General features: G+C 67.1%; 51 protein-coding genes (1 of these 51 only partly in view). 21 read left to right on the plus strand and 30 right to left on the minus strand.

Annotated features, from left to right (window positions below; translation table 11 throughout):
* The 5 genes from fdhD to FN976_RS18800 form a co-directional block, all read right to left on the minus strand.
* On the minus strand, positions 1–884 hold an 884-nt coding region (gene fdhD / locus FN976_RS18780), incomplete at its 3' end, for a formate dehydrogenase accessory sulfurtransferase FdhD (protein ID WP_145894595.1).
* Complete coding sequence (gene fdhF, locus FN976_RS18785; protein ID WP_145894596.1) at positions 884–3,748, minus strand: formate dehydrogenase subunit alpha; 2,865 nt, start codon at positions 3,746–3,748, stop codon at positions 884–886. The genes fdhF and fdhD, both read right to left, overlap by 1 nt.
* A 12-nt stretch (positions 3,749–3,760) precedes the next feature.
* Positions 3,761–5,305, minus strand: a complete 1,545-nt coding sequence (locus FN976_RS18790) for a formate dehydrogenase beta subunit (protein WP_145894597.1) — start codon at positions 5,303–5,305, stop codon at positions 3,761–3,763.
* Positions 5,302–5,757 carry an NAD(P)H-dependent oxidoreductase subunit E gene (locus FN976_RS18795; protein WP_145894598.1) on the minus strand — a complete coding sequence of 152 codons (456 nt, stop codon included), beginning with the start codon at positions 5,755–5,757 and terminating at the stop codon, positions 5,302–5,304. Before FN976_RS18795 ends, FN976_RS18790 begins: the two co-directional genes overlap by 4 nt.
* A 169-nt stretch (positions 5,758–5,926) precedes the next feature.
* Entirely contained in the window at positions 5,927–6,871 is a 945-nt protein-coding gene (locus FN976_RS18800; RefSeq protein WP_145894599.1) for a LysR substrate-binding domain-containing protein, read from the minus strand.
* Between the two features lie 132 nt (positions 6,872–7,003).
* Between FN976_RS18800 and gcl the strand changes: the two genes are divergently transcribed.
* The 5 genes from gcl to FN976_RS18825 all read left to right on the plus strand — a co-directional run bounded on the left by gcl (position 7,004) and on the right by FN976_RS18825 (position 13,678).
* A complete protein-coding gene (gcl, locus tag FN976_RS18805; RefSeq protein ID WP_145894600.1) occupies positions 7,004–8,794 on the plus strand; it encodes a glyoxylate carboligase in 1,791 nt (596 codons plus the stop codon).
* A gap of 19 nt (positions 8,795–8,813) precedes the next feature.
* Complete coding sequence (hyi, locus tag FN976_RS18810; protein WP_145894601.1) at positions 8,814–9,611, plus strand: hydroxypyruvate isomerase; 798 nt, start codon at positions 8,814–8,816, stop codon at positions 9,609–9,611.
* Positions 9,608–10,516 (plus strand): 2-hydroxy-3-oxopropionate reductase, encoded by a 909-nt coding sequence (glxR, locus tag FN976_RS18815; protein ID WP_145894602.1) that lies wholly within the window; start codon positions 9,608–9,610, stop codon positions 10,514–10,516. Before hyi ends, glxR begins: the two co-directional genes overlap by 4 nt.
* A gap of 598 nt (positions 10,517–11,114) precedes the next feature.
* Entirely contained in the window at positions 11,115–12,767 is a 1,653-nt protein-coding gene (locus FN976_RS18820) for an AAA family ATPase (RefSeq protein ID WP_145894603.1), read from the plus strand.
* A gap of 41 nt (positions 12,768–12,808) precedes the next feature.
* Positions 12,809–13,678: a DNA adenine methylase gene (locus FN976_RS18825; RefSeq protein WP_145894604.1), complete on the plus strand. Its 870-nt coding sequence runs from the start codon at positions 12,809–12,811 to the stop codon at positions 13,676–13,678.
* Positions 13,679–14,117: 439 nt separating this feature from the next.
* Here FN976_RS18825 and FN976_RS18830 read toward each other — a convergent pair whose 3' ends face one another.
* Positions 14,118–14,843 carry a M15 family metallopeptidase domain-containing protein gene (locus FN976_RS18830; RefSeq protein WP_145894605.1) on the minus strand — a complete coding sequence of 242 codons (726 nt, stop codon included), beginning with the start codon at positions 14,841–14,843 and terminating at the stop codon, positions 14,118–14,120.
* Positions 14,844–14,893: 50 nt separating this feature from the next.
* Here FN976_RS18830 and FN976_RS18835 point away from each other — a divergent pair, with 50 nt between their 5' ends.
* Positions 14,894–16,465 (plus strand): hypothetical protein, encoded by a 1,572-nt coding sequence (locus tag FN976_RS18835; protein WP_145894606.1) that lies wholly within the window; start codon positions 14,894–14,896, stop codon positions 16,463–16,465.
* A 120-nt stretch (positions 16,466–16,585) separates the two neighbouring features.
* Here FN976_RS18835 and FN976_RS18840 read toward each other — a convergent pair whose 3' ends face one another.
* The 14 genes from FN976_RS18840 to FN976_RS18905 form a co-directional block, all read right to left on the minus strand.
* Complete coding sequence (locus FN976_RS18840; protein WP_145894607.1) at positions 16,586–17,527, minus strand: LysR family transcriptional regulator; 942 nt, start codon at positions 17,525–17,527, stop codon at positions 16,586–16,588.
* Positions 17,528–17,584: 57 nt separating this feature from the next.
* Positions 17,585–18,622: a 2-dehydropantoate 2-reductase gene (locus FN976_RS18845; RefSeq protein ID WP_145894608.1), complete on the minus strand. Its 1,038-nt coding sequence runs from the start codon at positions 18,620–18,622 to the stop codon at positions 17,585–17,587.
* Between the two features lie 39 nt (positions 18,623–18,661).
* Positions 18,662–19,432 carry a fumarylacetoacetate hydrolase family protein gene (locus tag FN976_RS18850; RefSeq protein ID WP_145894609.1) on the minus strand — a complete coding sequence of 257 codons (771 nt, stop codon included), beginning with the start codon at positions 19,430–19,432 and terminating at the stop codon, positions 18,662–18,664.
* A gap of 22 nt (positions 19,433–19,454) precedes the next feature.
* The gene (locus tag FN976_RS18855) at positions 19,455–20,297 is read right to left on the minus strand and encodes a hypothetical protein (RefSeq protein WP_145894610.1); all 843 of its coding nucleotides are present in this window, start codon (positions 20,295–20,297) and stop codon (positions 19,455–19,457) included.
* Between the two features lie 25 nt (positions 20,298–20,322).
* A complete protein-coding gene (locus FN976_RS18860) occupies positions 20,323–20,631 on the minus strand; it encodes an HAD family hydrolase (RefSeq protein ID WP_145894611.1) in 309 nt (102 codons plus the stop codon).
* Positions 20,632–20,742: 111 nt separating this feature from the next.
* Positions 20,743–21,993, minus strand: a complete 1,251-nt coding sequence (gene frc, locus FN976_RS18865; protein ID WP_145894612.1) for a formyl-CoA transferase — start codon at positions 21,991–21,993, stop codon at positions 20,743–20,745.
* Positions 21,994–22,032: 39 nt separating this feature from the next.
* The gene (locus FN976_RS18870) at positions 22,033–22,467 is read right to left on the minus strand and encodes a PAS domain-containing protein (protein ID WP_145894613.1); all 435 of its coding nucleotides are present in this window, start codon (positions 22,465–22,467) and stop codon (positions 22,033–22,035) included.
* Between the two features lie 259 nt (positions 22,468–22,726).
* Entirely contained in the window at positions 22,727–24,037 is a 1,311-nt protein-coding gene (locus FN976_RS18875; RefSeq protein WP_145894614.1) for a citrate synthase, read from the minus strand.
* A 19-nt stretch (positions 24,038–24,056) separates the two neighbouring features.
* The gene (locus tag FN976_RS18880; protein WP_145894615.1) at positions 24,057–24,344 is read right to left on the minus strand and encodes an FAD assembly factor SdhE; all 288 of its coding nucleotides are present in this window, start codon (positions 24,342–24,344) and stop codon (positions 24,057–24,059) included.
* Between the two features lie 10 nt (positions 24,345–24,354).
* Complete coding sequence (locus tag FN976_RS18885; RefSeq protein WP_145894616.1) at positions 24,355–25,062, minus strand: succinate dehydrogenase iron-sulfur subunit; 708 nt, start codon at positions 25,060–25,062, stop codon at positions 24,355–24,357.
* Between the two features lie 79 nt (positions 25,063–25,141).
* Positions 25,142–26,950, minus strand: coding sequence for a succinate dehydrogenase flavoprotein subunit (gene sdhA / locus FN976_RS18890; protein ID WP_145894617.1), 1,809 nt, complete (start codon positions 26,948–26,950; stop codon positions 25,142–25,144).
* A gap of 5 nt (positions 26,951–26,955) precedes the next feature.
* Positions 26,956–27,321, minus strand: coding sequence for a succinate dehydrogenase, hydrophobic membrane anchor protein (gene sdhD, locus FN976_RS18895; protein WP_145894618.1), 366 nt, complete (start codon positions 27,319–27,321; stop codon positions 26,956–26,958).
* A 24-nt stretch (positions 27,322–27,345) separates the two neighbouring features.
* Positions 27,346–27,777 carry a succinate dehydrogenase, cytochrome b556 subunit gene (gene sdhC, locus FN976_RS18900; protein ID WP_145894619.1) on the minus strand — a complete coding sequence of 144 codons (432 nt, stop codon included), beginning with the start codon at positions 27,775–27,777 and terminating at the stop codon, positions 27,346–27,348.
* Positions 27,778–27,922: 145 nt separating this feature from the next.
* Entirely contained in the window at positions 27,923–28,714 is a 792-nt protein-coding gene (locus FN976_RS18905) for a GntR family transcriptional regulator (protein WP_145894620.1), read from the minus strand.
* 179 nt (positions 28,715–28,893) lie between these two features.
* On the opposite strand from FN976_RS18905, the gene FN976_RS18910 reads away from it, so the two are divergent.
* Genes FN976_RS18910 through acnB form a run of 4 tightly spaced genes read left to right on the plus strand, consistent with a single transcriptional unit; the run spans position 28,894 to position 34,270 of the window.
* A complete protein-coding gene (locus FN976_RS18910) occupies positions 28,894–29,880 on the plus strand; it encodes a malate dehydrogenase (RefSeq protein WP_145894621.1) in 987 nt (328 codons plus the stop codon).
* Positions 29,880–30,872, plus strand: a complete 993-nt coding sequence (locus tag FN976_RS18915) for an HpcH/HpaI aldolase/citrate lyase family protein (protein WP_145894622.1) — start codon at positions 29,880–29,882, stop codon at positions 30,870–30,872. The genes FN976_RS18910 and FN976_RS18915 overlap by 1 nt, the downstream gene beginning before the upstream one ends.
* Before the next feature lie 20 nt (positions 30,873–30,892).
* Entirely contained in the window at positions 30,893–31,645 is a 753-nt protein-coding gene (locus FN976_RS18920) for a hypothetical protein (protein WP_349291388.1), read from the plus strand.
* A gap of 33 nt (positions 31,646–31,678) precedes the next feature.
* Positions 31,679–34,270 carry a bifunctional aconitate hydratase 2/2-methylisocitrate dehydratase gene (acnB, locus tag FN976_RS18925; RefSeq protein WP_145894623.1) on the plus strand — a complete coding sequence of 864 codons (2,592 nt, stop codon included), beginning with the start codon at positions 31,679–31,681 and terminating at the stop codon, positions 34,268–34,270.
* A gap of 68 nt (positions 34,271–34,338) precedes the next feature.
* Here acnB and FN976_RS29650 read toward each other — a convergent pair whose 3' ends face one another.
* Complete coding sequence (locus FN976_RS29650) at positions 34,339–35,928, minus strand: hypothetical protein (RefSeq protein WP_145894624.1); 1,590 nt, start codon at positions 35,926–35,928, stop codon at positions 34,339–34,341.
* Between the two features lie 188 nt (positions 35,929–36,116).
* A complete protein-coding gene (locus FN976_RS18935) occupies positions 36,117–36,677 on the minus strand; it encodes a hypothetical protein (protein ID WP_145894625.1) in 561 nt (186 codons plus the stop codon).
* A 236-nt stretch (positions 36,678–36,913) separates the two neighbouring features.
* Between FN976_RS18935 and sbmA the strand changes: the two genes are divergently transcribed.
* Positions 36,914–37,930, plus strand: coding sequence for a peptide antibiotic transporter SbmA (sbmA, locus tag FN976_RS18940; RefSeq protein WP_145894626.1), 1,017 nt, complete (start codon positions 36,914–36,916; stop codon positions 37,928–37,930).
* Here sbmA and FN976_RS18945 read toward each other — a convergent pair.
* Positions 37,875–38,711 carry a helix-turn-helix domain-containing protein gene (locus tag FN976_RS18945; protein ID WP_145894627.1) on the minus strand — a complete coding sequence of 279 codons (837 nt, stop codon included), beginning with the start codon at positions 38,709–38,711 and terminating at the stop codon, positions 37,875–37,877. The two genes, sbmA and FN976_RS18945, sit on opposite strands and share 56 nt — an antisense overlap.
* A gap of 108 nt (positions 38,712–38,819) precedes the next feature.
* On the opposite strand from FN976_RS18945, the gene FN976_RS18950 reads away from it, so the two are divergent.
* The 4 genes from FN976_RS18950 to FN976_RS18965 all read left to right on the plus strand — a co-directional run bounded on the left by FN976_RS18950 (position 38,820) and on the right by FN976_RS18965 (position 44,502).
* The gene (locus tag FN976_RS18950; RefSeq protein WP_145894628.1) at positions 38,820–39,221 is read left to right on the plus strand and encodes a hypothetical protein; all 402 of its coding nucleotides are present in this window, start codon (positions 38,820–38,822) and stop codon (positions 39,219–39,221) included.
* Positions 39,222–39,301: 80 nt separating this feature from the next.
* Positions 39,302–40,384 carry a 3-phosphoserine/phosphohydroxythreonine transaminase gene (gene serC, locus FN976_RS18955; protein ID WP_145894629.1) on the plus strand — a complete coding sequence of 361 codons (1,083 nt, stop codon included), beginning with the start codon at positions 39,302–39,304 and terminating at the stop codon, positions 40,382–40,384.
* Positions 40,377–41,564 (plus strand): phosphoglycerate dehydrogenase, encoded by a 1,188-nt coding sequence (locus FN976_RS18960; RefSeq protein WP_145894630.1) that lies wholly within the window; start codon positions 40,377–40,379, stop codon positions 41,562–41,564. The genes serC and FN976_RS18960 overlap by 8 nt, the downstream gene beginning before the upstream one ends.
* Positions 41,565–41,637: 73 nt before the next feature.
* Positions 41,638–44,502 (plus strand): aconitate hydratase, encoded by a 2,865-nt coding sequence (locus FN976_RS18965; protein WP_186510997.1) that lies wholly within the window; start codon positions 41,638–41,640, stop codon positions 44,500–44,502.
* On the opposite strand, the gene FN976_RS18970 is transcribed toward FN976_RS18965, so the two are convergent.
* Positions 44,499–45,419: a LysR family transcriptional regulator gene (locus FN976_RS18970; RefSeq protein WP_145894632.1), complete on the minus strand. Its 921-nt coding sequence runs from the start codon at positions 45,417–45,419 to the stop codon at positions 44,499–44,501. The genes FN976_RS18965 and FN976_RS18970 overlap by 4 nt on opposite strands.
* An 84-nt stretch (positions 45,420–45,503) precedes the next feature.
* Here FN976_RS18970 and FN976_RS18975 point away from each other — a divergent pair, with 84 nt between their 5' ends.
* Genes FN976_RS18975 through FN976_RS18985 form a run of 3 tightly spaced genes read left to right on the plus strand, consistent with a single transcriptional unit; the run spans position 45,504 to position 48,586 of the window.
* Complete coding sequence (locus FN976_RS18975; protein ID WP_145894633.1) at positions 45,504–46,502, plus strand: BLUF domain-containing protein; 999 nt, start codon at positions 45,504–45,506, stop codon at positions 46,500–46,502.
* 35 nt (positions 46,503–46,537) lie between these two features.
* Positions 46,538–47,368, plus strand: coding sequence for a phosphate/phosphite/phosphonate ABC transporter substrate-binding protein (locus tag FN976_RS18980; RefSeq protein WP_145894634.1), 831 nt, complete (start codon positions 46,538–46,540; stop codon positions 47,366–47,368).
* Positions 47,369–47,410: 42 nt separating this feature from the next.
* Positions 47,411–48,586, plus strand: a complete 1,176-nt coding sequence (locus tag FN976_RS18985; protein WP_145894805.1) for an FAD-dependent monooxygenase — start codon at positions 47,411–47,413, stop codon at positions 48,584–48,586.
* 109 nt (positions 48,587–48,695) lie between these two features.
* Here the strand turns inward: FN976_RS18985 and kynA are convergent, their stop codons facing one another.
* From kynA to kynB, 3 genes are read right to left on the minus strand one after another with little or no spacing between them, the layout of a single operon-like run.
* Positions 48,696–49,544: a tryptophan 2,3-dioxygenase gene (kynA, locus tag FN976_RS18990; RefSeq protein ID WP_186510998.1), complete on the minus strand. Its 849-nt coding sequence runs from the start codon at positions 49,542–49,544 to the stop codon at positions 48,696–48,698.
* Positions 49,541–50,803, minus strand: a complete 1,263-nt coding sequence (kynU, locus tag FN976_RS18995; RefSeq protein ID WP_145894636.1) for a kynureninase — start codon at positions 50,801–50,803, stop codon at positions 49,541–49,543. Before kynU ends, kynA begins: the two co-directional genes overlap by 4 nt.
* Entirely contained in the window at positions 50,800–51,429 is a 630-nt protein-coding gene (kynB, locus tag FN976_RS19000) for an arylformamidase (RefSeq protein ID WP_145894637.1), read from the minus strand. The genes kynU and kynB overlap by 4 nt, the downstream gene beginning before the upstream one ends.
* 196 nt (positions 51,430–51,625) lie before the next feature.
* Between kynB and FN976_RS19005 the strand changes: the two genes are divergently transcribed.
* The gene (locus tag FN976_RS19005) at positions 51,626–52,024 is read left to right on the plus strand and encodes a hypothetical protein (protein ID WP_145894638.1); all 399 of its coding nucleotides are present in this window, start codon (positions 51,626–51,628) and stop codon (positions 52,022–52,024) included.
* A gap of 6 nt (positions 52,025–52,030) precedes the next feature.
* Here FN976_RS19005 and argF read toward each other — a convergent pair whose 3' ends face one another.
* Both argF and FN976_RS19015 read right to left on the minus strand, forming a co-directional pair.
* Entirely contained in the window at positions 52,031–52,960 is a 930-nt protein-coding gene (gene argF, locus FN976_RS19010) for an ornithine carbamoyltransferase (RefSeq protein WP_145894639.1), read from the minus strand.
* A complete protein-coding gene (locus tag FN976_RS19015) occupies positions 52,960–54,153 on the minus strand; it encodes an aspartate aminotransferase family protein (RefSeq protein ID WP_432417876.1) in 1,194 nt (397 codons plus the stop codon). Before FN976_RS19015 ends, argF begins: the two co-directional genes overlap by 1 nt.
* 238 nt (positions 54,154–54,391) lie before the next feature.
* Here FN976_RS19015 and FN976_RS19020 point away from each other — a divergent pair, with 238 nt between their 5' ends.
* Entirely contained in the window at positions 54,392–54,712 is a 321-nt protein-coding gene (locus tag FN976_RS19020; protein WP_145894806.1) for a DUF3579 domain-containing protein, read from the plus strand.
* A 114-nt stretch (positions 54,713–54,826) separates the two neighbouring features.
* On the opposite strand, the gene rpsT is transcribed toward FN976_RS19020, so the two are convergent.
* Positions 54,827–55,129: a 30S ribosomal protein S20 gene (rpsT, locus tag FN976_RS19025; protein ID WP_145894641.1), complete on the minus strand. Its 303-nt coding sequence runs from the start codon at positions 55,127–55,129 to the stop codon at positions 54,827–54,829.
* Positions 55,130–55,216: 87 nt separating this feature from the next.
* Here rpsT and murJ point away from each other — a divergent pair, with 87 nt between their 5' ends.
* Positions 55,217–56,784, plus strand: partial view of a murein biosynthesis integral membrane protein MurJ gene (gene murJ, locus FN976_RS19030; RefSeq protein ID WP_145894642.1) — the 5' portion only. Its footprint extends 13 nt past the window's final position; 1,568 of the gene's 1,581 nt are visible here — the first part of the coding sequence; it begins with the start codon at positions 55,217–55,219; its stop codon lies beyond the right edge, outside the window.

Below are 56,784 nucleotides of genomic sequence, written 5' to 3' on the forward strand. Positions count from 1 at the left end.
CCCGCAGGCGAACCCCAGCTGCCACCGCTGCCATTGCTGGGGTTCGCCTGCGGGCTCACCACCAGCCTACGCGGGGTTCCGACATCACCGCAGTAAGCCACCCAGTCGTCGCCGCGCGCGAAACCCACCAGCACCAGGCCGGCGGCTTCGGCGGTGCGGACGGCCAGTGCTGTGGGCGCCGAGACTGCCGCCAGGGCGCCGACGCCGGCGCGCACGGTCTTCTGCACCATCTCGTAGCTGGCCCGGCTGGTGACGGCGATGAAACCGGTCGCCGGGTCGCGCCGCGAGCGCGCGAGCGCGCCGATGAGCTTGTCGAGTGCGTTGTGCCGGCCGACGTCTTCGCGCACGAGTTCGACGCTGCCGTCCGCATCGCACCAGGCGGCGGCGTGGGTGGCGCCGGTGGCCGACTGCAGCGCCTGCTGCTGGCGCATCTCGCGCAGGGCGCGCGTCAATGCTTCACGGGCCAGCGCGAAGGGCCGCACGCGCTGCTCGATCCGCGGCAGGGCCTGCGCCAGGCTCTCCACGCCGCACAGGCCGCAACCCGTGCGGCCGGCCAGCGTCCGGCGGCGCTCCTTCAACCGAACCAGGCACCGCGCCGCCACGTCGATGTGCAGCACGATGCCGTCCGACGTGCTCTCAGGCATGATGTCGTGCATGTCGCCCGCCCGGTCCACGATCCCTTCCGATAGCGAGAAGCCGAGCGCGAAGTCCTCCAGGTCCAGTGGCGTCGCCAGCATCACGGCATGCGAGATGCCGTTGTATTGCAGCGCAATGGGCACCTCGTCGGCCACCCAGTCGGCCACGGTCCGCGCGACGCCGCCGCGGCAGGCGAGCGCCTGCACCGGCACCGCGCCGGGAAGCGCATGCGGTTGCCGCGCCGACATCACTTCGCAGGCACGGAGTCGTGCCGTTGCGCCAGCAGTTCCAGCTGCCGGTCGTTGAAGCGCTGGTAGCCGCGCTGCCATTCGGACGGTTGCGCCACCTTGCTGATCTGCACCGCCGTCACCTTGTACTCGGGGCAGTTGGTCGCCCAGTCCGAGTTCTCGGTGGTGATCACGTTCGCGCCCGACTCGGGAAAGTGGAAGGTGGTGTAGACCACGCCCGGCTGCATGCGCTCGCTCACAACGGCGCGCAGCACGGTTTCGCCGGCACGGCTGGCGATGCCCACCCAGTCGCCGTCGTTCACGCCGCGCTCCTCGGCGTCGTGCGGGTGGATCTCCAGCCGGTCCTCGTCGTGCCACTCGTTGTTGGGCGTGCGGCGGGTCTGCGCGCCCACGTTGTACTGGCTCAGGATGCGTCCGGTGGTGAGCACCAGCGGGAAGCGCTTGGTCACCTTCTCGGACGAGGGGACGTACTGCGTGATCACGAAGCGGCCCTTGCCGCGCGAGAACCCATCGACGTGCATGATCGGCGTGCCGGCTTCCGCCGTGTCGTCGTTGCAGGGCCACTGCACGCTGCCCAGCTTGTCGAGCTTCGCGTAGCTGACGCCGTGGAACGTGGGCGTCAAGGCGGCGATCTCGTCCATGATCTGCGACGGGTGCGTGTACTTCATCGCGTAGCCCAGCGCGTTCGACAGCTTGACCGTCACTTCCCAGTCGGCCAGCCCGCCCAGCGGTTTCATCACCTTGCGCACGCGCGAGATGCGGCGCTCGGCGTTGGTGAAGGTTCCGTCCTTCTCGACGAACGAGGAGCCCGGCAGGAACACGTGGGCGTACTTGGCGGTCTCGTTCAGGAACAGGTCCTGCACCACCAGGCACTCCAGCTGGGCCAGCGCGCCTGTGACGTGCTGCGTGTTGGGGTCGGATTGCACGATGTCCTCGCCCTGCACGTAGAGCGCGCGGAATGTGCCCTCGCTGGCGGCGTCGAACATGTTGGGGATGCGCAGGCCGGGCTCCGACGGCAGGGGCACGCCCCAGGCGTCCTCGAACTGCATGCGCACCGTGGTGTCCGACACGTGGCGGTAGCCGGGCAGCTCGTGCGGGAACGAGCCCATGTCGCACGCACCCTGCACGTTGTTCTGGCCGCGCAGCGGGTTCACGCCCACGCCTTCGCGGCCGACGTTGCCGGTGGCCATGGCCAGGTTGGCGATGCCCATCACCATGGTCGAGCCCTGGGCGTGCTCGGTGACGCCGAGGCCGTAGTAGATCGCTGCGTTCCCGCCGGTCGCGTAGAGCCGGGCGGCGCCGCGCACCTGGTCGGCCGGCACGCCGGTGATGATGGCTGTGGCCTCGGGCGAGTTCTCCTCGCGCGCCACGAACTCCTGCCATTCGCGGAACGACTTCTCGTCGCAGCGTTCACCGATGTAGTCCGCCGCCACCAGGCCTTCGGTCACCACCACGTGGGCCAGTGCCGTGATCAAGGCGACGTTGGTGCCGGGCTTCAGCTGCAGGTGGAAGTCGGCGCGCACATGCGGCGAAGCCACCAAGTCGATCCGGCGCGGGTCGGCCACGATCAGCCGCGCGCCCGCGCGGATGCGCTTCTTCATGCGCGAGGCGAACACCGGGTGGGCATCGGTCGGGTTGGCGCCGATCACCAGGATCACGTCGGACTGCTCGACCGACTTGAAGGTCTGGGTGCCGGCCGATTCACCGAAGGTCTGCTTCAAGCCGTAGCCGGTGGGCGAATGGCAGACGCGCGCGCAGGTGTCGACGTTGTTGTTGCCGAAAGCGGCCCGCACCAGCTTCTGCACCAGGTAGGTCTCTTCGTTGGTGCAGCGCGAGGAGGTGATGCCGCCGATCGAATCCTTGCCATGGCGCAGCTGGATCTGGCGGAACTGGTTGGCGGCGTACCCGATGGCCTCGTCCCAGCTGACTTCGCGCCACGGGTCGGTGATGCGCTCGCGGATCATCGGCTTGGTGATGCGGTCCTTGTGCGTGGCGTAGCCCCAGGCGAAGCGGCCCTTCACGCACGAGTGGCCTTCGTTCGCCTTGCCGTCCTTCCAGGGCGTCATGCGCACCACCTGCTCGCCCTTCACCTCGGCCTTGAAGCCGCAGCCCACGCCGCAGTAGGCGCAGGTGGTGATGATACTTTTGGTCGGCATGCCCAGCGAAATCACGCTCTTGTCCTGCAGCGTCGCCGTGGGGCAGGCCTGCACGCAGGCGCCGCAGCTGACGCATTCGCTGTCCATGAAAGCCTGGTCCTGGCCGGGCGACACGCGTGACTCGAAGCCGCGGCCACTGATCGTGAGCGCGAACGTGCCCTGCGTTTCCTCGCAGGCCCGCACGCAGCGGTTGCAGACGATGCACTTGCTGGGTTCGTAGGTGAAGTACGGGTTCGATTCGTCCTTCTTGGCCTGCAGGTGGTTGGCGCCGTCGAAGCCGTAGCGCACGTTGCGCAGGCCCACGGCGCCGGCCATGTCCTGCAGCTCGCAATCGCCGTTGGCGCTGCAGGTCAGGCAGTCCAGCGGGTGGTCCGAGATGTAGAGCTCCATCACGTCGTGCCGCAGCTTGGCCAGCTTGTCGGTTTGCGTGCGGACGTTCATGCCGGCTTCGGCCGGCGTGGTGCACGACGCCGGGTAGCCGCGCCGGCCTTCGATCTCGACCAGGCACATGCGGCAGCTGCCGAACGGCTCCAGGCTGTCGGTGGCGCACAGCTTGGGCACGGAGATGCCGGCCTCGATGGCGGCGCGCATCAGCGAGGTGCCGGCCGGGACGGTGACGGCCTGGCCGTCGATCTGCAGCGAGACGGTCTCGCCCGAGGCGCTCAAGCGGGCCGGGGTGCCGCAGTCGGTGTCGCAATTGCAAGGCATCTTGTTGTTTCCTCAGGCGGCGCGTTCTTCTTCGTCCAGGAGGCCGAAGTCTTGCGGGTAGTGGTTCAGGGCGGAGAGCACGGGGTAGGGCGTCATGCCGCCCATCGCGCAGAGGCTGCCGTGCAGCATCGTGTCGCACAGCTCGCGCAACAGGCGCACCTGCTGCGGCCGGTTGTGGTTGAGGGTGATCTTGTCGATCACTTCGACACCGCGGGTGGAACCGATGCGGCAGGGCGTGCACTTGCCGCAGGATTCGACGGCGCAGAACTCCATCGCGAAGCGCGCGAGCTGCGACATGTCGGCCGTGTCGTCGTGCACCACGATGCCACCGTGGCCCAGCACCAGCCCCTTGGCGGTGTAGGCGTCGTAGTCGAGCGGCAGATCCCACTCGGCCTCGGGCACGTAGGCGCCCAGGGGGCCGCCCACCTGGACGGCCTTCACAGGCCGGCCGCTCGCCGTGCCGCCGCCGATGTCGAACACCAGTTCGCGCAGCGTGAGCCCGAAGGGCAGCTCGTAGAGGCCGCCGTGCTTGATGTTGCCGGCCAGCTGGAAGGGCAGCGTGCCGCGCGAGCGGCCGGTGCCGAAATCACGATAGAACGCGGGCCCGTGCTCCAGGATCGTCGGCACGGCCGCGAAGCTCAGCACGTTGTTGATGACCGTGGGTCGGCCGAACAGCCCGCTGATCGCAGGCAGCGGCGGCTTGGCGCGCACGATGCCGCGCCTGCCTTCCAGGCTCTCCAGCATCGCCGTCTCTTCGCCGCACACGTAGGAGCCGCCGCCCACGCGCACTTCGATGTCGAAGGCCGGGCCGGTGCCCAGCAGACGGGCGCCCAGCACGCCGGCTTCGCGCGCGGCCTGGAGCGCGGCCTCGAAGGTGGCGATGGCGTGCGGGTATTCGGAGCGGATGTAGACGAACCCCTTGTCCGCGCCGACGGCCAGAGCCGCGATCGCCATGCCTTCGATGAGCAGGTAGGGGTCGCCTTCCATCAGCATGCGATCGGCGAAGGTGCCGGAGTCGCCCTCGTCGGCGTTGCACACCACGTATTTGCGCGGGCCGGGCGCCGCGGCCACCGTGCGCCATTTGATGCCGGCCGGAAAGGCCGCGCCGCCGCGGCCACGCAGGCCGGAGTCCAGCACCTGCTGCACGATGTCGGCCGGCGGCAGGGCCAGCGCGTTGCGCAGCCCGGCCCAGTAGACGGGCGCGAGCGGGTCGTCCAGGCCGCAGCGGGCGAAGGTCAGCCGCTGCTGACGTGCGAAGGCTGGTAGCTGGTCGACGGGGCCGTGGCGCAACGCGTGCGCGCCGCCCCTGAGCAAGCCGGCGCCGAACAGCGCGGGCACGTCTTCGGGCGTGACCGGGCCGTAGGCGATGCGGCCGGCCGGCGTTTCCACTTCCACCAGCGGTTCCAGCCAGAGCAGGCCGCGCGAGCCGTTGCGCACGATGCGCACGCGCTGGTCGTGCGCGACGGCGTGCGCCTCGATCGCCGCGGCCACGGCATCGGCGCCGGCGGCCAGTGCGGCGGCATCGCGCGGTACGTAGATGACGGTGGCGCCGCTCATGACGCGCACCGCTTGTCCACCAGCGCCGCCAGCCGCTCGGGCGTCATGCGCGCATGGAGCTTGTCATCGAGCAGCACCGCCGGCGACTGCGCGCACAGACCGAGGCAGTAGACCGCCTCGACGGTGCAGCGATGCGCTTCGTGCTGGCGCGCATGGGCCAGCAGTTCCTCGCCGCCCATGGAGCGGCAGGCCTCGGCGCGGCACACCTGCAGCACCGGGCCCCGGGCCGGCTCCTGCCGGAAGTGGTGGTAGTAGCTCAGCACGCCGTGCACTTCGGCGCGCGACAGGTCCAGGCCTTCGGCGATGGGCTGCACGGCCGCGGACGGCACCCAGCCCAGCGCCTCCTGCACGCCATGCAGCACGGGCAGCAGGGGCCCGGCCAGGTGCTTGCGTTCGGCGAGCACCCGCGCGACGACCTCGTAGGTGGTCGGTGCGGGATCGGGAGTGGGCATTGACGTGTCTCCTGCGCTTGTAGGTGTTGCGGACGACTATCGCGCCCGGCCCGCGCGCATGCCATTGACCATCGTCAAGATTCGGGAAATGGTGGTGTGGCCGCCGCGCATGCAGCGACTGTCCGGGCCGCGCGGCGCCCGGTCAAATGGGATCGCTACATGTGCAGATTCACTGCTTGAATGAGGAGAGGCGGCCGGCGAGGGCCGACACTTCCTTGCGCCAGGGCGCGGCCTGGGCAAACGCGAGCGCCGCCTCCAGCGCATGCGGGTCGCTTTCGGAGGCCAGCGTGAAGAAGGCCACCGGCGTGACGATCGCGGGACGCACCAGCGGCAGTGCCAGCAGAGGCAGCCCTTGCGGTGCGGCTGCGGCCAGGGCGCCGGGAACGACGCAGCGGATCGACCCGCTCGTCACCGCGAGCATCAGCGCCGTGACGGAATCCGTTTCCAGCACCGGATGCGCCTCGACCCCAGCCTGGCGGAACGCCGCATCGACCACCTGCCGGTGATGGTTCTCGGGCGTCAGCAGGCCCAGCGGCTCGCGCGCGGCCTCGGCCCAGCCGCACGCTGCGCCCACACGCAAGCCCTGGCCTTCATCGCCGAGCATCAACAGGAAATAGCGCTCCTCGTACTGCGGCAGGTGCCGAAAGCGCGGCCGGCGTTCCACGCGTTCGGCGAAGCCCAGGCCCAGGTCGAGCGTGAGGTCTTCCAGCCCGGCCTCGATCTCGGTGGAGCGCATCGACCGCAGCGTGACGGAGATGCCCGGGTGCAACTCGTGCAGGGCGACGGCGAAGCGCGTCGCCACCGACACGGCGGTGGGCACCACGCCCATGCGCAAGCGCCCCTGCGGCTCGTTGCCACGTGCCCGCAGCTCCTGCTGCAGCAGCTCGTGCTCGTGCAGCATGCGGCGCGCCGCCAGCAGGATGCGCTCGCCCTCCTCGGTGAGGCCGGCGTAAACCCGGCCACGCCGGACGATCTGCGTTCCGTACTCGGCCTCGAGCGCACGCAGCGCGTTCGAGAGTGCCGGCTGCGTGATGTGGCAGGCCTCGGCCGCGCGCGCGAAGTGCCGATGCTCGCTGAGGGCGACCAGGTAGCGCAGCGATGAAAGAACGTTCATCACTTCGATCATATGGAATCCATAACGAACGCTGATGCTCCGTTTTCGCGATCCTTGACCGCCGTCAAGCCCGCAGCCGCACGCCTGCACGGACCATGCCTCCTCGGCCCCAACGGCCGCAGGAGACAGAACATGGCAAAGATGAAGGCGGCGATGGCCGCGGTGCTGGTGATGGAGAAGGAAGGCGTGTCGCAGGCCTTCGGCGTGCCCGGCGCCGCCATCAATCCGCTCTACGCCGCCCTGCGCGAGCGGCAGTCGATCGCGCATGTGCTGGCGCGGCACGTGGAAGGCGCGTCGCACATGGCCGAGGGCTACACGCGCGCCCGCGCCGGCAACATCGGCGTGTGCATCGGCACCTCCGGACCCGCGGGCACCGACATGATCACCGGCCTGTATTCAGCCGGCGCCGACTCGATCCCCATCCTCTGCATCACCGGCCAGGCGCCGCGCGCGCGCCTGTACAAGGAGGACTTCCAGGCGGTGGACATCGAATCCATCGCCAAGCCGGTGACCAAGTGGGCCGTGACCGTGCGCGAGCCCGCGCTGGTGCCGCGCGTGTTCCAGCAGGCCTTCCACCTGATGCGCTCGGGCCGCCCCGGGCCGGTGCTGATTGACCTGCCGTTCGACGTGCAGATGGCGGAGATCGAATTCGACATCGACACCTATGAGCCGCTGCCGGCCTACAAGCCGGCGGCCACGCGGCTGCAGGGCGCGAAGGCGATCGAGATGCTGTGCGCGGCGGAGAAGCCCGTGATCGTCGCCGGCGGCGGCATCATCAATGCCGATGCTTCGGTCCTGCTGGTGGAACTGGCGGAAGTGCTGCAGGTCCCCGTGATCCCGACCTTGATGGGTTGGGGCACCATCCCCGACGACCACCCGCTCATGGCCGGCATGTGCGGGCTGCAGACCTCGCACCGCTACGGCAACGCGACGCTGCTGGCCAGCGACTTCGTGCTGGGGATCGGCAACCGCTGGGCCAACCGGCACACCGGTTCGATCGACACCTACACCAAGGGTCGAACTTTCGTCCACATCGACATCGAGCCCACGCAGATCGGCCGCGTGTTCAACCCCGACCTGGGCATCGTCTCGGATGCAAAGGCCGCGCTCGAACTGCTGGTGCAGATCGCCAAGGAACGCAGGATGGCCGGCCTGCTGCCCGACTACGGCGATTGGGTGGGGCGCTGCGCCGAGCGCAAGCGGCTGATGCACCGCCGCTCGGACCACGACAACGTGCCGATCAAGCCGCAGCGCGTGTACCAGGAGATGAACGCGGTGTTCCCGCGCGACACCATCTACGTCTCGACGATCGGCCTGTCGCAAATCGCGGGCGCGCAGTTCCTGCATGTCTACGGCCCGCGCCAGTGGATCAACTGCGGCCAAGCCGGCCCGCTGGGCTGGACGGTACCGGCCGCGCTGGGCGTGGCGGCCTCCGACCCCAATCGCACGGTGGTGGGCTTGTCGGGCGACTACGACTTCCAGTTCCTGATCGAGGAGCTGGCCGCCGGCGCGCAGTTTCACCTGCCTTATGTGCAGGTGGTGGTGAACAACAGCTACCTCGGGCTGATCCGGCAGGCCCAGCGCAACTTCGACATGGACTATTGCGTGCAGCTCGGCTTCGAGAACCGCAACGTGGACGACCCGGCGCTGCGGGGCTACGGCGTGGACCACGTCAAGGTGGCCGAGGGCCTGGGCTGCATGGCGTTGCGCGTGACCGAGCCGCAGGAACTGCAGGGGGCGCTGCGCAAAGCGCTGGCCATGACGCGCGAGCACCGCGTGCCGGTGATCGTGGAAGTGATGCTGGAGAAGGTGACCAACATCGCGATGGGCACCGAGATCGACAACATCAAGGAGTTCGAGGACATCGACTGCCGCCATCCCGGCGGCACCGAGGGGCTGGAACTCGCCGGCCTGCTCGACTGATTCATCCGGAGCCCAAGACATGCCTCGCTTCGCCGCCAACCTCACGATGCTCTTCACCGAGCTGCCCTTCCTGGACCGCTTCGAGGCCGCCGCCGATGCGGGCTTCCAGGCCGTCGAGTTCCTGTTCCCCTATGCGCACCCCGCCAAGGAAATCCGCGACCGGCTGGACGCCAACGGCCTGCAACTGGTGCTGCACAACCTGCCCGCCGGCAACTGGGACGCGGGCGAGCGCGGCATCGCCTGCCTGCCGGAGCGCGTGGCCGACTTCCGCGCCGGCGTGGCGCTGGGCTGCGAGTACGCACAGGCGCTGGGTGTGCGCCAGCTGAACTGCCTGGCCGGCAAGGCGCCGTCCGGCGCCGACCCCGCGCGGCTGCACGGCACGCTGGTGGACAACCTGCGCTACGCGGCGCTGGAGCTGCGTTGCGCGGGCCTGCAATTGCTGCTGGAGCCGATCAATGCCTACGACATCCCCGGCTTTTTCGTGAACCGCACCGACCACGCGCTGGCTCTGCTGGACGAGGTGGGCGTGGACAACACCTGGCTGCAGTACGACATCTACCACGCGCAACGCACCGAAGGCGAGCTGGCGGCCACGCTCACGCGCCACCTGCCGCGCATCGCGCACATCCAGTTGGCCGACAACCCGGGCCGCAACGAGCCGGGCACCGGCGAGATCAACTGGGACTTCCTGTTCCGCCACATCGACGCACTCGGCTACGCCGGCTGGATCGGCTGCGAGTACAAGCCGGCCGCCGGCACGCAGGCCGGGCTGGGTTGGCTGCGCCGCCATCAACTTCCCGAAAGGATTTCCGCATGACCGACCTGTCGTCGCTCAAGCTCGGCTTCATCGGCCTGGGCATCATGGGCACGCCGATGGCGGGCCACCTGCTGGCCGCCGGCCACCAGTTGTTCGTCCACACGCTGGGCCCCATGCCGGCCTCGATCGCCGGCACCCGCGCCACGCAGTGCACCACCGCACGCGGAGTGGCCGAGCGCGCCGACATCATCTTCCTGATGGTGCCCGACACGCCCGACGTGGAGCAGGCGCTGTTTGGCGAGAAGGGCGTGGCCTCGGGCCTGGCCAAGGGCAAGACCGTGGTCGACATGAGCTCGATCTCGCCCCTGGCCACCAAGGAGTTCGCGCAGCGGATCCGCGAGCTGGGCTGCGACTACCTGGATGCGCCGGTGTCCGGCGGCGAAGTCGGCGCGCGCAATGCCACGTTGTCGATCATGGTGGGCGGCGAGCCCGCGGTGTTCGAACGCGTGAAGCCGCTGTTCGAGAAGATGGGGAAGAACATCACGCTGGTGGGCGGCAATGGCGATGGGCAGACGGCGAAGGTGGCGAATCAGATCATCGTGGCACTGACCATCGAGGCGGTGGGGGAGGCGCTGGTGTTCGCCTCACGCGCGGGCGCGGACCCGGCGCGGGTGAGACAGGCGCTGATGGGTGGGTTTGCTTCGTCGAAGATCCTTGAGGTGCATGGGGAGCGGATGGTCAAGCGAACCTTCGAGCCGGGGTTTCGGATTGAGCTGCATCAGAAGGATCTGAACCTGGCGCTGGCGAGTGCGCGGGCGCTGGGGGTGTCGCTGCCGAATACGGCGATGGCGCAGGAGTTGTTCAATGCTTGTGCAGCCCGGGGCGGCAAGGGGTGGGATCACTCGGCGATGGTGCGGGCGTTGGAGGGGATGGCGAATTTTGAGATTGGGCAGGTGGCGTCTTAGCGCCCGTCGTTCCCGCCTCACCTCGTCATTCCCGCGAAGGCGGGAATCCAGGGCTCCCAAAGTGGCTGTCATCCCAGCGAAGGCTGGGATCCAGGCCCATCCCTTCGCTGACATCCCCCCAGCCCCGTCATCCCGGACAACGCCTGTCATCCCGGAAAAGGCCTGTCATCCCGGAAAAGGCCTGTCATCCCGGGCTTGACCCAGGATCCATCGCAGCGTGTCACCACGCCACCTGCATCCCGCGCCACCTCTTGTAGCCCCCCTTCGCACCATCCCCCACCCACCCCCAACTCACACTGTGGCGGCCCGCGCTACGCCTCCGGCTCGCTCCGGCTTCGCTGCGATGGACGGCCTTGGGCGCGCAGCGGGGCGAAAACTCCTTCCGAGTTTCTGTCGATCGCCTACCGTCGTGATCCTTGAGGTCGGCTGTTGCAGGTGCCGCGGCGTGGCAGGAGTCGGCCTCGGCTTTCCCACCCGAATCCTCGCGAAACTGCCGCCCAGTCACGCTGCCGTGGCACCTCGCCTTCAACACCGCCTTCCGGCATACTTGCTCATCTTAAAGATGCCAGCGTTTGCAAGAGCGCGCGAGGGAGAGGGAATGGCAACGGTCAAGAACCGCATTAAGGTTTGTTCTCTTGAGTTTGGAGCGCCGCCGTTCCGCAAGCTAGGCAACCTGACGATCGAGTTCGCTGATCGGCTCACCCTGATCGCCGGTCACAACGGAATCGGCAAGTCCACTATCCAGGGTTTGGTTGCCAACACGTTCGGCATTCCGAAAGGTCCTAAGAGCTACTTCGGTGAGCCCTTTTACGCAAACATCGAACGCATTATTTATCTTGCTCTCGAAGAGGTCGTGATCGCCCAGGAGTACCCTGCAGCCGCTCCAATTGTGGTGGCGGATGTATTCGGGATCACCGTTCGCAAACGTTGCGCGATGACCCAACGCACCGAATGGAAGCGAGCGCGCGTTGTCCCAAGAACGATAGAAAAAGGAGAAGACGACCCCGTCGGGCAAGACGCAAAGGTGCCTCTCCCCACCATATTCCTGGGCATCAAGCGGTTGGCGTCGATCGGCGAGGCCGAAGAGGGCGAAGTTGCGAGTCGGAAGATCGCCATGCACAAAGAGGACCGCCAGCTCATGGCGGACTTCGTGAGCTCGGTGATCATCGGCACTCAAGTGACTACCGACGTGACCCACCAGAGCATCAAGGGTGCCCGGAAGAAAACTGTTCAACCAGGCTATTCCGCACACAACGCCCTGGCGATTTCGATGGGCCAAGACAGCCTGGGAAGCATTGCGACTGCGTTGGCGTCGTTCAACAGACTGAAACGTGAGCTGGGCGACAAATACTGCGGCGGCCTACTGGTAATCGACGAGCTCGACGTGGGATTTCATCCCCACGCGATCGATCGCCTAGTTGCCGTGTTGAAGACGCACGCGAAGCGGCTCGATTTGCAAATCATCGCTACTACGCACTCGCCTCGGCTGATCGAAGCGGTCCATCCGGAGGGCGGAGGCAATTTGAAAGCGCCCGACAAGGTCGTCTACCTTCTCGACACACGGCACCCGCGCTTGGCGGATGACCAGTCTCTGAAAGCGATACTCGACGACATGGCACTTCGCCACGACGCTGACTTGCCCAAAGCGAGGAAGCCGGTGCTTGGCGTCTACTTCGAGGATCCCGAAGGCGCCCAGTTTTGCGATGCCCTCCTTCCGAGGGCTAAGCGGGCGGCGCTGGGTCGGAAGCTGGGCGTAAAGCTCAAGCTCATCCCCCTCGGTGTCGGGGGATCTAACCTGCTTGGCCTCCCAGACAAGGATCCGCTTTTCAAGGACCGCTTGCTTGTAGTCGATGCAGACACTTCGATTCCGCAGAAAGCCGCCGGACGCGGAAATACCATCAAGCTTCCGTGCCATCGAGGCGCCCACGGCACGGACCGATCGCCAGAGAACGTCATCAAGATTTTCTTACGAGCCGTGATTGCCGCCCAGAACGGACCGCTGCATGAAGCGCTTCGAAGATTCAGAGTTGTGAACCCGAGCACCGACAAGGTGTCGAACACGTTCTTTCCAGACAACGCGAGCGCAAGCGCGCAGCGTGAAGCAAGCAAGGGATGGTGGGTCGCACATTGGGATCAGTTAAAGCGTTGGGGTGTGATTCAAGAGTGGGCGATTTGCCACGCTGATGAAGCTGCCGCGTTTATCAAAGCCTTCGAAGAGGCGGCAACTAAGACGGCGAGTCGAATCGTCTGAACTCTCGCCAAGATGCGATTCAAAGCTAAAGCCCGCTAATTATGTACTCCAACAAGCTCTTCACCCCGTTGCGCTACCCCGGCGGAAAGGCCAGCTTTGCTCCATTGATCGCCGATGTGATCAACAACAACAAGCTGGCCGGAGGCCACTATCTTGAGCCCTATGCCGGTGGTGCTGGCGTGGCCCTCGTGCTGCTTATGGATGGAGTTGTACGCCATATCCACATCAATGATGCCGACCCGGCTGTCGCCGTGTTTTGGCGCGCCGCTGTGCGGGAGACCGCCGAGCTGATCAAGCTAGTGGCGAGCGAACCTATAACGATGGACGCGTGGCACCATTGGCGCTCCATGATGCTCGGTGAAACCGAGGGTACTCAGCTTGAACGTGGATTCGCGACGCTCTTCATGAACCGCACGAATCGGTCAGGAATTCTCAAGGGCGGTGTGATCGGGGGCAAGGCTCAAAGTGGCACGTACAGGCTGGATGCAAGGTTCATGCGCGATGAGCTTTGCCTAAGGCTAGAACGCATCGGACTACATGCAGGGGATATCAGCATCTATGAGGAGGACGCCCACAAGCTGCTGCTGCGCTGTCATCAATTCCTTCCCAGCACGTCCCTGATCTATCTTGATCCGCCGTACTACGTGAAGGGCGCGGGACTCTATCGGAACTTCTACAGGCATGATGATCACGCGCAAATTGCACGTCTGCTTGGCAGCAGGCGATTCCGGCGCCCTTGGATCGTCTCCTATGACAATGCCCAGGAGATCCGGATGATGTACAGCTATGCACACTCGTTCACCTACGGGCTCCGTTACACCGCCCAGCAGCGCTACACTGGGTCGGAAGTCATGTTCTTCAGTGAGCGCCTGACGCCGCCAGAGCAGGCTCAGGTGCAGAAGGTAGCCTAGCGCGATGCGATGGCGGTGCTCGGGCTCAATTTTCTCAAGGTCGTCGATTCTGCTCGAACGCCAGTGATGAATGTGGAGACCGTCGATGCTCTACCCCTGAGGAAGATTCAGGATGTAGACGAGTTGGGATCACGCGGGCTGATCCGCAAGGAAGCAAGCGACACAAGACTGCACGTGACACTCGCACGGACTCATGCTGGTGAGGAGCTGTCGGGCATAGGCCCTAACTGCCCTGACGTAGTTCCAAGAATCCAAGGGGCAGCTTTCGCGATAAGCGCTTTCGCACAGCGCATCGGGTTCGCTTCGCTAGTCGAGAACGCTGCTGCGTAGCCAGAGTAGCGGCCTTGAGCCGATGTACAAGGCGGGCATCTGCCTGCGGACTTCGCGGACTGCGATCAGAACTCCTGGAAGCCGAAGGGCACCTCGACGACCTAGTGCCTTACGGTTTGGAACTGGGAGAGCGGTAGGCGTGGCGCTCACACCGCTCCAGCAGGTCATCTTCCATGCCATAAGGTAACTTTGTCGCCATGAGATCTGTGAGGTCGACGGGCTGGAGCGGATGATGATGCGATTCAGGGACTTCCATCTGGCAGAACTCCAGTTCGCTCGGAACCAGTCCACCTGCGCGAACACATGCCTCTCGGACATGCAGCTCTCGCGCAGCGGCTCGAGCGAGTTCGCGAATCTCTGGATGGTCGTCACTGACACCCAGGTAGCGGTCAAAGGCACTTGGCTCCATCGCGGGAGACCAACTGTCATAGCGGGCTATGTCAGCAGCGTAGGGAAAGCCGGTCCGCGGATCCATCATCAACACATCGATCGCGGCCCCCGTCATGTGACGTGCTTCATCGGAACGCACGGGGTTGCGTACCCATCGATCCACAGTTTGAGCCACACTCTTGTTGGACATCTGGCCGAGCGACCGGGTATGTACCTCGGTGAAGGCCATCAGGTAGATCGACGCTTGAAGCGAGACGGGCCGGAAGGAGTCCACGGCCAACAGGCGGATACTAGGATCGCGAATGCGCAAGTAGTCTTCAGCGGCTTTGACCCGTTCCCATGCCGATTTCAGGACGACCGTCCCAACCAACCGGCCCGGCAGGTGCCGGTGCGAGCGGTACCAGTAGGGGTGCAACTTCGAAGGAAGAACCACAAGATCGTCCACGGCAGTGCTCCTTTTGGGGCCTATCCGATTCCAGCAGAACCCTCGCACAAATGAAAGACAAAACTCCTGCTCCTGTGAACCTCGGAGTGACACCTGTGACAGAAGCGGCGGCGGGACCCTTTGATCTGACTGAAATCAAAGGGAAAGACGCCGGGCGCATCCTTGCGTACCTCGTGGCGGCAAGGAGTAGAGGCAATGAAGGCTATATATCCAGCACCGAGATCGAGGCTGCGCTTGGCTTGGTGAAGGTCGAACGCACCCAATGGAAGCGCATCTACGGCTACATCGAAGAACTAGTGGGCACTGACAAGCTCGAGTATCGGAAATACAGCGCCGGTCCTTGGCGAATTCGCGATGTTCCCTTCTCCGCGTGGCGTCTTCGCGGCGAAGCCATTGCACTCGAGGATTTGGAGGCGTTCGCAGGTGTTCAGCGCGATGAGCAAGGCCCCGGCTCACTTCCGGCGGCGGAGCATGTTTCGCCCGAGGCGTGCGAATTGGTGACGAGCGCGGAACGACGCTACCGCAAAGGCGCTCTGACGCGAGCGATGGACGCGATCAGTGAGCTCGATGGGCTTCTTGGGCCGAAAGATCCGGAGTTGATGCTGGTTACGAAGGCGCGAAAACTTCGGGTGCTTCACAGACTGAACGAGTGGGACCTCTTTGAATCCGAGCTTTCGGAGCTCGTGCGATTGGAGCAAACTGGAAGGATCGACGGCCGTTTCGCGCAGTCGTTGCGCGCTTTGGTGACCCTCTGCAGCGCATGGCGCCACTACAACCTGATCAGACCCAGCGCCAAGCAGCACCTCGCGGAATACGCGGCGCTCCATGACAAGCTGGCCACAGCAAAGCCTCAAGCGGAAAGGCTGAGCGTACTGGGCTTCTATATCGATTGCGAGGTCACGAATCTGCTGACGCTCCTCAAACGCCGGCTCCTTTGCGAGTTCACAGCGGAACATCCCGGCAATCCAATCTTGGATCGCCGGGCGTGGGCGATGGACGCCTACAACTGCAGCATTGGGAACATCCGGCGGACCATGATGAACGGCGACTTCGAGCTAATGGGCAACTACGCTGCCAATCACGCATACCTGATCACCTGTCTGCAGCACCAGGGCCTGTTTGCTGGGTTGTACCGGTTGCGCGAAGCGGCCCAATGGCTGACTGTCTCGGATCGGGTAGCCAGCAGACTGTCCGCGGGGTCGGACAATCTTTGGAGCCCCATCTATTGGCTCTATCTGCGGCGCGTCATTCACGAGAGTGGCGGCAATTGGGAGAGCGTTCGAGAGTGGATCGAACCAGTTGTGCGGCGGCCCGGCAAGCGGGGCCCACGTCTGCCGAATCCGGCAAGAAGCGCAACGTGCTTTGACTACGTTCATGGAACCTGTGTCCGTCTGCTCTCGGCTCCGCAGGAGTACGAGAATCCCTCCGGAATTCCCATTCATCAGGTGCGCATGCTGATTGCCGAGTTGGGGAAGATTCGTGCGATCGAACTGATCGGCCCGCAAACGGCACAGGCAGCCGCGGACGTGATTTGGTTGGGCGCCCATCTGGATGCACGAGAACTGCCGGCGGCAACCAGACATGACCTCAACGTCTTGCGGGCCGAGCTCATTCGCGGCTGAATCGAGCCATAGTTTGCCGATGACCATGAGGGGCGTGTAACATTGGATGAGAAGGTCGTTGACCGGAGAGTCGAGCCGCGGGCGGCCAAATCTGGAAGGACTTCCTGTGTCCGAACGGTCTTACTGAACGCTGTCGGGCGCAAACTGCCAAGGCACCAGCCGCCCAATCAACTCCGCCCCGTCCGCCACCAGAAAATTCCGAAACGCCTGCGCCACCGGCGCCAGCCGCTTCGTGCGCCGGTGCACCACATACCAGTGCAGTTGCAGCGGGAAGCCCTCCACATCAAGCACGCGCAGTTCGCCCGACTGCAATTCGCGGGACACGGTGTGGGCCGACAGAAAGGTCAAACCCAGGCCCGCCATCACCGCCTGCTTGATGGTCTCGGTGCTCCGGATTTCCATCGCCACATTCAGCCCCGACAGATCCCCACCGAAGCCCTCCACCATCGACCGGAACGTATCCGACCCACCCTCCCGCACCACAAACGGCTCCCGCATCACCTCCGCCGCCAGGATGCCTTCGCGCGCCACCATCGGATGCCCCGGCGGCGCGACGATCACATACGGATGCGGCGCGAACGGCTGGTTCAGCGTGTCCAGCTCCGTCGGCGGCCGGACCATGATCGCCAGGTCGGTGAGGTTGCCCTCGATGCGCGCCAGCAGCTCCTCGCGGTTGTGCACCGTGAAGTCGAGCGTCACGCCGGGGTGCCGGCCGATGAATTCGACCAGCAGGCGGGGGAAGAAGTAGTCGCCGGCGCTGATCACGCCGACGTTGAGGCGGCCGCCGGAGACGCCGCGGAAGCGCGACATCGCCGCCTCGGCCTTTTCGAACTCCAGCAGGATGCCGCGCGCGATCGGCAACAGCTCGCTGCCGGCGGCGGTGAGGAAGATCTTCTTGCCGAACTGTTCGAACAGCGCGTGGCCGGCGTGTTCCTCCAGTTTGCCGACCTGGGTGGAGACGGCGGGTTGGGTGAGATGCAGTTCCTCGGCGGCGCGGGAATAGCTCAGGTGGCGGGCGACGGCTTCGAAGACTTTGAGTTGGCGGAGGGTGGCGTGGCGCATGGGGGCGAGTCGCTCATGCGCCTGGATCCCAGCCTGCGCTGGGATGACATCCCTTGCTCACGCCGCCACCGCTTCCATCCGCAAGCCCTGTTCGCCCAGCTTCACCTGGCCTTTGGCTTCCTGCATGCTGCGCGCCAGCAGCTTCACCAGCGCGAGCACGGCATCAATGTGCGGCGTGGGCGTGCCGGTCAGCCGTGCCAGTTCCACCACCGAGCCGACCAGCGCGTCGATCTCCGGCTCGCGGCCGGCCTCCACGTCTTGCAGCATCGAGGTCTTGTGCTTGCCCACCTTCTCGGCGCCGGCGATGCGCTTCTCGAGCGAGACGCGGAAGTGCACGCCCAGCTGTTCCGCCACGGCCTGGGCCTCGCGCATCATCGCGGCGGCCAGGTCGCGGCTCGGCGGGTACTGGCAGATGTCGACCAGGGTCGCGTGCGCCAGCGCGCTGATCGGGTTGAAGGTGAGGTTGCCCCACAGCTTGAGCCAGATCTCGGAGCGGATGTCTTCCAGCACCGGTGACTTGAAACCGGCATTGACGAAAGCGGCCGAGAGCTGCTGGATGCGCGGGGTGCTGAGCACGCCGTCCAGTTCGCCGAAGGGGAAGCGGTCGCCCTCGATGTGGCGCACGACGCCGGGCGCCACGAGTTCCGACGCCGGGTACACCACGCAGCCGATCACGCGCCGCGATTCGATGGCGGCGGCGATGTGCCCCTGCGGGTCCACACTCTCGATGTGCCGGCCTTCATGCGGGCCGCCATGCCGCTGGAAGTACCAGTACGGGATGCCGTTCTGCATCGGTACGACCATCGTCTCTGGCCCCAGCAGGTGGTGCAACTTCGGGACCACGGGCACGACCTGGTGCGCCTTCATGGCGAGGATCACCACGTCTTGCGGGCCCACCGCGGCCATGTCGTCCGGCGCCTGGATGTTGCGGGCGACGTGCTCCACGCCGTCCGCCGTGACCAGGCGCATGCCACGCGCCCGCAGCGCCTCAAGGTTGCGGCCGCGGACGATGAACGTGACGTCTTCGCCGGCCAGGGCCAGCCGTGCGCCGACCAGGCCGCCGATGGCACCGGCGCCGATGATGGTGATTTTCATGAAGGGATCCAGGGAGTTGCATGTTCTGTGTGCCCGTGATCAGCCGAAGCGGTTGGAGAGGCGGCCGATGCCGGCGATCTCCACTTCGACCAGGCTGCCGGGCTTCATGGAGCCGACGCCGACGGAGGTGCCGCAGAGGATCACGTCGCCGGGCATGAGTGTCATGTCGACGGAGATGCGGCTCACGAGCCGCGCCACCGGGAAGGTCATGTCGCTGATGGGGTAGTCCTGCCGCACCACGCCATCCAGCAGCGTGCGGACAGTGAGCGTGGTGGGGTCGACGCCGGTCGCCACCACGGGGCCCAGCGGGCAGAAGCCGTCCAGGCCTTTGGCGCGCACCCACTGCGGGAACGAGGGGTCGCGGTTCAGGATGTCGGACACCGTGACGTCGTTGGCGCAGGTGTAGCCGAACACGCAGGCCATGGCGTCGCTCTCGGTGGCGGCGGCGCAGCGCTGGCCGATCACGATGCCCAGTTCGCCCTCGAACACCACCTTGCCGCCGGCGCGCGGCACCGGGATGGGTTCGCGGTGCGCGCTCCACGAGTTCGGCGACTTGAGAAGGTAGAGCGGCTCTTCGGGCACAGCCAGGTTGAGCTTGGCGCGCAGCTGGCCGAAGTTGTTCCACAGCGCGATCACCTTGGTCGGCTGCATCGGCATCAGCAGCTGCACTTCTTCCAGCAGCATCGAGCGGCCGGTCGCGGCATTGGCGCCGAACATCTGGCCGCGGTGCTCGTGCACGCGGTCGGTGTCGTCCAGCGTGCCGAAGGCTTCCTGGCCGGCATGGCGGTAGCTGACCCAGCGGGTGATCATGGGGTGTTCCGGTCTTGGCGCGTCAGTCGAAGGGCAGCCACTGCGGCTCCACGACCGAGGCGGTGAGCGTGCCCAGCGAGGCGAGCTCGTGGGTCATGTGGGCGCCGCAGGCGGCGAGCCGGGCGCGCTGGCTGGCCGCGGGGCCGCTGTCCGCGATCCAGCCGATCAGCGGCTTGCGCAGGTGGGTGGCGATCCAGGCGGCGCAGGCGGCTTCGCTCTCGTCATCGATAGGCCCGGCCAGGAGCACGGCGTCGGTGCCGGCGTCGGCCTCGAAGAGCTGCAACAGCTCCAGGTGCGACAGGCCCGCGCGGCAAGGGTCCGACAGGCTCACCACGGTCGATGCGCCCAGGCCGTGCTGGCGGAACTGGCGCGCCACTTCGGCCAGCAGTGCCGGCGAGCGCAGGATTACGCCGATGCGCCCGCGCTGAGGAGCCTCGCCCGGCAGGTTGCCGATGCGGACTTCGTCGGGCGTCATGACGCCGGCGCAGCCTGGGCCCAGCAGGCGGGTGCCGCCGCGCCGCAGCGCGTCCGCGGCACGAGCCAATGAAGCGGCCGGCACGCCATTGCCCACGCAGACGATCAGAGGCATGCCGGCTTCGGCGGCTTCGTCGATCGCGGCGCCAGCGCGCTCCGCATCGTCATGCACCATGCAGGCGTTGGCGCCGGTGGCCGCGCGGGCCTCTGCCACGCTTTCGAACACCGGGATGCCGTCGAAGCGGTGCACGCTGCCGCCCGCCACCACACCCGCGACCACGCAGCGCTTGCCCTGGCCGTACTCACGGCAGGCCGTGGCATGCCGGCGCCCAGCCTCATCCCCGAGCCCATGCACGACGATGCGGGTGGCGCGGTTGACGAGGATGGACATGGCGGGGGCTCCGGTGGCTTCGGGTTCAACCGACCACGTGCGACGACGTGGCGAGCGCCCAGTCGAAGTTGCGGTGCGGCGCGGGCTTGGTGCGCAGCATGCGTTCCTGCACCGCGGCGACCAGGAACGACGGGTCGTACACGCTCAGCAGGTGCGGGTGGTGCTGTTCCAGGTAGCGGCGGATGCGCACTTCAGGCTCCGGGCTCTGGCGCACCAGCGCGGCATAGGTCGCTTCGTCCCAGTGCCAGCGCAGACCCAGCTCGTAGAACGCGGCGTTGTAGGCGTCACGCTCCGCGTCGGGGTGGGTCAGGGCGGCGGGCAGGTCGTTCTTCATGATCGTTCTCTCGTGTTGCGGTGTGGTGCGCTCACTGTAGGGAGAGGGGTCGATCAAAGACAGTCAATAGTTGTTATGCGGACCATCACTTCGGAGTGATGCATCGCGCCATCAGATGGCGCCTTCGGCGCGCAGCGATGCGAGGTCGCTGGCCGCGTAGCCCAGTTCGGCCAGCACCTCCTCGGTGTGCTCGCCGAGCAGCGGTGCGCGTGTGACTTCCGTGCTGCTGTCGGAGAGCTTCACGGGGTTGCCCACGGTCAGATGCTTGCCGCGCGTTGGGTGGTCCACCTCCACCACGGTGCCGCTCTTGCGCAGCCACGGGTCGTCGGCGATCTCCTTCATCGACAGGATGGGCCCGCACGGGATGTCGAACTCGTTCAGGATCTCCATGGCCTCGAACTTGGTCTTGCTCATGGTCCACTGCTCGATGCGCTTGAAGATCGGCTTCAGGTGCAGCAACCGTGCTTGCGGCGTGGCATAGGCCTCGTCGTCGATCCAGCCTTCTTCGCCGATCACGCGGCACACGGCGGGCCACACGGCCGCCTGCGTGATGAAGTAGATGTAGGCGTTGGGGTCGGTCTCCCAGCCCTTGCACTTGAGGATCCAGCCAGGCTGGCCGCCGCCCGAGGCGTTGCCGGCACGCGGCACCGCATCGCCGAACTTGCCGTCGGGGTACTGCGGGTATTCGTGCAGCGTGTGCGTGCGCTCCAGCCGCTGCTGGTCCCGCAGCTTGACGCGGCAGAGGTTGAGCACGGCGTCCTGCATTGGCGCCAGCACCTTCTGGCCGCGGCCGGAGTGCGTGCGTTGGTAAAGCGCCGTCACGATGCCCAGCGCCAGGTGCACGCCGGTGCCGCTGTCACCGATCTGCGCGCCCGTGACCACCGGCGGGCCGTCGTCGAAGCCGGTGGTGGACGCCGCGCCCCCCGCACACTGGGCGACGTTCTCGTAGACCTTGCAGTCCTCGTAGCGGCCGGGGCCGAAGCCCTTGACGGAACCGACCACCATCCGGGGATTGAGCTGCTGGATGCGCTCCCACGTCAGCCCCATGCGCTCCATCGCGCCGGGCGCGAAGTTCTCGACCAGCACGTCGCAGTGCTTGATCAGCGATTCGAGCAGCCGCTTGCCGCCCGCCGTCTTGGCGTTGAGCGTGATGGACCGCTTGTTGTGGTTCAGCATCGTGAAGTAGAGGCTGTCCACGCCGGGGATGTCGCGCAGCTGGCCACGCGTGGCGTCGCCCTCGCCGGGCCGCTCGACCTTGATCACGTCGGCGCCGAACCAGGCGAGCAGCTGGGTGCAGGTGGGGCCCGACTGCACGTGGGTGAAGTCGAGGATGCGGACGCCTTCCAGGGCTTTGGTGGTCATGGGAAGTTCTCGGGAGTCATGGAATCTGTGGGCGGCGTCTCAGGAAGCGGCCTTCGCGGCGGCTTCGAGCTCGTTGACGCGGCCCTTGAGCGCGCGCTCTTCCGCGAAGCGGGCGGTTTCGTCACGGATGACGGCGGCGATGCCGGTCACCTTGCCGTCGGGACCGGTGAGCATGGCGACCGTGAAGGCGATGGAGAGCGGGCGGCCGTCCTTGTGCAGCGCGGGCACCTTCAGCAGCGAAGTGCCGTAGCGCGTCTCGCCGGTGGCCATGGTCTTGTCATAGCCCTCGTTGTGCCGCTTGCGCAGGCGCTCGGGGATGATCAGGTCCAGCGGCTGGCCCATCGCTTCTTCCTGCGAGAAGCCGAAGAGGCGGGTGGCGGCCGGGTTCCAAAGCACGATGCGCCCGGCAGGGTCGGACACGACGACGGCGTCGCCGAAGGCTTGAATCAGCTGCTGATGATCGATGCCGCCCATGAAGTGCTCCTGCTGCAGGAGTCACTGTGCGGTGCAGCACCGCCGGGCGTGGTTGACCGGGGTCAAGATTCGAAAAGAATCGGCCGGTCGCGGTTCTGTAGGCTGGGGTGAGCCCGCAGGCGAACCCCAGCACCGATGCGCGGCACCCCGTCGCACGCTGGGGTTCGCCTGCGGGCTCACCGCCAGCCTACGGCATCCGTCGCAGGTTCAGCCATGAAAAAAGCCCGCCGAGGCGGGCCGTTTCCGAATCCGCAGCAGCTCAGCGCTGCGCGATCGGCTGTACGTCGCGCTTCGTCGCGCCCGTGAACAGCTGGCGCGGGCGGCCGATCTTGTACTCCGGGTCGCCGATCATCTCGTTCAGCTGGGCGATCCAGCCGACCGTGCGGGCCAGGGCGAAGATGGCGGTGAACAGGCTCACGGGGATGCCGATGGCGCGCTGCACGATGCCGGAATAGAAGTCGACGTTCGGGTACAGCTTGCGCGAAACGAAGTACTCGTCTTCCAGGGCGATCTTCTCGAGCGCCATCGCCAGCTTGAACAGCGGGTCGTTCTGCAGGCCCAGCTCGCCCAGCACTTCCTTGCAGGTCTCCTGCATCAGCTTGGCGCGCGGGTCGTAGTTCTTGTACACGCGGTGGCCGAAGCCCATCAGCTTGATGCCGCTGTTCTTGTCCTTCACCTGCTTGATGAACTCGCCGATCTTGTCGACGCCGCCGTTGCGCTGGATGTCGTGCAGCATGTTCAGCGCCGCCTCGTTGGCGCCGCCGTGCGCCGGGCCCCACAGGCAGGCCACGCCGGCCGCGATGGCGGCGAACGGGTTCGTGCCGGAGCTGCCGCACAAGCGCACCGTGGAGGTGGAGGCGTTCTGTTCGTGGTCCGCGTGCAGGATGAAGATGCGGTCCAGCGCGCGCTCGAGCACCGGGCTCACGGTGTACGGCTCGCACGGCGTGGCGAACATCATGTGCATGAAGTTGCCGGCGTACGAAAGGTCGTTCTTCGGGTACATGTACGGCTGGCCGGCGCTGTACTTGTAGGCCATGGCCACCAGCGTCGGCATCTTGGCGATCAGGCGAATCGCAGAGATCTCGCGGTGCTCCGGGTTGTTGATGTCCGTGCTGTCGTGATAGAAGGCCGACAGCGCGCCGACCAGGCCGGTCATGATGGCCATCGGGTGCGCATCGCGGCGGAAGCCACGCAGGAAGAACTGCATCTGCTCGTTCACCATGGTGTGCATGGTCACGTTGCGGCTGAACTTCTGCTTGCCTTCGGCGTTGGGCAGCTCGCCGTACAGCAGCAGGTGGCAGGTCTCCATGAAGTCGCACTGCGTGGCCAGCTGCTCGATCGGGTAGCCGCGGTACAGCAGCTCACCCTTGTCGCCGTCGATGTAGGTGATGGCGGACTGGCAGGCGGCCGTGGAGAGGAAGCCCGGGTCGTAGGTGAACATGCCCGTCTGGGCGTACAGCTTGCGGATGTCGATGACGTCCGGGCCGACGCTGCCGTGGTAGACCGGCAGCTCGACGCTGGGGCTGCCGTTCGAGAACGACAGGGTGGCTTTGTTGTCGGCGAGTTTCATCTCAGGGTCCTCACAGTTTTCAAATTCCGGGGAGCACGGCCTGCGGCAGCCGCAGCAGCTCCAGCACTTTCCGCGTCTCCAGGGCCGCGTCCGCTTCGAGGTCCTTGCGGCGCAGCAGCAAGTCCAGCAGGTCGTTGTCGGCCAGGTCCATCAACTCGCCCAAGCCGCGCGCCTGCCCCACGGTGAGGCTGGCGGCGTGCGTCTCGAAGAAGCGCTCGATCAGCAGGTCGTTCTCGAGCAGCCCGCGGCGGCAGCGCCAGCGCAGCTTGCTGAGCGACCTTTCGTCGAGGAGCGCTTCATCTTCCATTCTCGCCGTTCTAAACGGTCCTGCGGACCATCAGCTCCTTGATCTTGCCGATGGCCATGGTCGGGTTGAGACCCTTGGGGCACACGTCGACGCAGTTCATGATGGTGTGGCAACGGAAGAGCCGGTACGGGTCTTCCAGGTTGTCGAGGCGCTCCGCTGTCGCTTCGTCGCGGCTGTCGGCGATGAAGCGATAGGCCTGCAGCAGCCCGGCCGGGCCGACGAACTTGTCGGGGTTCCACCAGAAGCTGGGGCAGCTGGTCGAGCAGCTCGCGCACAGGATGCACTCGTACAAACCGTCGAGCTCCTCGCGCTCCTCGGGCGACTGCAGCCGCTCCTTCTCGGGCGGGATGTTGTCGTTGACGAGGTAGGGCTTGATCGAGTTGTACTGCTTGAAGAACTGCGTCATGTCCACGATCAGGTCGCGGATGACGGGCAGGCCGGGCAGCGGCTTCAGGACGATGGGCTTGTCCCCCAGCGAACGCAGGTTGGCCAGGCAGGCCAGGCCGTTCTTGCCGTTGATGTTCATCGCGTCGGAGCCGCAGACGCCTTCGCGGCAGGAGCGGCGGAACGACAGCGTGGGATCCTGCGCCTTGAGCTTCATCAGGGCGTCGAGCAGCATGCGCTCGTTGCCCTCGAGCTCGATCTCCACCGTCTGCATGTAAGGCTTGGCGTCCTTGTCGGGGTCGTAGCGGTAGATGTGGAAGGTGCGCTTTTGCATGAGGTGTCCCGTATCTTGAATCTAGGCGCTTTAGGGGCGGCGTGGAAGTACGTAGGAAAGCGTAGAGACGCGGCTGACGTCAGAAGGTACGCACTTTGGGCGGAACGCTTTCCACCGTCAGCGGCTGCATCTTCACCGCCTTGTAGTCGAGGCGGTTGCCCTCGCTGTACCAGAGCGTGTGCTTCATCCAGACCTTGTCGTTGCGGCCGAGCGGGGTGTCCGGGTGGTCGGCCGGATGCTCGTAGTCGCGCACCAGGTGGGCGCCGCGGCATTCCTTGCGGGCGGCGGCGCCTTCGATGGTGGCTTGGGCGGCCTCGATCAAGTTCTCGACTTCCAGCGCTTCCACGCGGGCGGTGTTGAACACCTTGGACTTGTCCTTCAGGCCGATCGCGTTGACGCGTTCGCGCAGCGCGGCAATCTTCTTGCAGCCCTCGTCCATGTTCTCCTGGCTGCGGAACACACCGGCGTGCGTCTGCATCGCCAGCCGCAGGTCGTTCGCGACGTCCTGCGCGTATTCGCCGCCGGTGGCTTCGTCGAGCCGGTTCAAGCGGACCAGCGTCCGGTCCGCCGCATCGGCCGGCAGGTCCTTGTGGGACTTGGTCTTGCTTGCGAACTCGACGATGTGGTTGCCGGCGGCCTTGCCGAACACCAGCAGGTCGAGCAGCGAGTTGGTGCCGAGCCGGTTGGAACCGTGCACGCTGACGCAGGAACATTCGCCGACGGCGTAGAGCCCGTTGACCACCGCGTTGTCGTCGCCGTTCTTCTGGATGACGACCTGGCCGTTGATGTTGGTCGGGATGCCGCCCATCTGGTAGTGGATGGTGGGCACCACCGGGATCGGCTCGCGCGTGACGTCGACGTTGGCGAAGTTCACGCCGATCTCGTACACCGAGGGCAGCCGCTTGTGGATGGTGTCGGCGCCCAGGTGGTCCAGCTTCATGTGGATGTAATCCTTGTTCGGGCCGCAGCCGCGGCCTTCCAGGATCTCCTGGCCCATGCAGCGCGAGACGAAGTCGCGCGGTGCCAGGTCCTTCAGGGTGGGCGCGTAACGCTCCATGAAGCGCTCGCCGTTGGCGTTCAGCAGGATCGCGCCTTCGCCGCGGCAGCCTTCGGTGAGCAGCACGCCAGCGCCGGCGACGCCGGTGGGGTGGAACTGCCAGAACTCCATGTCTTCCAGCGGGATGCCGGCGCGCGCCGCCATGCCCAGGCCGTCGCCGGTGTTGATGAAGGCGTTGGTGGAAGCCTGGAAGATGCGGCCGGCACCGCCGGTGGCCAGCAGCACGGTCTTCGCGTGCAGGATGTGCACGTCGCCGGTTTCCATCTCCAGCGCGGTCACGCCGACGACGTCACCCTCGGCGTCGCGGATCAGGTCCAGCGCCATCCATTCGACGAAGAACGAGGTCTTGGCGCGCACGTTCTGCTGGTACAGCGTGTGCAGCATCGCGTGGCCGGTGCGGTCGGCGGCGGCGCAGGCGCGCTGCACCGGCTTCTCGCCGTAGTTGGCCGTGTGGCCGCCGAAGGGGCGCTGGTAGATCGTGCCGTCCGGGTTGCGGTCGAACGGCATGCCGAAGTGCTCGAGCTCGTACACGACCTTCGGCGCTTCGCGGCACATGAATTCGATGGCGTCCTGGTCGCCCAGCCAGTCGGAGCCCTTGACCGTGTCGTAGAAGTGGTAGTGCCAGTTGTCCTCGGACATGTTGCCGAGCGACGCGCCGATGCCGCCTTGCGCGGCCACCGTGTGCGAGCGCGTCGGGAACACCTTGGACAGGACGGCGACATTCAGGCCGGCGAGCGACAGTTGCAGCGAAGCCCGCATGCCGGAGCCGCCGGCGCCGACGATGACGACGTCGAACTTGCGGGTGGTGATGTCTTTGTTGGTGTAGCTCATGTTCTTCAGACTCTCCACAGAACCTGGATGGCCCAGCCGGCGCAGCCGACCAGCCAGACGATGGTGAAGATCTGCAGCGCCAGGCGCAGGCCCAGCGGCTTGATGTAGTCCATGTACACGTCGCGCATGCCCACCCACACGTGGTACAGCAGGCTGACGATCACGGCGAAGGTCAGGACCTTCATCCACTGGGGGGCGAAGGTGCCGGCCCAGCTGTCGTAGCCGATCGGGCCGCGGCTGAAGATCAGGCGCACCAGGATGACCAGCGTGAAGACGGCCATGACGAGGGCGGTGACGCGCTGGGCCAGCCAGTCGCGCAGGCCGTAGTGGGCGCCGACGACGATGCGCCGGGAGCCGAAATTGACTGCCATGTTTCTTTTGTCCTTCTCGTGTTCTTAGTAGAGGCCGAACAGCTTGGCCCCGAGCACCAGCGTCAGCAGCACGCTGGACACCAGGGTGACGGTCGCCGACGTCGTGCCGAACTGCTTCGTCACCGCGGCATGGCTGACATCCATCCAAAGGTGGCGCAGACCGGCGATGAAGTGGTGCAGGTAAGCCCAGATCAGCGACAGCGCCACCAGCTTCAGGAACCATCCCGGCGCGAAGCCGACGCCGTTGTTGAAGGCGGAACGGAACTTGGCGAAGGAGATCTCGGAAGAAACCGACAGATCGAACATCCAGAGGATGAACGGCAGCAGCACGAACATCAGCACGCCGCTCACTCGGTGGAGGATGGACACCCAGCCCGCGGCGGGCAGGCGGTAGGTGGGCAGGTCCGACAACGCGTGGATGTTGCGGAATTCCGGCCGCTTCTGGGCGACTGTCATGTCTGGGTTTTCTTTCTGGAAGAAGGCAAGGCCTGGACGAGCGGGGAGGGTGCGGACAGCCCAAAATTCTATTGCAACGCAACAGCCTGACACGGAACCTTCAAAAATGCCCCGCGAGCGAGAACTTTTCGCTCCGCGGAAGACGTCAGCTCAGCTCGTTGCGGTAGTGGTGCGTGTCGGTGCGGTAGAGGCCGCGGCGCAGCTCCATCGGCACGTCGCTGTAGGTGTAGGAAAGCCGTTCCACGCTCAGGAGCGGTGACCCTTCGGCGACAGCGAGCAGCGCGGCCTGGGCGGCGTCGGCGGCGACGGAGCGGATCTTTTCCTCGGCCCGCACCATGCGCACGCCGAACTCCAGCTCGAACATCGCGTAGGTGGGCCCCTGGTACGCCGCCATCTGGTCGGCGCTCAGGCCCTTGAAGGCGTTGCCCGGCAGCCAGAGGTCTTCCAGGATGGTCGGCACGCCGCCGAAAGTGAGCACGCGCCGCACCTGCACCACCGGGTCCCCCGTGCGCAGGGCCAGCGCGCGCGCGACGTCCGCGCTGGCGCGCAGGCGGCGGCATTCGAGCACTTCGCGTCCGGCCGGGCCTTCGCTGTCACGGTCGCCGCTGTCGGGCACCAGCTTCAGGAAGCGGTAGCGCACGTGCTGCTCGGCGTGGGTGGCGACGAAGGTGCCTTTGCCCTGGCGCCGAACCACGAGGTTTTCGGCGGCGAGTTCGTCGATGGCCTTGCGCACGGTGCCCTGGCTCACGCGGAAGCGCGCGGCCAGGTCCATCTCGCTGGGGATGACCTCGCCGGGCTTCCATTCGCCAGCCTGCAGGCTTTGCAGGATCAGCCCCTTGATCTGCTGGTACAGCGGGCTGAAGGCGGGCGTGGCCTGGGCCTGCGCGTCGGCGGTGCCGGCGCCGTCAGCGCTGTGGGAAGAGGGCGAAGTAGCCATCGGGAGCCGTGGTGTGGGGGCCTTGCAAGTCGGGCAATCATATCTTATATAAGACATAAGACAAGTTGACCGGTGCGGGTTTTCACGAGTACACTTCCGGGCTGTCCAGCAGGGCCCCCGCCGCAGCGCACGCGGCCGCTCGCGACACTGTTTTCGTCCCACTTTTTTCGGAGATTCCCATGAGCAAGAAGCCCGTCCGCGTCGCCGTCACCGGTGCCGCTGGCCAGATCGGTTACGCCCTGCTGTTCCGCATCGCTTCCGGCGAGATGCTGGGCAAGGACCAGCCCGTGATCCTGCAGCTGCTCGAAGTGCCGGCCGAAGGCCCGCAGAAAGCGCTCAAGGGCGTGATGATGGAACTCGAGGACTGCGCGTTCCCGCTGCTGGCCGGCATGGAAGCCCATGGCGACCCGATGACCGCCTTCAAGGACACTGACTACGCTCTGCTTGTGGGTTCCATGCCCCGCAAGGCCGGCATGGAGCGCGCCGAGCTGCTGTCCATCAACGGCAAGATCTTCATCGGCCAGGGCAAGGCGCTTGACGCCGTGGCCAGCCGCAACGTCAAGGTGCTGGTGGTCGGCAACCCGGCCAACACCAATGCCTACATCGCGATGAAGAGCGCGCCCGGCCTGCCGCGCGAGAACTTCACCGCCATGCTGCGCCTCGACCACAACCGCGCGCTGTCGCAAGTGGCCGCCAAGACCGGCACCGCCGTGGCCGACATCGAGAAGCTCACCGTCTGGGGCAACCACTCGCCCACGATGTACGCCGACTACCGCTTCGCCACGGTCAACGGCAAATCCGTCAAGGACATGATCAACGACCAGGTCTGGAACGCCGACACCTTCCTGCCCACCGTCGGCAAGCGCGGCGCGGCCATCATCGAGGCGCGCGGCCTCTCGTCCGCCGCTTCCGCCGCCAATGCGGCCATCGACCACATGCGCGACTGGGCCCTGGGCTCCAACGGCAAGTGGGTCACCATGGGCATCCCGTCCAACGGCGACTACGGCATCCCCAAGGACGTGATGTTCGGCTTCCCCGTCACCACCAAGGACGGCAAGTACGAAGTCGTGAAGGGCCTCGAGATCGACGCGTTCAGCCAGGAGCGGATCGACAAGACGCTGAAGGAACTGACCGACGAACAGGCCGGGGTTTCCCACCTGCTCTGATGGCCAGCCATCCCCGCGACATCCTGCTGGGCGCCCAGGCGCAGACCGGGTTCCTGCCCGTCTGCGACCACTACAGCGGCGTCGAGGCGCGGATGCGCAAGAGCCTGCAGCTGCAGGCCGAGCTGATGCAGGAATTCGGGGCTTGCGTGTTCGACGTCAGCCTCGATTGCGAAGACGGCGCCCCGGTCGGCGGCGAGGCGGAGCACGCCGCGCTGGTGACCGAGCTGGCCCTGAACGCGGAGCCCGGCGCGCGCGTGGCGGTGCGGGTGCATGCGGTGGACCACCCGGCTTTCGAAGCCGACATCGCCACCATCGCCGGCAAGGCCGGCCACCGGCTCGCGCACATCATGGTCCCCAAGGCGGAGTCGCCCGCCGACATCGAACGCGCCGTGCGCGCCATCGATGCCGCCGGCGCGACGCAGCTGGCCGTGCACGCGCTCATCGAGTCGCCGGCGGCGGTGCATCGGGCCTTCGACATCGCCGCGCATCCGCGGTTGCAGTCGCTCAGCTTCGGGCTGATGGATTTCGTGTCCGCGCATGGTGGAGCGATCCCCTCGGCCGGCATGGGCGTCGAGGGCCAGTTCCAGCACCCGCTGGTGGTACGCGCGAAGCTGGAGATCGCTTCGGCCTGCCACGCGCACGGCAAGGTGCCCTCGCATGGCGTGGTGACCGAGTTCAAGGACCGGCCCGCCTTCCTGGCCGCGGCGACGAAAGCCGCGAACGACTACGGCTACACGCGGATGTGGAGCATCCACCCGGACCAGATCCGGCCCATCCTGCAAGCCTTCGCGCCGACGGCGCACGAGATCGAGACGGCGGCGAGCATCCTGCTGGCGGCCGCGCAGGCCGACTGGGCACCCATCAGCCACGGCGGCAAGCTGGAGGACCGGGCAAGTTACCGCTACTACTGGCAGGTGCTGCAGAGGGCGCACCAGACCGGGAGGCCGCTGCCCAACGAAGTGCAGGAATGGTTCGCCGTCCTGCGTCCATGAAGTACCGGAGACAAGACACTTTGAAAGCCCTCGCCATTTCGCTGTTGCTGATCACCGCCCCGGCGCTCGCGCTGGCGCAGACCGCCACGAAGCCCGCGGCCAAACCGGCCGCCAAGGCGGCCGCGAGCAAACCGGCCGCCAGACCCGCGGCGGCCAAGCCCGCTGCCACCCCGAAACTGGCGCCCGCCGCCCAGAAAGCGGTGGAAGAAGCCACGCCGCTTGAGGAAGCCGACCCCACCATCAAGCTGACCGAGGGCGATCTTGAAGTCGCCCGCCGTGTCTACGTCGGCGAGATCCCCTGCGAACTGGGCGCCAGCGTGAAGATCACGCCGCTCAAGCGCGAGGGCTTCTTCCTGGTGCAGACCGGCCGCAACCGCTTCCGCATGCACCCGGTGGAAAGCCGCACCGGAGCGATCCGGCTGGAAGACCCCGTCCGTGGCGCCATGTGGCTGCAGCTGGGCAACAAGTCGATGCTCATGAGCCAGAAGCTCGGCCAGCGCCTGGCGGACGAATGCCAGAGCCCGGACCAGGTGACCTTCACCGAAGCGATGAAGAGCCGGCCGGCCGTCAACATCCTCGAAGCGACACCGGCCGCGCGGCCCGCGTCCGCGCCGATCCAACCGGCCGAATCCCTGGTGCCCGGCACGACCTCCCCGCCGGGCAACACGCCCGTGGTGCCCACGCCGGCCGGCACCACGCCCGTCGCCCCCGCGCCCGCTGCCACGCCAGGCACCGCCACGGCGCCCATGCCGGCGGCCAGCCGGGCCCAATAAATGCATCGCCCCCTGAATTGAACGGAGAAGACCATGTTGCAAGCCTACGTTGAACACGTTGCCGAGCGCGCCGCCATCGGCATCCCGCCGCTCCCCCTGACGGCCAAGCAGACCGCCGACCTGATCGAGCTGCTGAAGGCCGCGCCTGCCAGCGAAGACGGCTTCCTGCTCGACCTGCTGACCAACCGGGTGCCGCCCGGCGTGGACGACGCCGCCAAGGTCAAGGCGAGCTTCCTGTCCGCCGTCGCCCATGGCGACCTCGCGGTGCCGGCGCTGTCGCGCGCCAAGGCGACGGAGCTGCTGGGCACCATGGTCGGCGGCTACAACGTCAAGCCGCTGATCGACCTGCTGGACGACACCGAAGTCGCCGCGGTAGCCGCCGCGGGCCTGAAAAAGACGCTGCTGATGTTCGACTTCTTCCACGACGTCGCCGAGAAGGCCAAGGCCAACAACGCGTTCGCCAAGGAGGTGATCCAGAGCTGGGCCGAGGCCGAGTGGTTCACCACCCGCCCCGAAGTCCCGCAGAAGATCACGGTCACGGTATTCAAGGTGCCCGGAGAGACCAACACCGACGACCTGTCCCCCGCACCCGACGCCTGGTCGCGCCCCGACATCCCGCTGCACGCGGTGGCGATGCTGAAGAACACGCGCGCCGGCGCGCCGTTCACGCCCGACGAAGATGGCAAGCGCGGCCCGTTGAAGCTGATGGAGGAACTGAAGGCCAAGGGCCACCAGGTGGCCTACGTCGGTGACGTGGTCGGCACCGGTTCGTCGCGCAAGTCCGCGACCAACAGCGTCATCTGGCACACCGGCCAGGACATCCCCTTCGTGCCGAACAAGCGCTTCGGCGGCGTCACTCTGGGCGGCAAGATCGCTCCCATCTTCTTCAACACGCAGGAAGACTCGGGCGCGCTGCCGATCGAAGTCGATGTCGCCAAGCTCGAGATGGGCGACGTCATCGACATCCTGCCGTACGAAGGCACGCTGCAGAGGGGCGGCGAGGTCATCGAGCGCTTCCAGCTGAAGAACGACATCCTGTTCGACGAAGTGCGCGCCGGTGGCCGCATCAACCTGATCATCGGCCGCTCGCTCACCGCCAAGGCCCGCGAGTTCCTGGGCCTGCCGGCCTCCACGGTGTTCCGCCTGCCGAAGCCGACCGTCGATTCCGGCAAGGGCTTCACGCTGGCGCAGAAGATGGTCGGCCGCGCCTGCGGCCTGCCGGAAGGCAAGGGCGTGCGCCCGGGCACCTATTGCGAGCCGAAGATGACGACCGTCGGCAGCCAGGACACCACCGGCCCCATGACCCGCGACGAACTGAAGGACCTGGCCTGCCTGGGCTTCTCGTCCGACCTGGTCATGCAATCGTTCTGCCACACGGCAGCCTATCCGAAGCCGGTGGACGTGAAGACGCACCGCGAGCTGCCGGCGTTCATCAGCAACCGCGGCGGCGTTTCGCTGCGCCCGGGCGACGGCGTGATCCACAGCTGGCTGAACCGCCTGCTGCTGCCTGACACCGTGGGCACCGGTGGCGACAGCCACACGCGCTTCCCGATCGGCATCAGCTTCCCGGCCGGTTCCGGCCTGGTCGCTTTCGCGGCCGCCACCGGCGTGATGCCGCTGGACATGCCCGAATCCGTGCTGGTGCGCTTCAAGGGCGAGATGCAGCCCGGCATCACCCTGCGCGACCTGGTGCACGCCATTCCCTACTACGCGATGAAGCAGGGCCTGCTGACGGTCGCCAAGCAGGGCAAGGTCAACGTGTTCTCCGGCCGCATCCTCGAGATCGAGGGCCTGCCGGACTTGAAGGTCGAACAGGCGTTCGAACTGTCCGACGCCTCCGCCGAACGCTCCGCCGCCGGCTGCACGGTCAAGCTGAACCCCGCGCCGATCAGCGAGTACCTCACCAGCAACATCGTGCTGATGAAGAACATGATCGCCGAGGGCTACCAGGACAAGCGCACGCTGGAGCGCCGCATCCAGGCTGTGCAAGCCTGGCTGGACAACCCGCGCCTGCTCGATGGCGACGCCGATGCCGAATACGCTGCCGTGATCGACATCGATCTGGCCGGCATCACCGAGCCGCTGCTGTGCTGCCCGAACGACCCGGACGACGTCAAGCCGCTGTCGCTGGTGCAGGACACGAAGATCGACGAGGTCTTCATCGGTTCGTGCATGACCAACATCGGCCACTTCCGCGCGGCTTCCACGCTGCTCGAAGGCAAGCGCGACATCCCGGTCAAGCTGTGGGTGGCCCCGCCGACCCGCATGGATGCAGAGCAGCTGACGAAAGAAGGCCACTACGCCAACTTCGGCGGCGCCGGCGCGCGCACCGAGATGCCCGGCTGCAGCCTGTGCATGGGCAACCAGGCGCAGGTGAAGGAGGGCGCGACGGTGGTTTCGACCTCCACCCGCAACTTCCCGAACCGCCTGGGCAAGAACACCAACGTGTTCCTGGCGTCGGCGGAACTTGCCGCGATCGCGTCCAAGCTGGGACGCATTCCCACGGTGGCCGAGTATCACGCCGACATGGGCGTGATCAACAAGGACGGTGACAAGGTCTACCGCTACCTGAACTTCGACCAGATCGAGGAATACGCTCAGGTGGCGAGCGAAGTCGCGGCCTGAAGCCAGCGCCTCGCGCATGAAAAAAGCGGCCCGTGAGGGCCGCTTTTTTCGTTGGGGCTTTCAGACCCTCAGTTGCGGTCGGCACGCGCCGGACGGATGGCCGAGGGGCCGCTCGCCACGGTGGAGCCGGAGCCGCCGCTGGTCCCGCCCATCGCGGTGCTGCCGCCGGTGGACCCGGAGCCCGAACCCCCGAGGTTGCTGCCCATCAGGCCCTGCGTGCCGCTGGAGCCGGCACCCAAGGCGGTGGAACCACCGCTGCCACCGGCGATCGTGCCGCTGCTTCCGGCCGCCAGGCCCGAGCCGGTGGTGACGCCCACCGTGCCGGCCGTGCCAGCGCCCGTCGTGACACCCGTCGTGCCGCCAGCAGTGGTCCCGGCCGTTCCGACGGCACCGGTGCTGCCGACCGTGCCGGTCGTGCCAACCGAGCCAGTCGTGCCCACCGAGCCGGTCGTGCCCACGGAGCCAGTCGAGCCGACAGAGCCGGTCGTACCGACAGAGCCGGTCGTACCCACGGAGCCGCCGACGCCCACGGAGCCACTGCCGCCGACCGTGGCCGAACCGCCCGCGTTGCCAGCCGTCGACGCATTCGGGCCGTTGCCCTGGTTGCCCGGGCCGGTATTGCCGACGCCGTTGCCGCTGTTGCCCGTGCCGACGTTCGCGCCGCCGTTCGCGCTGCCACCAGCGCTCACGCCGCCGGCGACACCGCCGCCGCCGACGGAACCGGAGACGCCGCCGGTGCCGCTGCCACCCGCGCTCACGCCGCCGCCGCCCACGGATCCGGAGACACCGCCGGCAGCATTGCCGGCCGTGGTGGCGTTCGGGCCGTCACCCTGGTTGCCCAGGCCGGTGTTGCCCACGCCGTTGCCGCTGTTGCCGGTGCCGACGTTGGCACCGCCATTGCCTCCGGCGTTGCCTGCGGGCGCGCCGCCCGCGCCGCCACCGTTCGCGCTGGCGCTGGTGCCCGCGCTCGCGCCGGCGCTGCCGGAGCCGCCCGCGCTGGCGCTGGAGCCGCCGGCGCCGACACCGGCGCTGCCGCCCGCGGTGCCGGACCCGCCTGCACTGGCGCTCGCGCCACCGGAACCCACGCCCGCGCTGCCGCTGCCGCCGGCACTGCCCGATCCGCCCGCGCTGGCACTGGCGCCGCCGGAGCCCACGCCCGCGCTGCCGCTGCCGCCGGCACTGCCCGAGCCGCCCGCGCTGGCACTGGCGCCGCCGGAACCCACGCCGCTGCCACCGGCACTGCCGGAGCCACCTGCGCTGGCGCTGGCACCGCTGCCGCCGCCATTGCCGCCGCCATTGCCGCCGGCGTTGCCACCCGCGTTACCGCCAGCACTGGCGCTCGCGCCACCGTTGCCGCCGCCGTTGCCGCCGCCGTTGCCGCCGCCGTTGCCGGAGGCACCAGCGCTCGCGGAGCCACCTGCGCCGACGCCCACGCCGACCCCGCCCGCGCTGGCGCCCACGCCGGCGCTGCCGGAGCCGCCCGCACTGCCGGAGGCACCGCCCCCGCCGCCGCCCACGCCGGCGCTGGCGCCGACACCCACGCCGGCGGAGCCGGCCGCGCCGCCGTCACCGCTGCCTTGGGCCCAGGTCACGCCGAGCGCGCCGGCCATCGCCATGGCCAGCAGGCTCAGCTGGAATTTGCTTGTCTTCGATTTCATGAAAGGCTCCCTTGAACGTCTGAGGATGTGAAGACCCGCTGTGATGTGAAAGCAGTGGGCCGGTGAGGTAACGACATCGTGCGAATGTGTGCGCGTGTGGAGCGTCGTCCCCTCGCGCGCTGCGATGTGCGACCGCGCCGACATGCAAAAAGCGGCCCGGAGGCCGCTTGGTCGTGGCAGGCGCTGGCTCAGCGCAGTGCGCCGTTGCGTTGCAGAGCCATGCTCTGCGCGCGGCTGAGCGGCGACTGCAGCATGCTGTTCGACATGCCGGGATTCGCCAGGCTGTTCGCCGCGCCTTGGGTGCCCGCGCCGCCTTGCGCGCCGACGTTCCCCATGGCGCCGACGTTGCCCGTTGTGCTGGCGTTGCCCGTCGTGCCAACGTTGCCGGTGGCGCCCACGCTGTTCGTCGCGCCCAAGCTGCCACTTGCATTGGTGTTGCCGGCGGCGCCACTGCTGCTGGAGGTGACACCCAGGCCGCCACTGGAGCCACTGCCGGCCGCGCCAGTGCCAGTGCCCGCGGTGCCGCCACTCGTGCCCGCATTGCTGGAAGAACTGCCACCCGCGGAGCCGGTGGTGCCGGCACTTGCACCCACGCCGCTGGCACCCGCACTGGCCCCGACGCCCCCGGCGCCCACGCCCGTGCCGGAGGCACCGGCCGCGCCGCCGACCTGGGCTCCGGCGGTGCCCAGCGCACCAGCCAGGGTGAATGCGAGCAGGCTCAACTGCAATTTGCTGGATCTCGATTTCATGTGAACTCCTGAAGCGATGGATGGAGAGGAGCGCCAGGACGGGCCGGCGCTTCCTCGAATGGTGGGGGCCGAGGGCAGTGCCGGCGTCGGCGCCACGCGCTCACGTTTGTGCGATCTCTCCGACAGCCGCCCGGCAAGCCCTGCCATTGTTGCCTGCTGTGCTATTCAAATCAGAGCACACGGGAAGACGGCACAACAGTTAGCATCGCCCCACCGTATCGACGAGGTTTGTCCCCATGTTCCGTTCCTTTTTCCTGTCGCGCCGCTGGCTGCCGTGGTCTGTCCTGGGATCGTTCCTGATCCTGGCCGCGACCTGGTACCGGGTGCAGCTCGACGTGCAGATCAACGAGTGGTTCGGGACGTTCTACGACTTGCTGCAGAAGGCCTTGAGCAAGCCGGGCAGCATCACCGCCGCCGAATACTGGGGGCAGGCGGCAACGTTCCTCAGCATCGCGATGGTCTACATCACCCTGGCCGTGGTCGCCGAGTTCTTCGTCAAGCACTACGTCTTCCGCTGGCGCCAGGCGATGAATGACTACTACATGCAGTACTGGCCCAGGCTGCGCGACATCGAGGGCGCGGCCCAGCGCGTGCAGGAGGACACCATGCGGTTCGCCAGCATCGTCGAAGGGCTGGGCGTGGAACTGATGCGCAGCGTGATGACGCTGATCGCCTTCCTGCCCATCCTCTGGGTGCTGTCGGACAAGATCACCGAACTTCCCATCCTGGGCGCGATCCCGCACTCGCTGGTCTGGGTGTCGATCGGCTGGGCCTTGTTCGGCACGCTGCTGCTCGCGGTCACCGGCATCAAGCTGCCGGGACTGCAATTCCAGAACCAGCGGGTGGAGGCGGCCTACCGCAAGGAGCTGGTCTACGGCGAGGACGACCCCTCGCGCGCGTCGCCACCGGTGGCGCAGGCACTCTTCCAGACGGTGCGGGTCAACTACTTCCGCCTGTTCTTCCACTACCTGTATTTCGACGTGGTGAAGTGGTCCTACCTGCAGGCGAGCGTCATGGTCCCGCTGGTGGCGATGGGCCCGACGGTGGTCGCCGGCGTGATCACCTTGGGCGTCTACCAGCAGATCGCCCGTTCGTTCGACCGGGTGACGGATTCGTTCCAGTACCTGGTGGTCAGCTGGAGCACGATCGTGGAACTGCTGTCCATCCACAAGCGCTTGCGCGCGTTCGAGGAGCGCATCAACGATCCGTCGGCGCCTGGCTTGCCGCCAATTGACCCAGCGCCGCAGCAGTAGCGGCATCCGCCGGGAAGAACGTCTCCAGCGCCAGCTCCTGCAGCGTCACGTCGACCGGCGTGCCGAACACGGTGGTGGTGCTGATGAAACTCAGCACCGGCCCGGCGGCGCTGCGGAAGCGGAACGGCATGGCCACGCCGAGCAGTTCGCCGTCGAGATGCGTGTCCGCTCCCGGCGGCACGGGATAGGCGCGCAACTCCTCGTAGAGCGCGGCCAGCGTCGCGTCATTGGTGACGTGGATCTGCTGGCGCAGGCGCTCGAAAAGGTGGGTGCGCCACTGGGCGAGGTTCTCGATGCGCGATGCCAGGCCTTGTGGGTGCAGGCTCAGGCGCAGGACGTTCACCTGGCCTTGCAGCAGCGATGGGTCGACCGTCGCCAGCAGGTGCGGCACCATGGCGTTCATCGCGAGCAGGTTCCAATGGCGGTCCACCGCCAGCGCGGGATAGGGCTCGTGGCTTTTCAGGATCAATTGCACGGCTCCGCGAGCGGCCGAGAGCGCGGGGTCGTCGAGCGGCCGCTCCCGGTACATCGGCGCATACCCGGCCGACACCAGCAGCGAATTCCGTTCGCGCAGGGGCACCTCGAGCCGCTCGGCGAGGCGCAGCACCATCTCACGGCTCGGCACCGAGCGGCCGGTCTCGACGAAGCTCAGGTGGCGTGTCGAAATCTCGGCCTCGTGCGCCAGGTCCAACTGGCTCATGCGGCGGTGCTGGCGCCAGAAGCGCAGGTGCTCGCCGAACGGCTGGCGGGCATGGGCGGGAGCGGCGGCGATGCTGTTCATGGCCCGCATGGTAGTGCGGCGCGCGCGCACGGCCCATGACCTGGGAGGTCATGGACTGGCCGCCGGCGCCGGCGGAAAGTCGGGGCCATGTTCAACCAAGGAGCTGCCATGAATGTCTTCTCTTCCCCCCGATTCCTGCGCAACGTGCTGTGGGCCGATGCGGTCTCCTGCGCCGCCACGGGCGCGCTGCAACTCGCCGCCGCCGGCTGGCTGGCGCAGGTCCTGGGCTTGCCCGGCGAGCTGCTGCTGGCGAGCGGCGGGCTCCTGGTCGGCGTGGTGCTGCTCGCCAGCTGGCTCGCCACGCGCGAACCGGTGCCGCGCGCGCCGCTCTGGGTGCTGATCGCGGGCAACTGGCTCTGGGTGGCTGGCTGCCTCGGGCTGCTGTTCACCGGTGCCGCCACGACGACACTCGGTCAGGCCTACCTGGTGCTGCAGGCCGTGGCCGTGATCGTGCTGGCCGAGCTGGAATGGATGGGCCTGCGGCGCTACCCCGTCACCGGCTGGGCCTGACTTGGCTTGTGGTCCAGAGGGACTTTCTGTTCTTGTATGCTGCATAACTTTGGTTTCACAGCACCTCTAGAGAAAGTTCCATGACGCGCGTTTTCAACTTCAGCCCCGGCCCCGCGACCCTGCCCGAACCCGTGCTGCGCCAGGCGGCCGCCGAGATGCTCGACTGGCACGGCACCGGCATGTCCGTGATGGAGATGAGCCACCGTGGCAAGGAGTTCATCTCCATCCATGCGGAAGCGGAAGCCGACTTGCGCGAGCTGATGGGCATCCCCGCCAACTACAAGGTCCTGTTCATGCAGGGCGGCGCGATCGGCGAGAACGCCATCGTGCCGATGAACCTGATCGGCCGCGGCGGCAAGGCCGACTACGTGGTCACCGGGGACTGGTCCAAGAAGTCGCAGAAGGAGGCCAAGACCTTCGGCACCGTCAACGTCGCCGCCTCCGGCGAGGCCGGCAAGTTCACCAGCATTCCGAAGCAGTCCGAATGGAAGCTGGACCCCGAGGCGGCCTACGTGCACATCTGTTCCAACGAGACGATCGGTGGCGTGCAGTTCCACTGGACGCCCGAAACGGGCAATGTGCCGCTGGTGGCCGACATGTCCTCGGACATCCTGTCGCGCCCGATCGACGTCAGCAAGTACGGCCTGATCTACGCCGGTGCGCAGAAGAACATGGGGCCGTCGGGCCTCACCATCGTCATCGTGCGCGAAGACCTGATGGGCCATGCGCTGCCGATCACGCCCTCGGCCTTCAACTACCAGCTGCAGGCCGAGAACGACTCGATGTTCAACACGCCGCCCACGTACGCGATCTACATCGTGGGCCTGGTGCTGAAGCACTTCAAGGCGATGGGCGGCATGGCCGCGATCGAGGCGCACAACAAGGCCAAGGCCAAGGTGCTCTACGACTACCTGGACGCCAGCAGCTTCTACAAGAATCCGGTGAACCCGGCCGACCGTTCGCTGATGAACGTGCCCTTCAAGCTGAAAGACGACGCGCTGGACGAAGCCTTCCTGAAGGGTGCGCAGGCCAAGGGCATGATCCAGCTGAAGGGGCACCGCTCGGTGGGCGGCATGCGCGCCTCGATCTACAACGCGATGTCGATTGAAGGCGTGCAGGCCCTGGTGGCGTACATGAAGGAATTCGAGGCGAAGAATGGCTGACCGGCCGTTTCAAGTTCTGGTGCTGAACCAGATCGCGAAGAGCGGGCTCGACCGCCTGCCGGCCGGCGCATACATCACGGGCAAGGACATCGCCCAGCCCGACGCCGTGCTGGTGCGCTCCGCCGACATGCACGCGATGGAGATCCCGGCCTCCGTACAGGCCATCGGCCGCGCCGGTGCCGGCACCAACAACATTCCTGTCAAGGCGATGAGCGCCCGCGGCGTGCCCGTGTTCAACGCACCGGGCGCGAACGCCAATGCGGTGAAGGAACTGGTGCTGGCCGGCATGTTGATGGCGGCGCGCAACCTGGCGCCGGCGCAGCGTTTCGTGCAGGAGCTCGATGCGGCCCATCCCGACCTCGACAAGACGGTCGAGGACGGCAAGAAGAATTTCGCCGGCTTCGAACTGGCCGGCCAGACGCTGGGCGTCATCGGCCTCGGCAAGATCGGTTGCCTGGTGGCCGACGCGGCCATCAAGCTCGGCATGAACGTGATGGGCTATGACCCCGAGATCACGGTCGACGCCGCCTGGAGCCTGCCGGCGCAGGTGAAGAAGGCCACTTCGGTGGCGGACGTGCTGAAGAACTCGCTGTTCGTCAGCATCCACGTGCCGCTGCTGGAAGCGACGCGCAATCTCGTGGGCAGCGACAACATCCGCCTGATGAAGCCCGACGCCGTGCTGCTGAATTTCTCGCGCGAAGGCGTGGTGGACGACAAGGCCGTGGTGCAGGCGCTGGGCGCGCAGCAGCTGGGCTGGTACATCTGCGACTTCCCGAACCCGGCCATCCTCGGGAACCCGCGCGCGGTCGCGCTGCCGCACCTCGGCGCGTCGACCCGAGAAGCCGAGGAGAACTGCGCCGTGATGGTCGCCGACCAGCTGCGCGAATTCCTGGAGCACGGCAACGTCGCCAACGCGGTGAATTTCCCGCAGGTGAGCATGGGCCGCGAGTCGAACTGGCGCGTGGCCATCGCCAACGCCAACGTGCCCAACATGCTGGGCCAGATCTCGACCGCGATGGCGGACGCCGGGCTCAACATCCACAACATGGTCAACAAGTCGCGCGGCGACATGGCCTATACGCTGGTGGACGTGGACAGTCCGGTGGCGGATGGCGTTCTGGCGAAGCTACGAGCGATCGAGGGTGTCTTGGCGGTGCGCTACCTTCCGGCACAAAGCTGAATCCTGGGCGACCACAGCGGGCATGAAAGTCGCTGCACAATGGGACAAAGCAACAACAAGCGAGCAAGCCCGCATGTCCCACGCGTTCGCCAGCACCCTCAAGAAGTTCAAGGCCGGCGCCGGCCGCACCCTTCAGTTCCACTCCCTGCCGGCATTGGCCGAGCAGTTTCCCAAGGTCAAGCGCCTGCCCGTTTCGATGCGCATCGTGCTGGAATCGGTGCTGCGCAACTGTGACGGCAAGAAGGTCACGGAAGAGCACGTCCGGCAGGTTGCCAACTGGTTTCCGCAGGCCGACCGCAACGCGGAAATCCCATTCGTCGTGGCCCGGGTCGTGCTGCAGGACTTCACCGGCGTGCCGCTGTTGGCCGATCTGGCGGCCATGCGCAGCGCCGCGGCACGGTTGGGCAAGGATGTCGGCCGGATCGAGCCGCTGGTGCCGGTGGACCTGGTGGTGGACCATTCGATCATGGTCGACCACTACGGCACCAGGGACGCCATCGACCTCAACATGAAGCTCGAATTCCAGCGCAACCGTGAGCGCTACGAGTTCATGAAGTGGGGCATGCAGGCCTTCGACACCTTCAAGGTGGTGCCGCCCGGCTTCGGCATCGTCCACCAAGTGAACCTGGAGTACCTGGCTCGCGGCGTCCACACCGGCGCGGACGGCGTGTGCTACTTCGATTCCCTGGTGGGTACGGACAGCCACACCACGATGATCAACGGCATCGGCGTGGTCGGCTGGGGCGTGGGGGGCATCGAAGGCGAGGCCGCCATGCTGGGACAGCCGGTCTACTTCCTCACGCCCGACGTGGTGGGCTTCGAGCTCACCGGCAAGCTGCGCGAAGGCTGCACGGCCACCGACCTGGTCCTGACCGTCACGGAGATCCTCCGCAAGCACAAGGTGGTGGGCAAGTTCGTCGAGTTCTTCGGCGAGGGCACGCGCAGCCTGACGGTCCCGGACCGCGCGACCATCGCCAACATGGCGCCGGAGTACGGCGCCACCATGGGCTTCTTCCCGGTGGACGAGAAGACGATCGATTATTTCGAGGGCACGGGCCGCAGCAAGGAAGAGATCAAGACCTTCGAGGCCTACTTCAGGGCGCAGGGCATGTTCGGCGTGCCCATGCCGGGCGAGATCGACTATTCCGCGACGGTGAAACTCGACCTGGGCGCCGTCACGCCCAGCCTGGCGGGGCCGAAGCGGCCGCAGGACCGCATCGAGCTCGGCAAGGTCGCGGGAACCTTCAAGTCGCTGTTCTCCCAGCCGATCGCCGAGAACGGCTTCAACCAGCCGCCCGAGCTGCTGTTGACGCGCCACCTCGTGCAGCGCACCGGCACGGAACCCGACCGCATTCCGGACAACCCGCCAGCGCCGCTCGCGGCACCGCGCTTCGAAATGGAGATGGAGGCCAACAAGCCGACCCTGCCATCGGCGGTAACGCTGGCCCCGCCGCCGAAGATCGAAACGGGCGACATCACCATCGGCAATGGCGACGTGCTGATCGCCGCCATCACGAGCTGCACCAACACGTCGAACCCCGGCGTGCTGCTGGCCGCCGGACTGCTGGCGAAGAAGGCGGTCGAGAAGGGCTTGCGCGTCAAGCCGCACATCAAGACTTCGCTGGCGCCCGGTTCGCGCATCGTCACGGAGTACCTCACGCAGGCCGGCCTGATGCCCTACCTGGAGCAACTCGGCTTCGCGCTCGCCGGTTACGGCTGCACCACCTGCATCGGCAACGCCGGCGACCTGACGCCGCAGATCAACGAGGCCATCTCCAAGGGCGACCTGGTGTGTGCCGCGGTGCTTTCGGGCAACCGCAACTTCGAGGCGCGGATCCACCCGAACCTGAAGGCGAACTTCCTGGCCAGCCCGCCGCTCGTGGTGGCCTACGCGATCGCCGGGACCATGCTGACCGATCTCATGACCGAGCCGCTGGGCAAGGGCACGGACGGCAAGGACGTCTGGCTCGGCGACGTCTGGCCCACCAGCGACGAGATCCACAAGCTGATGAAGTTCGCGATGAACGGCAAGGCCTTCCACGCCAACTACGGCAAGGTCCAGTCCGACCCGGGCCCGCTGTGGGAGCGCATCCAGGGCGGTACGGGCGACATCTACGGCTGGCCGAAGAGCACCTACATCGCTGAGCCCCCGTTCTTCGAGGGCTTCGCGCTCGCGCCGCCCGAGGCACGCGATGCGGAAGCGGTGAGCGTGCGCGGCGCCCGCATCATGGCGCTGTTCGGCGACTCGATCACCACCGACCACATCTCGCCGGCCGGCTCCATCAAGGCGAGTTCACCGGCCGGCCAGTGGCTGCAGGCGCACGGCGTCACCAAGCTGGACTTCAACAGCTACGGCGCCCGGCGCGGCAACCACGAAGTGATGATGCGCGGCACGTTCGCCAACGTGCGCATCAAGAACCTGATGATCCCGGCCGGCCCGGACGGCTCGCGCGAAGAGGGCGGAGTGACCATCTACCGCGCGGAGGACGGCACGTCGGAGAAGATGTTCATCTACGACGCCGCGATGCGGTACGTGGCCCAGGGCCGCCCGACGGTCATCTTCGCCGGCGAGGAATACGGCACGGGTTCATCGCGTGACTGGGCTGCCAAGGGCACGCAGCTGCTGGGCATCAAGGCCGTGGTGGCGCGCAGTTTCGAGCGCATCCACCGCAGCAACCTGGTGGGCATGGGGGTGTTGCCGCTGCAGTTCCAGGGCAGCGCGACCTGGCAGTCGCTGCGCCTGAACGGCGAGGAGACGATCGACATCGTGCCCGATCCGGCGCTGCGTCCGCAGAGCGATGCGCTGCTGATCGTCACCCGCAAGGACGGCACGCGGGAAGAGCTGCCTTTGACGCTGCGCATCGACACGCCGATCGAGGTGGATTACTACCTGCACGGCGGCATCCTTCCCTTCGTGTTGCGGCAGCTGCTCTCCTAGACCCCTGGCTCGGGCTCGTCTTCGGCCAGTGCAGCGAGCAGGTCGATGACCGCCTGGGCCAGCGGCGAATGGCTGCGGCCCTGCAGCGAGACGATGCCCCAGTCGGAATAGGCGGGACCGAAGTCGGAGACCTCGAGCACGTTCATCTGGCCGGTGGACAATTCCGTGGCGAGGATGCCCTCATTGCCGATCATGGCGGTGTCCGTGGCCAGCGCCACACGCCGCAGGACGTGCGTGTCGTCGCACTCCACCACCACCGGCAGGCTGTCGCCGTCCGGCAGGCCCATCGCCCGGGCCAGCGCGGCGCGGATCGCCGCCGGGATGCGGCTGCAGACGATGCCGAAGGGCGCCAGGTCCGCCAACCGGATCTCCGCTTGCCGCAACAGGGGATGCCCGGCACGGACATAGAAGCGGCCGCGTTTGCGGCCGACGCTCCGGATGTGGAAGATGCCGTCCCGCGGCACTTCACGCGTGTCGCCGACGAAGAAGTCATGCTGCTCGCGGCGCACGCCTTCGAGGAGCTGGACCGGGTTGTCGACCTGGGCGCAGACCGAGACGGCCGGAAAGCGGCGGTGCACCTGCGTCAGCAGCTCCGGGAGGATGGAGGCCGCCACGAAGGGGCCCACGCCCATCGACAAGCCGCCGACCATGCCCTCGCGGAACAGTGCCACGTCACGCTCCATCCGCCGGCTTTCCTGCAGCACCCGCCGCGCGCGCTCGATCACGAAGGCACCCGAGGGCGTGCACTTCAGCTCCACGCCACCGCCCCGCCCGAACAGTTTCATGCCGAGCTCGGCCTCGGCCGCCTGGATGCTGCGGCTGAACGCGGGCTGGCTGAGGTGAACCGCTTCCGCTGCCCGCACGAAGCTGCCTGCGTCGGCCAAGGCCACCAGATGCTGCATCCGTTTGAAGTCCATAGTACTCAGTCAATGCATTCGGTGCATTGATGTTACACAAACAATGCATTGGACGCATTTGTTTAAAACCTAAACAATCACGCCGTGAATATTTCACTGACCACTTCCGTGCGCCAAGCTCCCGTCGACCGCATCATGATCGCCAGCCTGAGCCGCCTTCCCGGCTCGGTGGTGGAGCAACTGCTCGCCCTGCGCCCCGCGATCCGCCAGTTCAATGAAGGCGTGGGCCTGCGTAGCGCACTGCTGTACAACGCCGGCTGGTTCGTGCAGTGGCACGAAGGCACGCCCGAAGCGGTGGACAAGGGCTGGCGCATGTCGGAGGCCAACGCCGGCCACGGCAACACGCGCGTCATCCACCGCAGCATCGGCGTCCCGACGCTCACCGAAACGCTCAACATTGCCACCCTGCACGGCAAGGACAAGCCGACGGACATGGCCCGCCGCCTGTACCAGGTGGAGAGCGAGCGCCTGCTGGGCATCGGCGAGGAGCCGGCCCAGGTCTGGCGCTGGCTGAGCGCGCCGGCGCAGGCGCGGCCGCAGGACGAAGTCGCTGCGCTGGCCCGGCAGGACGTGCTGGCGCTGACGTCGGAGGACACGGAGTCGATGGACCTGATCAAGGCCATCGCCGACCGCGCGCGCGTGCCGGTGACCTACCAGCGTTTCGCCAACGGCGATCTCCGCAGCCGGGACGCCGGCGCCGCGTATGCGGACCTGCCGTGCGACGGCTACACGACGCGCGTGCAGGCGCTGTCGCGCCGCGCGCTCGGCAACAGCCTCGTGCGCCTTTCGTTGCAGCAGATGCAGCGCATCGTGCTGCTGCTGGGCGCGCGGGCCCGCTCGGCCGAAAACCTGCTGGAAGCGGTGTCCGCGTTGATCGCCGCATCGCCCACCCCGCCGCAAGTGCACCTGCTCGGCGCTTCGCCGGAGGTCTGCCGCTGGGCCGCCCAGCACCTGGCCGCGGTGCCGGGGCTGCGCCTGGCGCAGATGGACACCGGCCTGCGCCTCGGCGCGCAGGTCGACGCGGTGCTCGGCCTGATCGCCGGCGCCGAACAGGACTCGGCGTTCCCGGAGAACGCGACCTGAACCGAATCCCTTTTTCCTTTCACCTGGATCCGACCATGAACATTCGCCAATGCGTGCTGGCGCTCGCCTGCGCCGCCGCCCTCTCCACGCCCCTGTCCGGCTTCGCCATGGTGTTCGCCGTGAACGAAGGCGCCACGTACCGCGTGACCGACACCGAGATCCAGAGCAAGTACAAGCAGGTCGCGGACGACCTGGGCAAGCTGCTCGGCCAGAAGGTCACGGTGGTGCCCGTGTCCGACTACAAGGCCATCGCCGAAGGCCTGGCGGCCGGCCGCTTCGACCTCGCCTACATCCACCCCACCCACGTGGCCCTGCACGGGCTGGCCGTGGATGGCTACCAGCTGGTTGCGCTGACGAAGGGCTTCACCGAGTACCGCGCGCATTTCCTGGTGCGCGCCGATTCCCCGGCGAAGAACCTGGCGGACCTGAAAGGCAAGAAGCTCGGCACGCCGTCGCCCGACTCGATCACTTCGGTCCTCACCCGCAGTTCCGTGCGTGAAGCCGTTCCCGGCGCTGCAGATGCCATGGCCTACGTGCCGAGCCGTTATCAGGACGCGATCCCGTTCATGGTGGAGCACGGCCTCGTGGACGCCGGCGTGACCGGATCCGAAAGCGTCGCCAAGGCCTGGACACAAAGCGGCGGTCGCGTCGCGTTCACCAGCAAGGCCGTGCCGGTGAAGCTGATGATGGCTTCGAAGAACGTGCCTGCCGACAGCGTCGCGGCGATGCAGAACTACTTCGTCTCGCTGGAGCACAGCGAAAAAGGCCGCCGCACCCTGGAGCAGATCGACAAGAAGGGCTTCGTGCCGTTCGATGCGAACGCGCTCACGGCGGTCAACCGCTGGATCGCGACCGGCCTCAAGTAGAGCCGGCTTGCTTGGGCACAATCGGCGGAGATGAGCCCGCCGTTGTCCCTGCAGATCCTCATCGCCGGTGGCGGCATCGGCGGCCTTGGCGCGGCCCTGGCCGCATGCCGGGCCGGCTGGGCCGCCTGCCTGTTCGAGCAGGCGGAGGCCTTCAGCGAGACGGGCGCCGGCATCCAGTTGGGCCCGAATGCCGGCCGGGTTCTCCAAGGCTGGGGACTCGCCGATGCGCTCGACCGGGTGGCGAGCCGGCCGGCGCGCATCCGCGTTCGCTCCGGTGTCGATGGCGCGGAACTCGCGGCGTTGCCGCTGGACGATTTTGCGTCCCGCTATGGCGCACCGTACCGCACGGTCCATCGCGCGGACCTGCATGGCGTGTTGCTGGGGGCGGCACAGGCCGAAGGCGCTGCGCTGAATCCGGCGACGCGCATCGAGCGCGTGGAGACCGCGGGCGACGTCGTGCGGCTGCATTGCAGCGCGGGCCCGCTGCGGGAAGGCGATGCGCTCGCGGGTGCGGACGGCCTCTGGAGCACCGTCCGCGCGGCGGTCCACCCGGACGCCGCGCCACGCTTCACCGGCGACCTGGCTTTTCGCGCACTGGCCTTGCAGCAGGACTTGGCGCAGCCTCTGCGCTCGGACGAAGTCTGCGTCTGGCTCGCGCCCCAACTGCACGTGGTCGCCTATCCGCTACGCGGCCAGCACTGGTTGAACGTGGTCGTGGTCGCTGCGGGTGCCAAGCCGCAGGCCCTGGCCGGCTGGGACCACGAGGCGGATGCCACCGCGATGCGATCAGCCGTCGCGGGTGCCTGCGCTCCCCTGCGCGCGTTGCTGGACGCGATGCCGGCCTGGCGCATGTGGCCCGTGCACGAAACCGCACCGCTGCACGGCGCTGACGGAATGGCCAGTGGCCGCATCGCGCTGCTCGGCGATGCCGCGCATCCCATGCGTCCTTACCTCGCGCAAGGCGCCGGCATGGCGCTGGAGGATGCGGCGGAGCTCGGACGCATGCTGGCGATGGCGCGGGACGCCGGCCTGCCCGTGGAAACGGCCTTGCGCCGCTACGCGCTGCATCGCTGGGAGCGCTGCGCGAAGGTGCAGGCGCGCTCGCAGCGCAACGGCGTGATCTTCCATGCGAGCGGGCCGTTGCGGGTGGCCCGCGACGCGGCGATGCGGGTCGCCGGGGGGCGGCTGCTCGACAACCCCTGGCTCTATCGCGGCTAGCGCTATGGCCCGTCATTCCCGCGAAGGCGGGAATCCAGGGCGTTCAAGAGAAAGACGGAAGCTCTGGGTCCCCGCCTGCGCGGGGACGACGATCTCTGCGTACCAGCGGCTAGAGATCGGTGCGCAGCTTCCAGATCTCCGGAAACAGCACGACATCCAGCATCTTGCGCAGGTAGCTCACGCCGCCGGTTCCACCCGTTCCGCGCTTGAAGCCGATGACGCGTTCCACCGTCGTCACGTGACGGAAGCGCCAGAGCCGGAAAGCGTCCTCGAGGTCGATCAGTTCCTCGCCGAGCTGGTACAGATCCCAGTGCTTCTCCGGCTGGCGGTAGACCACCAGCCAGCCTTGTTCCACCGCGTCGCTGGCTTCGTAGGGCTGGGTCCAGTCGCGGGCCGTGTGGCTGGCGGGCATGGGCAGGCCGCGCCGCGCGAGCAGCCGCAAGGCTTCGTCGTAGAGCGACGGCGCTTCGTAGGCGGCCCGGACCGCGGCCAGCCGTTCGGCGCTGTGCTCGTGCGGCTTGAGCATCGCGGCGTTCTTGTTGCCGAGGCGGAACTCGATCGAGCGGTACTGCCAGCTCTGGAAGCCGCTCGAACTGGCGAGGTACGGGCGGATCGCGCTGTATTCCGGTGGCGTCATCGTCGCCAGCACGTCCCAGGCGTGCACCAGCTGTTCCATGATCCGCGAGACCCGCGCGAGCATCTTGAAGGCGGGCTGCAGCTCGTCGCTGGCCACGTGCGCGATGGCGGCGGACAGCTCGTGCAGCATCAGCTTCATCCAGAGCTCGCTGGTCTGGTGCTGGATGATGAATAGCATCTCGTTGTGGTCGGGCGAGAGCGGTTTCTGGGCCTGCAGGATCGCATCGAGCTGCAGGTAGTCGCCGTAGCTCATGGACTGGCTGAAGTCCAGCTTGGCCTTTTCCTCGTGCACGATGTCGTGCGGTTTCTTGGGTTCGCTCATGTGACCGCCTGCGCTGCGCTGAATTCGGGGCGGCGCCATTCTTCGGACGCCAGCACCGCGGCCAGGTGCTCGACGGCATGCCACACGTCCTCGTAGCCGATGTAGAGCGGGGTGAAGCCGAAGCGCAGGATGTCCGGCGGCCCGGCGCGGAAGTCGCCAATGACGCCGCGCGCGATGAGCGCCTGCATGATCGCGTAGGCCCCTTCCTGCCGCGTGAACCCCACCTGCGAGCCACGCCGGTGGTGTTCTCGCGGGGTCACGAGCGCGAGGCCGTGCCCAGCGCAACGCTCTTCCGCGAGCAGGATGAAGAGGTCGGTCAGGGCCAGCGACTTGTGGCGCAGCGCCGCCATCCCGCCGAACGGTTCGGCGGCCGCTACCGTGTCGAGGCCGCATTCCAGTGCCGTCATGCTCAGGATCGGCTGCGTGCCGCACAGGTAACGTGCGATCCCGGCGGCGGGGCGGTAGTCGGATGTGAACTGGAATGGCGCAGCATGCGACCACCAGCCGGCCAGTGGCTGCCAGAAGCGGTCGGCATGGCGCGGATGGACCCAGGCGAAGGCCGGCGCGCCGGGGCCGCCGTTCAGGTACTTGTAGCCGCAGCCGATGGCGAAGTCGGCATTGGCGGCCGTGAGGTCCACGAGGACGGCGCCCGCGCTGTGCGCCAGGTCCCAGACCGTGAGCGCCCCGGCCGCATGCGCCTGCGCGGTGACGGCCGCCATGTCATGCATCGCGCCGGTGCGGTAGTTGACGTGGGTCAGCATCAGCACGGCGCTGTCGCCGTTCAATGCGGAAGGGATCTCCTCGGCTTCGACCAGGCGCAGCGCGAAGCCGCGCTCGCGGCAGAGCGCCTCGGCGATGTAGAGGTCGGTCGGGAAGTTGGTGCGTTCGCTGATGACGACCCGGCGGCTGGGGGCGTCCGCGGCCATGATGGTCAACGCGGCGCTCAGCACCTTGAACAGGTTGACCGAGGTGCTGTCGGTCGCCACCACTTCACCCGCGCCCGCGCCGATGAAGGCCGCGATGCGATCGCCCAGGCGCCGCGGCAGCTCGTACCAGCCGGCGGTGTTCCAGGAGCGGATCAGCCCCTGCCCCCATTCCTCGGCCACAGCGCGCGCGATGCGCTCCGGCGCGGCCTTCGGCAGCGGGCCGAGTGAATTGCCGTCGAGATAGATCACGCCTTCGGGCAGCGCGAACTGGTCGCGCAAGGAGCGCAGCGGGTCTTGCGCGTCGCGCGCGCGGCATTCTTGCAAGGTGGTCATGGCAGGCTGCGCAGGATGGCGCGCACCGGGGAGGCGTCGGCCGTCATCAGTTTCAGGGGGAGGGCGATCAGCTCGTAGTCGCCTTCGGGCACGTCGTCGAGCACGAGGTTCTCCAGCACGCGCAGACCGCGCTGGCGGATCACCTGGTGGCTGTCCAGCGTCTTGCTTTCGGCGGGGTCGATGCTGGCGGTGTCGATGCCGACGAGCTGCACGCCCGCATCCGCCAGGCGCGCGATGGTCTCGGGTGCGAACGCGGCCAGCGCAGGATCCCATCGGTCGACCGGCATGTGCTGGTAGGTGCGCACCAGCACGCGCGGCGGCAGCCCGGTGGCGGCGTGGGCGATGTGCTCCCACTGCACCAGCGGATGCACGCCGATCGCGTGGATCACGCGGCAGGGGCCGAGGTAGGGGGTGAGGTCCAGCTGACCGATGGTTTGCCCGGCGGGGTCATAGTGAAGCGGGGCGTCGGCATGCGCGCCGACGTGCGGCGACAGCGTCAGCGTGCTGACGTTGACCGGGCAGCCGGGGCCGATCGAAGCGGCCCAGGCCTGCCGGTAGGCCGTGTCGCCCGGAAAGACCGGCGAGCCCGCCGCCACGGGCGGTGAAATGTCCCAGATGCGCTGCATGCGGCGGAGTTTGCGCCGCGCGCAAAACGCGTGGTGTCGGTTAATGCCAACAGGCCAGGAAAAATGTTCAGGCCTCAACGATCGGCTGGTTTCCCGGCATCCCCCGGATGGGGGAACGGCGCGTCAACCTTGTGGTGGCGCGGGGCGTTGCGGAATCACTGTATTTCAATACAGTCACCATCCACAGGAGGAAATCATGGAACTGCAGATCGCACGCCAGATTCTCGACACGCTGGCGCAAGGCATCCACCCCGTCACCGGCGAGGCGATGCCGGAAGACAGCCCCTACAACGCGCCGCCGGTCATCCGGGCCCTGCACACCGTCGCGCGGGCGCTGGAGGGCGGCGCGGCCGCCCCGGTCCCCGCCCCGGCCAAGACCACTCGCGCGGCGCCGGCCAATGCGGGCAAGGCCTGGTCGGCGGAAGACGATGCGGTGCTGGAAACCGGTTTCGACGCCGGTACCGACCTGAAGCAGCTGGCCGAGACGCTGGCGCGCACACGCTTCGGCGTCGAACAGCGCCTCATCAAGCTGGGCAAGATGCCGTCGCCGGCGGGCGGCGGCCGCTTCGGCAACGGCGCCGCGCACGCGAGCTGACGAAAATCAGTCGACGCGCCCTAGCAGAAGGAACTCCATGAGCGCCTTCTGCGCGTGCAGGCGGTTCTCGGCCTCGTCCCACACCACCGATTGCGGGCCGTCGATGACGTCGGCCTCCACTTCCTCACCGCGGTGCGCGGGCAGGCAGTGCATGAAGAGCGCGTCGGGCTTGGCCACGCGCATCATCTCGGTGTCCACGCACCAGTCGGCGAAGGCCTTGCGACGCTCTTCGTTCTCGGCCTCGAAGCCCATGCTGGTCCAGACGTCCGTGGTCACGAGGTCGGCGCCGCGGCAGGCTTCCATCGGGTCCTTGAACACGCGGTAGCTGTCGTTGCTGCGGATGCCGGCGACCGCCTGGTCCACCTCGTAGCCGCTGGGCGTGCTCACGTGCACCGTGAAGCCCAGCAGCTCCGCCGCCTGCAGCCAGGTGTTGGCCATGTTGTTGCCGTCGCCGACCCAGGCGACGACGCGGCCCGACATCGAACCGCGGTGCTCGATGTAGGTGAAGATGTCCGCCAGGATCTGGCAGGGGTGGAACTCGTTCGTGAGCCCGTTGATCACCGGCACGCGCGAATGCTCGGCGAACTTCTCGATCTTGTCCTGGCCGTAGGTGCGGATCATCACCAGGTCGACCATGCGGCTGATCACCTTGGCGCTGTCCTCGATCGGCTCGGCGCGCCCGAGCTGGCTGTCACCGGTGGTCAGGTGCACCACCGAGCCGCCCATCTGGTACATCCCGGCCTCGAAACTCACGCGCGTGCGGGTCGAGGCCTTTTCGAAGATCATCGCCAGCGTGCGGTCCGCGAGCGGGTGGTACTTCTCGTAGTTCTTGAACTTCTTCTTGATGACGGCGGCGCGCTGCAGCACCCAGGAGAGCTCCTCGGCGCTCAGGTCGCTGAATTGCAGGAAATGGCGGATCGGTTTCGTCATCGTCATCACGAGGACAGGAAGTCGCGCACCAGCGGCGCGAGGATGCCGACCACTTCGCTGGCCTCAGCCTCGGTCATGATCAGCGGCGGCAGCAGGCGCACGACGTTGTCGGCGGTCACGCTGATCAGCAGGCCGGCATCCGCCGCGCGCTGCGTCAGCACGCCGCAGGGCTTGGCGAGTTCCATGCCGATCATCAGGCCCTGGCCGCGGATTTCCACGACGCCTTTGAGGCCGCCGAGTTCGCGCGCCAATGCACCCTTCAGGTGGGCGCCGACACGCGATGCGTTGTCCAGCAGCCCATCCTCTTCCATGATGCGCAGCGTCTCCACGCCGGCCCGCATGGCCAGCGGATTGCCGCCGAAGGTGGTGCCATGGTTGCCTGGCTGGAAGATGTGGGCGGCCTTGGGGCCGGCGACCACGGCGGCGATCGGCACGCCCGAGCCCAGGCCCTTGGCCAGCGGCATCACGTCCGGCACGATGCCGGCCCACTGGTGCGCGAACCACTTGCCGGTGCGGCCCATGCCGCACTGCACCTCGTCGATCATCAACAGCCAGTTCTTCATGTCGCACAGCTCGCGCACCTTCTGCAGGTAGTCGGCCCGCATCGGGTTGATGCCGCCTTCGCCCTGGATGGTCTCGAAGAACACGGCCACCACGTTCTTGTTGCCGTCCGTCGCGGCGCGCAGCGCGTCGATGTCGTTCAGCGGCACGCGGATGAAGCCTTCGACCAGCGGGCCGAATCCCTTCTGCACCTTGTCGTTGCCGGTGGCCGAGAGCGTGGCGATGCTGCGGCCATGGAAGGCCTTCTCGTAGACGACGATCTCCGGGCGCTCGATGCCGCGGTCGTGGCCGAACTTGCGGGCCAGCTTGATGGCCGCCTCGTTGGCCTCGAGTCCGGTGGAGCCGAAGAACACGTTGGTCATGCCGGACAACTCCACCAGCTTGGCCGCCAGCTTCTCCTGGTTGGGCACGTGGTAGTAGTTGCAGCTGTGGATGATCTTGGCCACCTGGTCCTGCAGCGCAGGCACCAGTTTGGGGTGGTTGTGCCCCAGTGTGTTCACGGCGATGCCGGCCAGCGCGTCGAGGTAGCGCTTGCCGTTCACGTCCCAGACGTGCACGCCCTGACCGTGCGACAGGGCGATCGGCAGCCGCCCGTAGGTGTTCATGGTGTGGGGCGAGGACGCCTCGAGGTGTGCCATCACTGCAATCCTTGTCACGCAAAAGAAAGCGGCTCAACGAAAGCGGGGTCCCCACAAGCTTCGCTTCGTGGGTTGCCGGTGTGAGCCGTTGGAACGCGATTTTAGGCACACGCCTCGTGTGCCTTGGTTGAGAATTCCGCATCACAGCAATGCTTGGGCCGCGCAGCCTGGCGAGGCCGCCGTTGCCCGGAAGATTAGAATACTTGTGCGGCGCAGCATGGCCGCCCCGCACCAGCCCATGGCCTCCAGCAACCCCAAAGAAGTGTTCATCCAGGGCATCACCCAGGATGGCCGTGCCTTCCGTCCGAGCGACTGGGCGGAGCGGTTGGCCGGGGTCATGAGCCCTTTCCGCCCGGGAGGTGCCCAGCCTGGCAGCCACCTCAGCTATTCGCCATGGTGCGTCCCGACGGTGATCGATGGCGTCAAATGCGTGATCGCCAATCGCGACCTGCGCGATCACGATCCCATGGCCTGGGACTTCGTCATCAACTTCGCCAAGGACAACAACCTGCATGTGAGTGAAGGTTCGTTCGTCCCTCCGCCAAAGCAGGAAAAGTAGTCCGGCAAAAGCAAAAAAGCCGTCGTGAGACGGCTTTTTTGCTTTTGCTGGCAGCGCACCCGTTTCAAACGGCGCAAGCGCGGGGCTTGCGGGCTGGGCTTGACCGGTGGAGGGTCAGGCGGTGGCGGTCGCCAGGGCTTTCACCTTGGCGGCCAGGCGGCTCTTGTCGCGAGCGGCCTTGTTCTTGTGGAAGATCTGCTTGTCGGCGACCGTGTCCACGATGGATTGGGCCTTGGCGAAGAGTTCGGTCGCCTTGGCCTTGTCACCGGCGGCGACGGCCTTCTCGACGTTCTTCACCGCGGTGCGGTATTTGGAGCGCAGGGAGGTGTTGGCTGCATTCAGCTTCACATCCTGGCGAGCGCGTTTGCGGCCCGACGCCAGGCGCGGGTTCTTTTTCTTGGGTTTTCCAGAGGCCATAAAATTTAATCCTAGGTGTTCGAGGATGTTGCCAGCAAAGCCCGCGATTATAACCCTGGACGCGAGCAGGCGCTTACACTGGCGCCGGTGAGCCTTTTCAAAGCCGCTAGTACCGTCTCCCTGCTGACCCTGGCCTCCCGCGTGACCGGGCTGGTGCGCGACCTCCTCATGGCGGCCGCCTTCGGCGCCACCGCCATGACGGACGCCTTCAACGTCGCCTTCCGGATTCCCAACCTGTTCCGCCGGCTGTTCGGCGAGGGCGCCTTCAGCCAGGCCTTCGTCCCCGCCCTGGCCCACAGCCGGGAGCAGGATGGCGAGGAGGCCACCAAACGCATGATCGACAGCGTGGCGACGATTCTCGCCTGGACGCTGTTGTTCACCTGTGCGCTCGGCGTGGTCGGGGCGCCGGTGCTGGTCTGGATGCTGGCGAGCGGCTTCCAGAAAGACCCCCGGGGCTTCGAGGCGGCCGTGCTGATGACCCGCTGGATGTTCCCCTACATCGGCTTCATGTCGATGGTGGCGCTCGCCGCCGGCATCCTCAACACCTGGAAGCAGTTCGCCGTGCCGGCGGTGACGCCGGTGCTGTTGAACGTCTGCATGATCCTGGCCGCCTGGCTGGGTGCGCCCTGGTTCGCGTCGCTGGGGATCGAGCCGATCTACGCGATGGCGGGCGGGGTCATGGCCGGCGGCTTGCTGCAACTGCTGGTGCAGATCCCCGCGTTGCGGCGGCTGGGCCTGCTGCCGCGGATCGCGCTGGGCTGGGCCGGCATCCGGGCCGCCTGGCAAGACCCGGCCATGCGCAGCGTCGCCAGGACGATGGCGCCCGCGCTGCTGGGCGTCGGCGTCGCGCAGATCTCCTTGCTCATCAACACCCAGATTGCCTCCTGGCTGGCGCCCGGCAGCGTGACGTGGCTGGGCTACGCCGATCGGCTGATGGAGTTCCCGACCGCGATGCTGGGCGTGGCCCTGGGAGTGGTGCTGATGCCGCAGCTGGCCTCGGCGCGCGCGAGCAACGATCCAGAGCGCTATTCCGCGATGCTGGACTGGGGCCTGCGGCTGGTCGTGCTGCTGGCCGTGCCCAGCGCCGCCGCCTTGCTGCTGTTCGCCCAGCCGCTGGTCGCCACCTTGTTCCACTACGGCGCGTTCAAGGACAGCGATGTCGCGCAAGTCTCGCTCGCACTCGGCGGCTATGGCGTGGGCTTGCTGGGGCTCGTGGCCATCAAGGTCCTGGCGCCCGGCTTCTACGCGAGCCGTGACATGCGCACGCCGGTGCGCATCGCGATCGTGGTGCTCGTCATCACGCAACTGTTGAACATCGCGCTGGTGCCGTTCTTCCTGGCGCGGGGCTCGGGCCACGCCGGCCTCGCCCTGTCCATCGGCATGGGCGCCCTGATCAACGCCGGCTGGTTGCTGGTGGGCCTGATTCGCGCGGGCATCTTCAAGCCCTCGCCGGGCTGGGGCATGTTCACCCTGCAGGTCTTCGCCGCGACCGCGCTGCTGGCGGTGTTCCTCATGTGGGGAGCCAACGAATTCCCCTGGCTCGCATGGCGCAGCGACGCCTGGAAGCGCGCCGGTGCGATGGCGGCGATGCTGGCGGCATCGGGCGTCATCTACTTCGTGGCTCTCTGGGCCGCGGGGCTGAAGCTGCGGCAGTT

It is taken from the genome of Caenimonas sedimenti, assembly GCF_007833165.1.
GTDB lineage: Bacteria > Pseudomonadota > Gammaproteobacteria > Burkholderiales > Burkholderiaceae_C > Ramlibacter > Ramlibacter sedimenti.

Bases quoted from the DNA above. Each gene is read 5' to 3' on its own strand.
- FN976_RS18945 (WP_145894627.1), bottom strand. From the start codon at position 38,711: ATGAACAGCATCGCCGCCGCTCCCGCCCATGCCCGCCAGCCGTTCGGC.
- FN976_RS18850 (WP_145894609.1), bottom strand. From the start codon at position 19,432: ATGATCACCCGCTGGGTCAGCTACCGCCATGCCGGCCAGGAAGCCTTC.
- serC (WP_145894629.1), top strand. From the start codon at position 39,302: ATGACGCGCGTTTTCAACTTCAGCCCCGGCCCCGCGACCCTGCCCGAA.
- FN976_RS18860 (WP_145894611.1), bottom strand. From the start codon at position 20,631: ATGAAGAACGACCTGCCCGCCGCCCTGACCCACCCCGACGCGGAGCGT.
- FN976_RS18980 (WP_145894634.1), top strand. From the start codon at position 46,538: ATGAACATTCGCCAATGCGTGCTGGCGCTCGCCTGCGCCGCCGCCCTC.
- FN976_RS18910 (WP_145894621.1), top strand. From the start codon at position 28,894: ATGAGCAAGAAGCCCGTCCGCGTCGCCGTCACCGGTGCCGCTGGCCAG.
- kynB (WP_145894637.1), bottom strand. From the start codon at position 51,429: ATGCAGCGCATCTGGGACATTTCACCGCCCGTGGCGGCGGGCTCGCCG.
- kynA (WP_186510998.1), bottom strand. From the start codon at position 49,544: ATGAGCGAACCCAAGAAACCGCACGACATCGTGCACGAGGAAAAGGCC.
- kynU (WP_145894636.1), bottom strand. From the start codon at position 50,803: ATGACCACCTTGCAAGAATGCCGCGCGCGCGACGCGCAAGACCCGCTG.
- FN976_RS18915 (WP_145894622.1), top strand. From the start codon at position 29,880: ATGGCCAGCCATCCCCGCGACATCCTGCTGGGCGCCCAGGCGCAGACC.
- glxR (WP_145894602.1), top strand. From the start codon at position 9,608: ATGACCGACCTGTCGTCGCTCAAGCTCGGCTTCATCGGCCTGGGCATC.
- hyi (WP_145894601.1), top strand. From the start codon at position 8,814: ATGCCTCGCTTCGCCGCCAACCTCACGATGCTCTTCACCGAGCTGCCC.
- frc (WP_145894612.1), bottom strand. From the start codon at position 21,993: ATGACCACCAAAGCCCTGGAAGGCGTCCGCATCCTCGACTTCACCCAC.
- FN976_RS18800 (WP_145894599.1), bottom strand. From the start codon at position 6,871: ATGAACGTTCTTTCATCGCTGCGCTACCTGGTCGCCCTCAGCGAGCAT.
- FN976_RS19005 (WP_145894638.1), top strand. From the start codon at position 51,626: ATGGAACTGCAGATCGCACGCCAGATTCTCGACACGCTGGCGCAAGGC.
- FN976_RS18960 (WP_145894630.1), top strand. From the start codon at position 40,377: ATGGCTGACCGGCCGTTTCAAGTTCTGGTGCTGAACCAGATCGCGAAG.
- FN976_RS18935 (WP_145894625.1), bottom strand. From the start codon at position 36,677: ATGAAATCGAGATCCAGCAAATTGCAGTTGAGCCTGCTCGCATTCACC.
- gcl (WP_145894600.1), top strand. From the start codon at position 7,004: ATGGCAAAGATGAAGGCGGCGATGGCCGCGGTGCTGGTGATGGAGAAG.
- sdhC (WP_145894619.1), bottom strand. From the start codon at position 27,777: ATGACAGTCGCCCAGAAGCGGCCGGAATTCCGCAACATCCACGCGTTG.
- FN976_RS18970 (WP_145894632.1), bottom strand. From the start codon at position 45,419: ATGGACTTCAAACGGATGCAGCATCTGGTGGCCTTGGCCGACGCAGGC.
- FN976_RS18820 (WP_145894603.1), top strand. From the start codon at position 11,115: ATGGCAACGGTCAAGAACCGCATTAAGGTTTGTTCTCTTGAGTTTGGA.
- sdhD (WP_145894618.1), bottom strand. From the start codon at position 27,321: ATGGCAGTCAATTTCGGCTCCCGGCGCATCGTCGTCGGCGCCCACTAC.
- FN976_RS19020 (WP_145894806.1), top strand. From the start codon at position 54,392: ATGGCCTCCAGCAACCCCAAAGAAGTGTTCATCCAGGGCATCACCCAG.
- FN976_RS18905 (WP_145894620.1), bottom strand. From the start codon at position 28,714: ATGGCTACTTCGCCCTCTTCCCACAGCGCTGACGGCGCCGGCACCGCC.
- sbmA (WP_145894626.1), top strand. From the start codon at position 36,914: ATGTTCCGTTCCTTTTTCCTGTCGCGCCGCTGGCTGCCGTGGTCTGTC.
- sdhA (WP_145894617.1), bottom strand. From the start codon at position 26,950: ATGAGCTACACCAACAAAGACATCACCACCCGCAAGTTCGACGTCGTC.
- rpsT (WP_145894641.1), bottom strand. From the start codon at position 55,129: ATGGCCTCTGGAAAACCCAAGAAAAAGAACCCGCGCCTGGCGTCGGGC.
- FN976_RS29650 (WP_145894624.1), bottom strand. From the start codon at position 35,928: ATGAAATCGAAGACAAGCAAATTCCAGCTGAGCCTGCTGGCCATGGCG.
- FN976_RS18845 (WP_145894608.1), bottom strand. From the start codon at position 18,622: ATGAAAATCACCATCATCGGCGCCGGTGCCATCGGCGGCCTGGTCGGC.
- FN976_RS18875 (WP_145894614.1), bottom strand. From the start codon at position 24,037: ATGAAACTCGCCGACAACAAAGCCACCCTGTCGTTCTCGAACGGCAGC.
- FN976_RS18885 (WP_145894616.1), bottom strand. From the start codon at position 25,062: ATGCAAAAGCGCACCTTCCACATCTACCGCTACGACCCCGACAAGGAC.
- FN976_RS18825 (WP_145894604.1), top strand. From the start codon at position 12,809: ATGTACTCCAACAAGCTCTTCACCCCGTTGCGCTACCCCGGCGGAAAG.
- FN976_RS18870 (WP_145894613.1), bottom strand. From the start codon at position 22,467: ATGGGCGGCATCGATCATCAGCAGCTGATTCAAGCCTTCGGCGACGCC.
- FN976_RS18795 (WP_145894598.1), bottom strand. From the start codon at position 5,757: ATGCCCACTCCCGATCCCGCACCGACCACCTACGAGGTCGTCGCGCGG.
- FN976_RS18840 (WP_145894607.1), bottom strand. From the start codon at position 17,527: ATGCGCCACGCCACCCTCCGCCAACTCAAAGTCTTCGAAGCCGTCGCC.
- acnB (WP_145894623.1), top strand. From the start codon at position 31,679: ATGTTGCAAGCCTACGTTGAACACGTTGCCGAGCGCGCCGCCATCGGC.
- FN976_RS19015 (WP_432417876.1), bottom strand. From the start codon at position 54,153: ATGGCACACCTCGAGGCGTCCTCGCCCCACACCATGAACACCTACGGG.
- FN976_RS18880 (WP_145894615.1), bottom strand. From the start codon at position 24,344: ATGGAAGATGAAGCGCTCCTCGACGAAAGGTCGCTCAGCAAGCTGCGC.
- FN976_RS18835 (WP_145894606.1), top strand. From the start codon at position 14,894: ATGAAAGACAAAACTCCTGCTCCTGTGAACCTCGGAGTGACACCTGTG.
- FN976_RS18965 (WP_186510997.1), top strand. From the start codon at position 41,638: ATGTCCCACGCGTTCGCCAGCACCCTCAAGAAGTTCAAGGCCGGCGCC.
- argF (WP_145894639.1), bottom strand. From the start codon at position 52,960: ATGACGATGACGAAACCGATCCGCCATTTCCTGCAATTCAGCGACCTG.
- FN976_RS18855 (WP_145894610.1), bottom strand. From the start codon at position 20,297: ATGTCCATCCTCGTCAACCGCGCCACCCGCATCGTCGTGCATGGGCTC.
- fdhF (WP_145894596.1), bottom strand. From the start codon at position 3,748: ATGCCTTGCAATTGCGACACCGACTGCGGCACCCCGGCCCGCTTGAGC.
- FN976_RS18790 (WP_145894597.1), bottom strand. From the start codon at position 5,305: ATGAGCGGCGCCACCGTCATCTACGTACCGCGCGATGCCGCCGCACTG.
- FN976_RS18950 (WP_145894628.1), top strand. From the start codon at position 38,820: ATGAATGTCTTCTCTTCCCCCCGATTCCTGCGCAACGTGCTGTGGGCC.